This is a genomic window from Acinetobacter indicus CIP 110367, from assembly GCF_000488255.1.
In the GTDB taxonomy this organism is placed as follows: domain Bacteria; phylum Pseudomonadota; class Gammaproteobacteria; order Pseudomonadales; family Moraxellaceae; genus Acinetobacter; species Acinetobacter indicus.
Window position 1 is genome coordinate 576714 of record NZ_KI530754.1, and the last position, 57671, is coordinate 634384.

At 45.9% G+C, this 57671-nt stretch carries 59 protein-coding genes and 1 tRNA gene (2 of these 60 cut by a window edge); 21 read left to right on the forward strand and 39 right to left on the reverse strand.

Going from position 1 to position 57671, the window contains the following annotated elements:
- Both P253_RS07480 and P253_RS07485 read left to right on the forward strand, forming a co-directional pair.
- Nucleotides 1-197: the 3' portion of an MBL fold metallo-hydrolase gene (locus P253_RS07480; protein ID WP_016659353.1), read on the forward strand. The gene continues 775 nt to the left of window position 1, outside the view; only the last 197 of its 972 coding nucleotides appear in the window; its start codon lies beyond the left edge, outside the window; its stop codon occupies nucleotides 195-197.
- Between the two features lie 449 nt (nucleotides 198-646).
- On the forward strand, nucleotides 647-1834 hold the full coding sequence (locus P253_RS07485) for an ammonium transporter (RefSeq protein ID WP_016659354.1): 1188 nt from the start codon (nucleotides 647-649) through the stop codon (nucleotides 1832-1834).
- Between the two features lie 73 nt (nucleotides 1835-1907).
- Here P253_RS07485 and P253_RS07490 read toward each other — a convergent pair whose 3' ends face one another.
- Both P253_RS07490 and P253_RS07495 read right to left on the reverse strand, forming a co-directional pair.
- The gene (locus P253_RS07490; RefSeq protein WP_016659355.1) at nucleotides 1908-2531 is read right to left on the reverse strand and encodes a LysE family translocator; all 624 of its coding nucleotides are present in this window, start codon (nucleotides 2529-2531) and stop codon (nucleotides 1908-1910) included.
- Between the two features lie 235 nt (nucleotides 2532-2766).
- Nucleotides 2767-2973: an NF038215 family lipoprotein gene (locus P253_RS07495; RefSeq protein ID WP_005179579.1), complete on the reverse strand. Its 207-nt coding sequence runs from the start codon at nucleotides 2971-2973 to the stop codon at nucleotides 2767-2769.
- A gap of 159 nt (nucleotides 2974-3132) precedes the next feature.
- On the opposite strand from P253_RS07495, the gene P253_RS07500 reads away from it, so the two are divergent.
- Nucleotides 3133-3993 (forward strand): 1-aminocyclopropane-1-carboxylate deaminase/D-cysteine desulfhydrase, encoded by an 861-nt coding sequence (locus P253_RS07500; protein WP_016659356.1) that lies wholly within the window; start codon nucleotides 3133-3135, stop codon nucleotides 3991-3993.
- A gap of 25 nt (nucleotides 3994-4018) precedes the next feature.
- On the opposite strand, the gene P253_RS07505 is transcribed toward P253_RS07500, so the two are convergent.
- The 3 genes from P253_RS07505 to P253_RS07515 all read right to left on the reverse strand — a co-directional run bounded on the left by P253_RS07505 (nucleotide 4019) and on the right by P253_RS07515 (nucleotide 6490).
- A complete protein-coding gene (locus P253_RS07505; RefSeq protein ID WP_016659357.1) occupies nucleotides 4019-4348 on the reverse strand; it encodes a DUF4870 family protein in 330 nt (109 codons plus the stop codon).
- Between the two features lie 263 nt (nucleotides 4349-4611).
- Nucleotides 4612-5181 (reverse strand): hypothetical protein, encoded by a 570-nt coding sequence (locus tag P253_RS07510; protein ID WP_016659358.1) that lies wholly within the window; start codon nucleotides 5179-5181, stop codon nucleotides 4612-4614.
- Nucleotides 5182-5191: 10 nt separating this feature from the next.
- The gene (locus P253_RS07515; RefSeq protein WP_016659359.1) at nucleotides 5192-6490 is read right to left on the reverse strand and encodes a YncE family protein; all 1299 of its coding nucleotides are present in this window, start codon (nucleotides 6488-6490) and stop codon (nucleotides 5192-5194) included.
- Nucleotides 6491-6820: 330 nt separating this feature from the next.
- On the opposite strand from P253_RS07515, the gene P253_RS07520 reads away from it, so the two are divergent.
- Nucleotides 6821-8023: a BaiN/RdsA family NAD(P)/FAD-dependent oxidoreductase gene (locus tag P253_RS07520; protein WP_016659360.1), complete on the forward strand. Its 1203-nt coding sequence runs from the start codon at nucleotides 6821-6823 to the stop codon at nucleotides 8021-8023.
- Between the two features lie 24 nt (nucleotides 8024-8047).
- Here P253_RS07520 and P253_RS15875 read toward each other — a convergent pair whose 3' ends face one another.
- The 4 genes from P253_RS15875 to P253_RS07535 form a co-directional block, all read right to left on the reverse strand.
- A complete protein-coding gene (locus P253_RS15875; protein ID WP_016659361.1) occupies nucleotides 8048-8194 on the reverse strand; it encodes a hypothetical protein in 147 nt (48 codons plus the stop codon).
- A gap of 133 nt (nucleotides 8195-8327) precedes the next feature.
- On the reverse strand, nucleotides 8328-8510 hold the full coding sequence (locus tag P253_RS07525) for a hypothetical protein (protein ID WP_016659362.1): 183 nt from the start codon (nucleotides 8508-8510) through the stop codon (nucleotides 8328-8330).
- A gap of 76 nt (nucleotides 8511-8586) precedes the next feature.
- Nucleotides 8587-10377, reverse strand: coding sequence for a mechanosensitive ion channel (locus P253_RS07530; RefSeq protein WP_016659363.1), 1791 nt, complete (start codon nucleotides 10375-10377; stop codon nucleotides 8587-8589).
- Between the two features lie 199 nt (nucleotides 10378-10576).
- Nucleotides 10577-10909 (reverse strand): flagellar basal body-associated FliL family protein, encoded by a 333-nt coding sequence (locus P253_RS07535; RefSeq protein WP_005179600.1) that lies wholly within the window; start codon nucleotides 10907-10909, stop codon nucleotides 10577-10579.
- A 442-nt stretch (nucleotides 10910-11351) separates the two neighbouring features.
- On the opposite strand from P253_RS07535, the gene P253_RS07540 reads away from it, so the two are divergent.
- The gene (locus tag P253_RS07540) at nucleotides 11352-11774 is read left to right on the forward strand and encodes a hypothetical protein (protein ID WP_034598216.1); all 423 of its coding nucleotides are present in this window, start codon (nucleotides 11352-11354) and stop codon (nucleotides 11772-11774) included.
- A gap of 94 nt (nucleotides 11775-11868) precedes the next feature.
- Here P253_RS07540 and P253_RS15305 read toward each other — a convergent pair whose 3' ends face one another.
- On the reverse strand, nucleotides 11869-12531 hold the full coding sequence (locus tag P253_RS15305) for a hypothetical protein (protein WP_016659364.1): 663 nt from the start codon (nucleotides 12529-12531) through the stop codon (nucleotides 11869-11871).
- A 78-nt stretch (nucleotides 12532-12609) separates the two neighbouring features.
- Nucleotides 12610-13371 (reverse strand): ferredoxin--NADP reductase, encoded by a 762-nt coding sequence (locus P253_RS07550; protein WP_034597870.1) that lies wholly within the window; start codon nucleotides 13369-13371, stop codon nucleotides 12610-12612.
- 85 nt (nucleotides 13372-13456) lie between these two features.
- On the opposite strand from P253_RS07550, the gene gigC reads away from it, so the two are divergent.
- Nucleotides 13457-14338 (forward strand): LysR family transcriptional regulator GigC, encoded by an 882-nt coding sequence (gigC, locus tag P253_RS07555; RefSeq protein ID WP_005179612.1) that lies wholly within the window; start codon nucleotides 13457-13459, stop codon nucleotides 14336-14338.
- A gap of 49 nt (nucleotides 14339-14387) precedes the next feature.
- Here the strand turns inward: gigC and P253_RS07560 are convergent, their stop codons facing one another.
- The 16 genes from P253_RS07560 to ndhC form a co-directional block, all read right to left on the reverse strand.
- Nucleotides 14388-15089, reverse strand: a complete 702-nt coding sequence (locus P253_RS07560; protein WP_016659365.1) for a cold shock domain-containing protein — start codon at nucleotides 15087-15089, stop codon at nucleotides 14388-14390.
- Between the two features lie 112 nt (nucleotides 15090-15201).
- Nucleotides 15202-15495: a cold-shock protein gene (locus tag P253_RS07565; RefSeq protein WP_005179613.1), complete on the reverse strand. Its 294-nt coding sequence runs from the start codon at nucleotides 15493-15495 to the stop codon at nucleotides 15202-15204.
- An 80-nt stretch (nucleotides 15496-15575) separates the two neighbouring features.
- Nucleotides 15576-16211 (reverse strand): uracil phosphoribosyltransferase, encoded by a 636-nt coding sequence (upp, locus tag P253_RS07570; RefSeq protein WP_005179614.1) that lies wholly within the window; start codon nucleotides 16209-16211, stop codon nucleotides 15576-15578.
- 122 nt (nucleotides 16212-16333) lie between these two features.
- Complete coding sequence (gene nuoN / locus P253_RS07575; protein WP_005179615.1) at nucleotides 16334-17827, reverse strand: NADH-quinone oxidoreductase subunit NuoN; 1494 nt, start codon at nucleotides 17825-17827, stop codon at nucleotides 16334-16336.
- A gap of 3 nt (nucleotides 17828-17830) precedes the next feature.
- Entirely contained in the window at nucleotides 17831-19444 is a 1614-nt protein-coding gene (gene nuoM, locus P253_RS07580; RefSeq protein ID WP_016659366.1) for an NADH-quinone oxidoreductase subunit M, read from the reverse strand.
- Nucleotide 19445: 1 nt separating this feature from the next.
- Nucleotides 19446-21341 carry an NADH-quinone oxidoreductase subunit L gene (gene nuoL / locus P253_RS07585; protein ID WP_016659367.1) on the reverse strand — a complete coding sequence of 632 codons (1896 nt, stop codon included), beginning with the start codon at nucleotides 21339-21341 and terminating at the stop codon, nucleotides 19446-19448.
- Nucleotides 21338-21646: an NADH-quinone oxidoreductase subunit NuoK gene (gene nuoK, locus P253_RS07590; RefSeq protein WP_005179622.1), complete on the reverse strand. Its 309-nt coding sequence runs from the start codon at nucleotides 21644-21646 to the stop codon at nucleotides 21338-21340. The genes nuoL and nuoK overlap by 4 nt, the downstream gene beginning before the upstream one ends.
- Nucleotides 21646-22164 (reverse strand): NADH-quinone oxidoreductase subunit J, encoded by a 519-nt coding sequence (nuoJ, locus tag P253_RS07595; RefSeq protein ID WP_171065113.1) that lies wholly within the window; start codon nucleotides 22162-22164, stop codon nucleotides 21646-21648. Before nuoJ ends, nuoK begins: the two co-directional genes overlap by 1 nt.
- Entirely contained in the window at nucleotides 22164-22706 is a 543-nt protein-coding gene (nuoI, locus tag P253_RS07600; RefSeq protein WP_005179629.1) for an NADH-quinone oxidoreductase subunit NuoI, read from the reverse strand. The genes nuoJ and nuoI overlap by 1 nt, the downstream gene beginning before the upstream one ends.
- A 16-nt stretch (nucleotides 22707-22722) precedes the next feature.
- Nucleotides 22723-23724: an NADH-quinone oxidoreductase subunit NuoH gene (nuoH, locus tag P253_RS07605; RefSeq protein WP_005179637.1), complete on the reverse strand. Its 1002-nt coding sequence runs from the start codon at nucleotides 23722-23724 to the stop codon at nucleotides 22723-22725.
- Nucleotides 23725-23727: 3 nt separating this feature from the next.
- Entirely contained in the window at nucleotides 23728-26406 is a 2679-nt protein-coding gene (nuoG, locus tag P253_RS07610; RefSeq protein WP_005179641.1) for an NADH-quinone oxidoreductase subunit NuoG, read from the reverse strand.
- An 11-nt stretch (nucleotides 26407-26417) separates the two neighbouring features.
- Nucleotides 26418-27749, reverse strand: a complete 1332-nt coding sequence (gene nuoF / locus P253_RS07615) for an NADH-quinone oxidoreductase subunit NuoF (protein ID WP_005179643.1) — start codon at nucleotides 27747-27749, stop codon at nucleotides 26418-26420.
- Complete coding sequence (gene nuoE / locus P253_RS07620) at nucleotides 27746-28255, reverse strand: NADH-quinone oxidoreductase subunit NuoE (protein ID WP_005179645.1); 510 nt, start codon at nucleotides 28253-28255, stop codon at nucleotides 27746-27748. Before nuoE ends, nuoF begins: the two co-directional genes overlap by 4 nt.
- A 14-nt stretch (nucleotides 28256-28269) precedes the next feature.
- Nucleotides 28270-30057 (reverse strand): NADH-quinone oxidoreductase subunit C/D, encoded by a 1788-nt coding sequence (gene nuoC, locus P253_RS07625; RefSeq protein WP_005179647.1) that lies wholly within the window; start codon nucleotides 30055-30057, stop codon nucleotides 28270-28272.
- A gap of 87 nt (nucleotides 30058-30144) precedes the next feature.
- A complete protein-coding gene (locus P253_RS07630) occupies nucleotides 30145-30822 on the reverse strand; it encodes a NuoB/complex I 20 kDa subunit family protein (protein ID WP_005179652.1) in 678 nt (225 codons plus the stop codon).
- Nucleotides 30823-30828: 6 nt separating this feature from the next.
- Nucleotides 30829-31374 carry an NADH-quinone oxidoreductase subunit A gene (gene ndhC, locus P253_RS07635; protein ID WP_005179655.1) on the reverse strand — a complete coding sequence of 182 codons (546 nt, stop codon included), beginning with the start codon at nucleotides 31372-31374 and terminating at the stop codon, nucleotides 30829-30831.
- A 470-nt stretch (nucleotides 31375-31844) separates the two neighbouring features.
- Here ndhC and P253_RS07640 point away from each other — a divergent pair, with 470 nt between their 5' ends.
- Nucleotides 31845-32201: a hypothetical protein gene (locus P253_RS07640; RefSeq protein WP_016659368.1), complete on the forward strand. Its 357-nt coding sequence runs from the start codon at nucleotides 31845-31847 to the stop codon at nucleotides 32199-32201.
- A 36-nt stretch (nucleotides 32202-32237) separates the two neighbouring features.
- Here P253_RS07640 and P253_RS07645 read toward each other — a convergent pair whose 3' ends face one another.
- Together P253_RS07645 and prpF are read right to left on the reverse strand one after the other, a co-directional pair.
- Nucleotides 32238-33146 (reverse strand): farnesyl diphosphate synthase, encoded by a 909-nt coding sequence (locus P253_RS07645; RefSeq protein ID WP_016659369.1) that lies wholly within the window; start codon nucleotides 33144-33146, stop codon nucleotides 32238-32240.
- 208 nt (nucleotides 33147-33354) lie between these two features.
- Nucleotides 33355-34545, reverse strand: coding sequence for a 2-methylaconitate cis-trans isomerase PrpF (gene prpF / locus P253_RS07650; RefSeq protein ID WP_016659370.1), 1191 nt, complete (start codon nucleotides 34543-34545; stop codon nucleotides 33355-33357).
- A gap of 328 nt (nucleotides 34546-34873) precedes the next feature.
- On the opposite strand from prpF, the gene P253_RS07655 reads away from it, so the two are divergent.
- Together P253_RS07655 and P253_RS07660 are read left to right on the forward strand one after the other, a co-directional pair.
- On the forward strand, nucleotides 34874-36229 hold the full coding sequence (locus P253_RS07655; RefSeq protein WP_034597873.1) for an amino acid permease: 1356 nt from the start codon (nucleotides 34874-34876) through the stop codon (nucleotides 36227-36229).
- An 85-nt stretch (nucleotides 36230-36314) separates the two neighbouring features.
- Nucleotides 36315-36390 (forward strand) — tRNA-Arg (locus tag P253_RS07660).
- 106 nt (nucleotides 36391-36496) lie between these two features.
- Here P253_RS07660 and P253_RS07665 read toward each other — a convergent pair.
- Nucleotides 36497-37273 (reverse strand): IclR family transcriptional regulator, encoded by a 777-nt coding sequence (locus tag P253_RS07665; protein ID WP_016659371.1) that lies wholly within the window; start codon nucleotides 37271-37273, stop codon nucleotides 36497-36499.
- Nucleotides 37274-37335: 62 nt separating this feature from the next.
- Nucleotides 37336-38403, reverse strand: coding sequence for an RNA-guided endonuclease InsQ/TnpB family protein (locus tag P253_RS07670; RefSeq protein WP_016659372.1), 1068 nt, complete (start codon nucleotides 38401-38403; stop codon nucleotides 37336-37338).
- Nucleotides 38404-38699: 296 nt separating this feature from the next.
- On the opposite strand from P253_RS07670, the gene fahA reads away from it, so the two are divergent.
- The 7 genes from fahA (at nucleotide 38700) to P253_RS07705 (ending at nucleotide 45855) form a co-directional block, all read left to right on the forward strand.
- Complete coding sequence (fahA, locus tag P253_RS07675; RefSeq protein WP_016659373.1) at nucleotides 38700-40010, forward strand: fumarylacetoacetase; 1311 nt, start codon at nucleotides 38700-38702, stop codon at nucleotides 40008-40010.
- Nucleotides 39997-40635 carry a maleylacetoacetate isomerase gene (gene maiA / locus P253_RS07680; RefSeq protein WP_016659374.1) on the forward strand — a complete coding sequence of 213 codons (639 nt, stop codon included), beginning with the start codon at nucleotides 39997-39999 and terminating at the stop codon, nucleotides 40633-40635. The genes fahA and maiA overlap by 14 nt, the downstream gene beginning before the upstream one ends.
- A gap of 25 nt (nucleotides 40636-40660) precedes the next feature.
- Nucleotides 40661-41236 carry a VOC family protein gene (locus P253_RS07685; RefSeq protein WP_005179677.1) on the forward strand — a complete coding sequence of 192 codons (576 nt, stop codon included), beginning with the start codon at nucleotides 40661-40663 and terminating at the stop codon, nucleotides 41234-41236.
- Between the two features lie 18 nt (nucleotides 41237-41254).
- Nucleotides 41255-41956 carry a CoA transferase subunit A gene (locus P253_RS07690; protein WP_016659375.1) on the forward strand — a complete coding sequence of 234 codons (702 nt, stop codon included), beginning with the start codon at nucleotides 41255-41257 and terminating at the stop codon, nucleotides 41954-41956.
- A 3-nt stretch (nucleotides 41957-41959) separates the two neighbouring features.
- Nucleotides 41960-42607, forward strand: a complete 648-nt coding sequence (locus P253_RS07695) for a 3-oxoacid CoA-transferase subunit B (protein WP_016659376.1) — start codon at nucleotides 41960-41962, stop codon at nucleotides 42605-42607.
- A 455-nt stretch (nucleotides 42608-43062) separates the two neighbouring features.
- On the forward strand, nucleotides 43063-44391 hold the full coding sequence (locus P253_RS07700) for an OmpP1/FadL family transporter (protein WP_016659377.1): 1329 nt from the start codon (nucleotides 43063-43065) through the stop codon (nucleotides 44389-44391).
- Nucleotides 44392-44703: 312 nt separating this feature from the next.
- On the forward strand, nucleotides 44704-45855 hold the full coding sequence (locus P253_RS07705) for an OmpP1/FadL family transporter (protein WP_016659378.1): 1152 nt from the start codon (nucleotides 44704-44706) through the stop codon (nucleotides 45853-45855).
- 59 nt (nucleotides 45856-45914) lie between these two features.
- Here the strand turns inward: P253_RS07705 and thrH are convergent, their stop codons facing one another.
- Entirely contained in the window at nucleotides 45915-46532 is a 618-nt protein-coding gene (thrH, locus tag P253_RS07710; RefSeq protein ID WP_016659379.1) for a bifunctional phosphoserine phosphatase/homoserine phosphotransferase ThrH, read from the reverse strand.
- 202 nt (nucleotides 46533-46734) lie between these two features.
- Here thrH and P253_RS07715 point away from each other — a divergent pair, with 202 nt between their 5' ends.
- The gene (locus tag P253_RS07715; protein WP_016659380.1) at nucleotides 46735-47469 is read left to right on the forward strand and encodes a phosphoadenylyl-sulfate reductase; all 735 of its coding nucleotides are present in this window, start codon (nucleotides 46735-46737) and stop codon (nucleotides 47467-47469) included.
- Nucleotides 47470-47632: 163 nt separating this feature from the next.
- On the forward strand, nucleotides 47633-49024 hold the full coding sequence (locus P253_RS07720; RefSeq protein ID WP_005179696.1) for a WS/DGAT/MGAT family O-acyltransferase: 1392 nt from the start codon (nucleotides 47633-47635) through the stop codon (nucleotides 49022-49024).
- Nucleotides 49025-49133: 109 nt separating this feature from the next.
- Here P253_RS07720 and P253_RS15765 read toward each other — a convergent pair whose 3' ends face one another.
- The 6 genes from P253_RS15765 to P253_RS07745 all read right to left on the reverse strand — a co-directional run bounded on the left by P253_RS15765 (nucleotide 49134) and on the right by P253_RS07745 (nucleotide 53890).
- A complete protein-coding gene (locus P253_RS15765; protein WP_005179698.1) occupies nucleotides 49134-49307 on the reverse strand; it encodes a PA1571 family protein in 174 nt (57 codons plus the stop codon).
- 132 nt (nucleotides 49308-49439) lie between these two features.
- A complete protein-coding gene (gene rng, locus P253_RS07725) occupies nucleotides 49440-50894 on the reverse strand; it encodes a ribonuclease G (RefSeq protein ID WP_005179701.1) in 1455 nt (484 codons plus the stop codon).
- A 40-nt stretch (nucleotides 50895-50934) separates the two neighbouring features.
- Nucleotides 50935-51504, reverse strand: a complete 570-nt coding sequence (locus tag P253_RS07730; protein WP_016659381.1) for a Maf family nucleotide pyrophosphatase — start codon at nucleotides 51502-51504, stop codon at nucleotides 50935-50937.
- Complete coding sequence (gene mreD / locus P253_RS07735; RefSeq protein WP_016659382.1) at nucleotides 51489-51983, reverse strand: rod shape-determining protein MreD; 495 nt, start codon at nucleotides 51981-51983, stop codon at nucleotides 51489-51491. Before mreD ends, P253_RS07730 begins: the two co-directional genes overlap by 16 nt.
- Nucleotides 51970-52827, reverse strand: coding sequence for a rod shape-determining protein MreC (gene mreC, locus P253_RS07740; protein ID WP_005179707.1), 858 nt, complete (start codon nucleotides 52825-52827; stop codon nucleotides 51970-51972). Before mreC ends, mreD begins: the two co-directional genes overlap by 14 nt.
- Before the next feature lie 16 nt (nucleotides 52828-52843).
- Nucleotides 52844-53890: a rod shape-determining protein gene (locus P253_RS07745; RefSeq protein ID WP_005179708.1), complete on the reverse strand. Its 1047-nt coding sequence runs from the start codon at nucleotides 53888-53890 to the stop codon at nucleotides 52844-52846.
- Between the two features lie 132 nt (nucleotides 53891-54022).
- Between P253_RS07745 and gatC the strand changes: the two genes are divergently transcribed.
- From gatC to gatB, 3 genes are read left to right on the forward strand one after another with little or no spacing between them, the layout of a single operon-like run.
- On the forward strand, nucleotides 54023-54337 hold the full coding sequence (gene gatC / locus P253_RS07750) for an Asp-tRNA(Asn)/Glu-tRNA(Gln) amidotransferase subunit GatC (RefSeq protein WP_016659383.1): 315 nt from the start codon (nucleotides 54023-54025) through the stop codon (nucleotides 54335-54337).
- Nucleotides 54338-54386: 49 nt separating this feature from the next.
- Entirely contained in the window at nucleotides 54387-55865 is a 1479-nt protein-coding gene (gene gatA, locus P253_RS07755; protein WP_016659384.1) for an Asp-tRNA(Asn)/Glu-tRNA(Gln) amidotransferase subunit GatA, read from the forward strand.
- Nucleotides 55865-57340, forward strand: a complete 1476-nt coding sequence (gatB, locus tag P253_RS07760) for an Asp-tRNA(Asn)/Glu-tRNA(Gln) amidotransferase subunit GatB (protein ID WP_016659385.1) — start codon at nucleotides 55865-55867, stop codon at nucleotides 57338-57340. Before gatA ends, gatB begins: the two co-directional genes overlap by 1 nt.
- Before the next feature lie 49 nt (nucleotides 57341-57389).
- Here the strand turns inward: gatB and P253_RS07765 are convergent, their stop codons facing one another.
- Nucleotides 57390-57671 carry the 3' portion of a DUF4145 domain-containing protein gene (locus tag P253_RS07765; protein WP_035363249.1) on the reverse strand. The gene runs 426 nt beyond the window's last position, so 282 of the gene's 708 nt are visible here — the last part of the coding sequence; its start codon lies beyond the right edge, outside the window; it ends in the stop codon at nucleotides 57390-57392.

Sequence of the window (57671 nt, forward strand, 5' to 3'; positions counted from 1 at the left end):
TTGATAAGCCTGAAACCGCCATTGAGTTCGATATTGACCCGAAAGCGGCGGTCGCCACTCGTCTCAAGCATTTTGCTGAATATGCCAAAGACGGTCAGACCATTGCGGCCGCGCATTTACCATTCCCGGGCATCGGCCATATTTATTCAAAAGATGGCAAAAGCTATCAATGGATTCCAGTACATTTTACCGATTAACTCAGTTCTCTTGAGCTAAGTCAGTTTTATAAACAGAACCCCGCTAATGGGGTTCTGCTGTTTTACATCCAGTATTCCTTGCTATTCTTTCGCACTTTTTCTGTTCCTACACGCAACCACATTAGCCCTCGCAGCAATTTTCGCCTTAATTTTTAAAATTTTCTAAACAGTCCAGCCTGTTTCAAAATGCACCGTAAACATACAAACTGCTGCACATCTTTGTATCAATCAATTTAAATCCTTCAAAAATAGCCCAAAATATTGAGTTTTACAGCGTTTAAAAAAGACTTGATTTAGTGCAAAAAACCGCACTGTGCTTTATATCGAGTCTTATTCATTTCACGAAATTCTTCATCAAAATTTCCGCAGTCTGCCCCTCTTTTACAATCTATTCGCCTCGATATACTGAGCTTCTTTTCCTGATCCCGTGCACTCAATTGGAACGCACAATGCCAAATATTGACTTATTATTTCTCCTTCTTGGTGCAGTGCTGGTACTGGCCATGCATGCCGGATTTGCATTTTTAGAGCTCGGCACCGTTCGGCATAAAAATCAGGTCAATGCCCTAAGCAAGATTCTCACGGACTTTGCCATTTCTGCGGTGGCCTATTTTCTGGTGGGCTATTATATTGCCTATGGCCAGCATTTTTTCCATAGCTCGACCACTCTGGCGGCCGATCATGGCTATAACCTGATGCGCTGTTTTTTCCTGCTGACCTTTGCGGCGGCAATTCCGGCCATTATTTCTGGTGGGATTGCTGAACGTGCCAAAATGCGTTCGCAGGCCTTGGCAACCTTATTTCTGGTGGCGCTGATTTATCCATTTTTTGAAGGGATGATCTGGAATGGCAACTTTGGTCTGCAACTCTGGCTAGCACACAGTTTTGGTGCCAGTTTCCATGACTTTGCCGGTTCGGTGGTGGTACATGCCATGGGGGGCTGGATTGCACTGGCCGCGGTGATTCTGCTGGGTGCGCGTTATGGGCGCTATAAAAAAGATGGTCGTATCAGTGCGCATCCGCCTTCGTCGATTCCTTTTCTGGCTTTGGGTTCCTGGATTTTAATTGTCGGCTGGTTTGGCTTTAATGTGATGAGTGCCCAGCGTCTGGATGCCATTTCCGGACTGGTGGCGATCAATTCTTTAATGGCGATGGTCGGGGGCACAATAGCCGCCAAAATTGCAGGCAAAGATGACCCGGGCTTTTTACATAATGGTCCCCTCGCCGGTCTGGTGGCCATCTGCGCCGGCTCCGATGTAGTACATCCGCTCGGTGCCTTTGTGATTGGCGGCATCGCTGGGATTATGTTTGTCAAACTCTTCACCTATACCCAGAATAAACTCAAGATTGATGATGTGCTCGGCGTCTGGCCACTGCATGGCGTATGTGGTGCTTTTGGTGGGCTGGCAGTCGGTATCTTTGGGCAGCAATGGCTCGGTGGTATGGGGGGCGTATCCCTGATCTCCCAGCTGTTCGGCACAGCGCTGGCAATTCTGATTGCGCTGGCCGGGGGGTTCCTGGTTTACGGCGTACTGAAACTGCTGATGGGGATCCGTTTAAGCCAAGAAGAAGAATTTAATGGCGCAGATTTATCTATCCACCGGATTTCCGCCAATTCTGAAGAAAATATGTTCTAAGATAAAAAAGCCTCCGACAAAACGGAGGCTTTTTTGAGATATATTGATCAACGATCAACACAATTTAAACCATCTATTTCATACCAAAAATCAGTTTTAGCCCCAATAGCGTCATCACTACACCGGCCGCACGATCAAACACTTTTTTAAACTTTAAATAGACTGCGCGCGGTTTTTCCGCCGACAATGCTACCGCCAGCAAGGAACACCAGCCGGCATCAATAAAGAAACACAGAATAGGCAGGACAAAATAAAAATACAGCGGAATCTCTTTGGGTAATAGCGCGGTAAAAATACTGGCCAGCACAATGGCAATTTTAGGATTCGACAATTGGGTAATCAGACCGGTCATAAAAGCACGGCGTAAGGACATTTGCGTGCCGGCAGCATGATCGGCCTGAATCGGGTCTTTGGCATGTTTAATAATTTTAAATGCCAGCCACAGCAGGTATAAACCGCCACAAATTTTTAAGGCCAGATAAGCCGATGGCACAGCCAGTAAAAAGGCCTGTAAGCCCAGCACCGCAAGCAAACCAAAGATGGCTGCGCCCAAACCGGTGCCCAGCGCGGTAAACAGACCATGCTGACGTGAAATCGCAATCGAGTTTTTCGCCACATAAATTGATGTTGGCCCCGGACTCATGGCCCCCAACATCAATGCCAGCGCAATTGATCCCAAAATAAAAACGGATTCCACAGTCCTATCCAATACAATGATCTGCCGGCATTTTACAAGCAAGTGCTTTGAATATCTTCCTATTTTTTACCAGTTGTTTTGATTTTCACGATATTTTTCACTATAGATCTTTATACTGACCTTATAAAATTCACTCCGTATTTTAATCAATCTGCTGAAATTTGCTTGCCATAAAAAAGCGCCCAGATACCAGCATGGCCTGAGCGCTTTTCAAGATCATCAATTAAATACAATATTAATAAATCTGTGATGGATCGGTCTGCTCTGGCCTCACACTCGCTTCTTGCTTGGGCAGCAGATAATCCTGATCATGCACCGGCACACCGCCAATAATCATGCTGCGTGTTTCTTCCGTTTTGGGCTGGTTTAAATCTTTGGTCGGGTCACAAGCCGCCAGTAAAGCGCCCTGGATTAAAATAAGCAGGAAGATGATTCTTTTCATCATTATTCTCCCTTTCTGCAAAGTCTATCCGTTTATTTTTTGCACAGTTACTATTTTTATGCAAGCCTGATCCGGCTTTTATCGTGAAAGATTATTTAGCCTCGTTGATGGCCGCGCCCCGTTTTCAGTTAGAATTGTCAAAAACGTTCCGTTCTGTCTATGTTTGATTCTATTACCCAGCAGGTGCCTGATCAGCACATTGAATATCGCCACCAGCGCATCAGCATCAAGCGGCTGGACCTGATTCATCCGCAGATTTCGGGCAACAAGTTTTTTAAACTGAAATACAACCTGCTGGCCGCCCGGCAACAGGGGTTTGAAAAAGTGCTGACCTTTGGTGGGGCCTATTCCAATCATATTGCTGCAACCGCTTTTGCCGCGCATAAGTTTGGTTTTCAGAGCTTAGGCATGATTCGCGGTGAAGAACTGGCGCAGCGTCCTTTCAACCCGACCCTGGCCACGGCACAGCAATTTGGCATGCAGCTGGAATTTATCTCCCGCAATGCCTATCGCCAGAAAGATCAGCCCGATTTTTTGCAGCACCTGCAACAGCAATATCCCGATTTTTATCTGATTCCGGAAGGTGGCACCAATGCGCTGGCGGTTCAAGGCTGTCGGGAAATTCTGACAGCGGAAGATGCGCAATTCGATCTAATCTGCTGTGCCGTCGGTACGGGTGGCACGTTTGCCGGGTTGATTGAGGCCAGCCAGCAACATCAGCAATTGCTGGGATTTTCGGCCTTAAAAGGTGATTTTTTAACTCATGAGGTCGCGCAGCTCACGACCAAATGCAACTGGCGTATTCTGGATGATTACTGCTGTGGCGGTTATGCCAAAACCACACCCGAATTAATCCAGTTTATTCAGGCATTTGAGCAGCGTTATAATATTCCGCTGGAGCAGGTTTATACCGGCAAAATGCTGCGCGGCATCTTTGATCTGATTGATCAAGATAAAATTGGGCCAGACCAGAAAATTTTACTGATCCATACTGGCGGGCTACAGGGACGCGCGTTTTAAAGCATCAGCTTCAAGTGCAGTCTATTTATGATACCGGCTGGTTATTGTTTAGCGCCATCAGGCCTTTCACCAAACGGTAGATATGCCAGATAAAGGCCAGCAACAGCACAATAAAACCAATCAGAATGGTGGTCAGAACCGCACCGACCAGATAGGCAATCAGCGTCACCCAAAAGGTTTTGATTTGCCAGTTCACATGACTTTCCAGCCAGGTACCACGCATTTCCGCGCGTTTTAAATAATTCATGATAATGGCAATAATTGGCGTAACACCGACAAAAAAGCCGACGATGTAGAAGATGTAGGTGATCAGGTTGTATTGTTTGAGCTGATCCAGCCCCGCGGTTTGATTCATTGATTTTTTCCTTTTTTATAAAGTCCGATACCAGATATAGATGTCTAGCCGACATTTCTATTTATTGTTAAGCAAATCAAAGTGCAACTGCGTCAAGTTGAAGCTCGACATCTTAATATAAACAGATCATAAAAAAGTCTGATGAAAGTTTTGTTGATGATCTGTATGTGCTGTGAAATTCAAAGTTCATCTGTTGTGACGTCCTCAATCGGGCTTCCATCCAGCGGATACAGTTGCAACTGGATGGAAGAAAAAATCAGAACTTAAGGCTGCTTGGTTTCTGGCAATGGATTGGCGGCAAAATAACGCTCCAGATGATTCACATTTGAATCCGGACGTGGTCGGCGCATATTTTCTGCGACCCCGTTATAGAGCTCAGCCCGTGGCGTTAAGTGGAATTTATTCAGCTCTGGGTCCATATACGGCAAGCGCTGTTTACGCTGTAAATATTGATGCAATTGCTGATTAATTTCCTGTAAACCGTAGCCGCCTTTGGCCCAGGCGCTGTCGTAGCTGCCCCAGTGATGGCCGAACTCATGGCCCACAATGCCAATACTGGTATTAAAATAATGCGCATAGAACAGCCAGGTATCGACTCCCAGCACATTTCGTCCGCCTAAACCGCCGCCCACGGTGGTCACCCCGAGCGTCACTTTGCCACGGTTCATAATCTCATCATAATATTTTTGATACTCCGCTGCGGTAAAATAACCGCCATCTCCGACCACTTGGCCCTTGTTGCCAAAGAAGTCATGCCCCATGACCGCTTTATGGTTAAACCAGATGTGTTTAAACTCAGAGCTATTCACCAGATAGGCAAAATTGGTAATCATAATCACCCATTCACGCGCATAGGCTGGAGTAATTTTGCCCCAGATGCTGTAAATTTGCCGATAAAATATTATCCATATAAAAATGGCGCAGGTTTTCATTGGTCAGGGTTTCCCAGCTTTCCCCATCTTGCAGCACATAACTGCGGCTTTGGGCCTGCTGCTGCTTGAGTGCCGTGACTGTGGCAGCAGTATTGGACTGGAACTGCTGCAATCGCTTAAGCGGCATCATGACAATTTTGCCGTTAAACAGGCTGAATAAATGTTCCTGACTAACCTGAATATCTAAGGCACCGGCCAGTTGCTGATCGGTACTCGCCCCTGCCGTACGATATTTATAAAAACTTTCTTCTGCGGCTGGAAAAATATTCTGTAGATTTTGCGTATTTGGTAAAGCTGAACTGTCGATCCGGCCTGAAGTATGAGCTGCATAAAAACGCTGGTCATCCGCGGCATGAAATACCCGTGTTCCCACATTTTCCTGTCGTGTCGCCGCCACGTTTGTTGCGCCTTCTTCAAGATGAGTCAGGTCATATACATAGCTCATGCCATTATTAAAACTGGCATACAGCAAATTACCGACAGCTTCCAAACGCGCACTACAGTTATAACCACAGTTCGGCAAGGACAAACGTGCATATTTTTTGGCTTTTAAATGGTTGGTGCTACTGATCTCACTTTGCTTCCAGACATTAATCCGGCTATGCGTATCTGTGGCAAATACATATTGATCATTCGCTGCCACCGACATGGGATGCACCACCACGGTATTGTGCTGATCACCCGACCAACTGCCGGTTCCCAACGACATCAGAAATTGTGGTTCGCCTGAGCCTAAATCAAAGACATCGACCCGGTTAGACGAATAAGAAGCCGCATATAAGCGGTCGTTATGTACACTTAAATCAAACAACCGATTCCACGGCCGACCAATGCCGGAAATATTCTGGGCATGGATCGAACTCAAGACTCGCTTGGCTTTCAGGTCATAACGCAAAATGCTTGCCTCGGCGCTGTCATTGGCCACATACAAAATATCCTGATGCACCACCATCGCTTTCGGATTCCAGCTGTCCAGACCAAAAGTCTGGGCACTAAATTCGGTGGCCAGATCTGCAAAGCGAACGTCATTGATCAAGCTGGCAGTGACAGGCGTGGTATCAGGTGTTGAACCAGGTGAAGTTGGCGTCACAGGAGCCGGTGCAGATGGATTTGAAGATGCTGCCGTATTGCTGTCACTGCCACCGCCGCCACCGCAGCCAGTGAGAGCCATACTCAAAATTACCGCCAGGCTTAATAATGTTTTATTCATTGTGTTCCCCAAGAGACAAAGTCATGACATAAAAAATATGTCTAAAAATTGCTATTTATTCTGAACAACAATGCCCCTTTAATAAATACCAAACTATTGATTTAAAACAACTTTAAAATAAAACCAGATCAAATAAACACGACTTTGCCGCGTAAAAAATCACCTTGAAACAGTAAAATGTGGCCTTGCTAACGATGATTTGGTTTATTGATAGACCATTCCTGCTTTATAGGAAAAGTAAATATTCTGCGCACATTTCAATCTGGAAAATGCGGCATCATCAAACGATAAAGTCTATAATAGTCCGCTTTCATTTTCTCTCGGTGCAACATGGCAACAGCAAATCAATACGATGTTCTAGTTTTGGGTGCCGGTGCGTCTGGTTTAATGACCGCCTATATGGCTGCCCAGCGCGGACGCAAAGTATTGGTGCTGGAAAAAGCCAATAAAGTTGGCAAGAAAATCCTGATGTCGGGCGGTGGTAAATGCAATTTCACCAACCTCTATGTCGAGCCAAGCAACTATATTTCACATAATCCGCATTTTGTGATTTCCGCGCTCAGCCGCTATACCAATTGGGATTTTATCGGGCTGGTCTGCGAATATGGCATTGACTATGAAGAACGTAAACATGGGCAGCTGTTTACCTTAAATGGCGCCAAAGACATTCTGAATATGCTGCTGGCCGAGTGTGACAAAACCGGTCTGGTCGAGATTAAAACCAGCTGTGAAGTCAAAGCCATGACCGCCATAGATGATTTGGGTTTTCAGGTCGCAACCACTTTAGGTTATTTTCAGGCAGAATCTGTGGTGATCGCCAGTGGCGGCCTGTCCATTCCGACGCTGGGAGGGTCCGGAATCGGTTATGAAATTGCCAAGCAGTTTGGCCATCATGTCTATCCGACCCGTGCCGGCTTGGTGCCGTTTACCTTTTCCGACAGTTTTAAAGAAGTCACCACCCGCCTCAGTGGTAATGCTGTAGAAGCGACACTTTCCAATGCGCTAAACAGCTTTACCGAAGCCTTGCTGTTTACTCACCGCGGTTTAAGCGGACCAAGTTCGCTGCAGCTGTCCAATTACTGGGATGTCGGCCAAAGTTTTCATATCGACTTCCTGCCGGCCGTGGATTTAGCCGAGTTTTTTAAAGCCAAAAAATCCAGCCAGCCGAAAGTGCTGTTACGTACCTTACTGGCCGAACATTTACCGAAAAGTGTGGTGGCAGAGCTGCAACAGCTGATCTGGCCGGAACAGGCGGAAAGCGCGATCGGGCAGCTGAGTGATGAAAAACTGGAGCAGATTGCAGCGCGCCTGCATAGCTTTGAAGTCAAACCGTCAGGGACCGAAGGCTACCGTACCGCAGAGGTGACTTTAGGTGGCGTCGATACCACTGAAGTTTCTTCCAAAACCATGGAAAGTAAAAAGCAGAAAGGCTTGTATTTTGTCGGTGAGGTGCTGGATGTGACGGGCCATTTAGGTGGTTATAACTTCCAGTGGGCCTGGGCGTCAGCGCATGCCGCCGCCCAATATGTCTGATGGTTTATAAAACTGGTGGATGAATTATTCCAGATAATCTGTGCGCAATAAGCACAGATGATTCTGGCGTTGTACACGTAAAATGGTCTGCTGCATTTTCATCACGGCGCACTGAATATGCTTTGGTAATACTGCCGGCTGTTCTGATTGTTTTAAGCTAATTTTTAACATAAGGTCTTCCCCAAATAGACTTTCGTCGATTTTATTCCCTGAATATTTCATACAGATTAAATCTAAGCATCTAAAATATATGAAATATTTATTCCTTTTTTATGAAGCTTCACTATAGCAAAAAATTGTTCATTTATACAACATCATCGACTTTGGTCGCAGCTTGCCCGGTATCGCCCGGATCATCAGCGCTCTGGCCGGGTTGGTTTTGAGTTTTGGCAAGAATAAATTTATATGCACTGGCCAAAAAGCCAAGGGTAATCCCTGCAATCACTATGGGTGCAAAAAGATTAGAAGGCGCTTTCTTTTTCGTCATTCTGCTTCTCCAGTTTTCAACAAAAAACGAGGTCGATCAACACTCAGTTTGATCGACCTTGTAGATAGATGACAGGTTATTTCGGGTCATCTTTTCGTGGTTGATGTGCATCGACATCCGGTTCTTTTTCACCAGTTGAACCAAACGGATTATTGCTGGCCGGATGCGCCGGATCCACCTTCAGCGTATCAGGTGTAACCTGATCTGCACCGGATGCTTCATCTTCCTGCGGTGCAGTGGTCAGCGTTGCCGGTGTGGTATTCGACAAATCCGTGGTCATTGGGGCATTTGTCCCTTGTGACGGGTCCTGTTTGTTCATTGGATTTACTCCTGGGGTCATAAAGCCGCTATTGGTCGCACTGTCCTGCTCCTGTTTCAACGGATTCGGCTGCTTGGCTTCGCGTTTGGCTTTATCAATCAGATCGGTTAAAACACGTTCTGCCGGTTGACGGCCACCCAGACCAAAGGCCAGAGCAAAGGCCACTGCAACTGCACCCAAGGTTAGACCGAAGGCCAGGTTCACAATAGAATCGGCAATGCCCATGGCACGTAAGCCCATTGCTACGACCAGACCCATAATCAGTACGCGTACCAGCGTCGCTAACCAGCGTGAACTGTTGTATTCACCACGCTCGACCACTTTGGCCACCACATTCGCCAGCCAGAAACCGACCACCAGAATGACCGCACCCAGCAGGATATTGGCACCGAAGTAAATGAACATAGAAATCAGACCACTCACCTGCTCGAAACCAAGACGGTTAGCCGCTTCAGACACAGCAAACAGCATGGTAAAGAACACGATCAGACAACCAACCATGGTCGATACTTTGGTGGTACCGAGGAAACGTTGTACGCCCAGTTTGGCCGGAATTTCATCGACACCCGTACCTGAAATAATTTCAACCACCAGATTGGCCACGAAACGTGACACCACATAGGCAATGATCAGGATTAAACCGGCGGCAATAATATGCGGAATTGCATACATGATTTCATGCAGCATGGCGGTTGCCGGCTGAGAAATCGCCTCAATACCCAAGGCTTCAAATGCAATGATTAATGCAGTAATGATGATCAGGGCAAAAACAAAAGAACCGACCAGCTTCGGCAAGTTAGAGTTCTTGAACAGGCCAATTTTTTGCGCCTGCTGTTGCAGATTCAGGCTACCAATTAAACCTTCGACAATACCACGGACAATTTTAGCCAGAATATAACCGACAAAAATAATCACGCCGGCAATAAAGATATTCGGCAGATAAGAAATGGCTTCAGTCACCATGTTTTGTACTGGATACAACAGGCCGTTTAAGCCCAGAATCGACAGCACAATTGGCAAGAACAGTAGCAGGATTAACCAGTACACAATATCACTGATATTGCGGCTAATCGGGATAACCCCGACATCGGCACTGAGCTTTTCATCCAGCTGGGTACGGTTCAGTACGCGCTGCAGGCCCATTTTGACCAGCGTTGCGACAATCCAGGCAATAAAACCGACCGCAATGGCTGCCAGCAACTGGGGAATAAAGACCAGGAAGCTTTGAATCATATTGCTAAACGGCCCACTGACACTTGTCAGGTTCAGCACATTCAGCGCCGCGATAATCGCGATAATCATGATAATCCAGAAGGCAACTCTGGACAGGATACTTTCTACATTGGGACGGTGCCCGGTGGCATGCGACAGCTTCTGGTTGGTGCCCAGCTTTTCTAAGCCTTTTTTAATGGCTGCACCGACAATTAATGCAATAATCCAACCAATAATAAGTATGGCAATCGCCGATAAAATGGGATGAAACTGTTCCCAGTAGTACATGGCATCGAAGCCTGCACCTCTCGGGTTTCCATCAAAATAATCATTCATATGTCTTGCCCTCTTGTTATGACTTTCTACATTCGTTGTTCATGGCAAAAGATGCGCATCTTGATCATGGTAAAAATGAAAGGTTTAAGTACTTTGTGTTTTTAAGTACCGTGTTTTTATGAAGTACCAAGCGTGTAAAAATGCACGGCTATCGCAAAAAACCCTGAACTGATGGTCAGGGTTTATGCAATCTTCAGACTTATTGAGCAGTGGCCGTAGCGGTATCGCCATCAGTAGCAGTGGCTGAATCACCATCTACAGCGGTGCCAATATCGCCATCCACACCTGTGGTCGCCACACCTTCTTCAGCCATTGCAGGCGTACTGTTATTGGGTGTAGCCTGTTCTACATTGGCATTCGGATGCCCAGGTGGTGCCTCACTCGGTTTAGGATCACGATCCGCAAACATATACACCACCAGTGCCAGCAGAAAAACACCCACAGCAATCAAGATAAAAACTGGCATACGTTTTTTCTTTTGTACTTCTTCTGCGCTTGTGACATGAGGTGGCTTGTTAAAATCATGGCTCATGTTTCCCTCACTTCTTTTCTATTCGCTTGTCGAATTTTTATACTAACAAGAAGCATTGTTGTGTTGTGTGACAAAGCATTGTGAGATGGTGAAAAATGTAATTACAAAAAATGAAGTTTTTTACTGCTTTCATTTTATTCAAAATTTTGACGTAAACTGGATTTAGCAGCTGACAGGACTTGTATACTTTTTAGTCGCAATAAGCAGATGAATAACTGATGCAAAATTAGAAGAATAAGCACATGAAAAGGAATATAGAATCGCCTAGATGAGAGAAAAAATTCAGCAGCCTGAGCATTCTCCAGTACTGATCAGCCCCTCCTTGCTTGATACAGCAAAATGCTAGGTAACAATTTGCTTCAGCTCGCCCACCACAAGCGCTGCCTTAACGCATACAAATGCGCTATAATATGTCACTCTTTTTTTCATGCTCCAGAATTTTATGGCGTATCGTCAACAAAGTGTAACGCTTGATCTTGACACTGACGTCACACATCAATGTGCTTTGCACTACACTCGTGATCAGCATTTAATCGGGATTATTGAGTTCAGTAAACCGAGCTTTCTTCTGAAATGGGGCGATCTGGAATATTTCCGCCGTCGTACTGAAGAGTTTTCAGTGATGCCGTTTCCAGACTGCATTAATGCCATGGTGATTGATGTGCGTAATGTCGCGGCCTGGCTCGATAATGAAGTGCCGATTATTCCATGGCGCTTACTGGAAGAAGAATGTCCAGTGCGTCTGGTGGTCCCTGCAGACCGTGTCGAACACTATGCCGGCTTTTTTGAACCGACCTGGCTGACTACTGATACAGAAACAGCGATTCAGGAAATCCGTCATTTTATGGATATGTTTGTGCATTAAGCATATTCAAGTGGTGCTGACACTTCATCAAAAAAACCTCATCTGAATCATACAGATGAGGTTTTTTAATAGAATATACGTTTCATTTAATCCGCTAGCGAATGGTAAAAATACACTGCTGCTTAAAACTGGATTTGGGTAGCCAGATCAGCTGTTTATAGCGCACCTGATCTATTCCAAAACTTTGCATTTTCTGGCGTGTATAGCGCCAGCCAATACAATCTTGATAGCGCGCATATTCAGGCGCTTGCCCTGCTGTAGTCGATGCCTGCTGGACCTGAATTTTCTGGAAAAACGCGGTTTCTCTGGCGCGCATCGGGCCAATATACTGCTGATAGGCCTGTTGCATGTCTGCATCATCAAACTGCATTGGTTGCATGGCGCCGCCATGCCAGCCCAGCTGACTGCGCCAGTTCAGATATTTGATCTTTCCGGCCGGAAACACATAATTGGCGCAAGAAGAAAAACAGTATTGCCCGACTTCTACATTCAGCTGATGCGCATAGACCAGATCACCCAAATCCATTCCCAGACCAATTTCACCCCCTTGACTGGTAATTTTCAGGGTCTGTACTTGCGGGAACTGCTTCAACAAGGCAGCTGCACGGGTATTGGCATCTTGGCTGAGCGGGCCAGTATAGATCAGCACATCTTCTTGTACCGTCACTTCTGTTTCCGTGCCTGTGATATTTGCCTGTAGCGTAGTTGCCGCCACTAGCGCGACGCTGGCCATAAGCATGGATTGGAACACTTGCATCACATCCTCACAGAACAAGAGAGCAATAAACCGGGCTGAAAACAGCAGATCATCAAATCAAACCTGTAGCACTCAAGCTTACCAGTAGTTTTCTACTGCAATATTGCCTTCTCCACGGCGGTTCATGCTCAGGCCACGCGCTTTTAGGGCTTCTTTGGTATCTTCCACCATTTGTGGGTTACCACATAGCATCACATGGCTGCTGTCCGGATTAAAAGACAGGCCCACGGCTTTTTCCAGCTCGCCATTGGCGATTAACACCGGCAGACGGTCATGCAAAGGTGCGTTCGGATCACGGGTAATAATCGGCACAAATTTAAAACCTGTATGCCCTTCGCCAAAAGTCGCTGCAATTTCTTCAATCCGCTCGACATAGGCCAGTTCAGCGGCAGTACGGACACTATAGACCAGATGGATATGCTGGTATTTATTCCAGGTGTCGAAGTCTTGCAGCATCGACAGGAATGGTGCCAGTCCGGTGCCGGTACCCAAGAGCCATAAGTCTTGTGGCAAAGGCAACTGATAGCGCGCCAAGGTTAAAAAGCCATACGGTACTTTTTCCAGATACAGCTCATCGCCAACCTGCAGATGTTGCAGATTGGAAGTAAAGGCCCCATCGGGTACGACAATTGAAAAGAATTCCAGGGTTTCATCAAAAGGTGAGGACACCACTGAATAGGCCCGCACCACCAGTTCATCGCCGACTTTAAGGCCAATACGCGCAAATTGCCCGGCAGTAAATTTAAAGTGGGCTGGACGCGTCATGGTAAAGCTGAACAAGGTATCGGTCCAGCGATGTACAGATAACACCGTTTCTAGGCTAAATTTTTCAATTGACATAATTTGTACGTGGCATGAAAGACTGCGCTCATGGTAGCATGGCAGCATAATTTATTAATATTTTTTAAATGTTAAGGCTATATTCATGCGCATGACTTTACGCCAATTGGCTGTTTTTGTAGCAGTCGCTCAAGAAGGCACAGTAACCAAGGCCAGTGATGCCGTCAAACTGACGCAAAGTGCGGCGAGTATGGCTTTAGCAGATCTGGAAGATGGTTTAGGCGCACCATTGTTTGACCGTTTAGGTAAACGCCTGCAATTGAATGATCTGGGCCGTTTTTTACTCCCGCAGGCGCTTGAAATTCTGGGTCGCTGTGAGGCCTTTGAACAGGCCGCCAAAGGTGAGCTGCAAAGCATTGATTTGCGTCTGGGCGCGACCCTGACCATTTCCGATTATCTGATGCCAGATTTAATGGCCAACTTCCTACAAATTCAGCCACAGGCGCATTTACAGCTGCAAGTCGGTAATACCCGTCAAATGATTGAAGCAGTCAACCAGTTCCAGCTCGATTTAGCCCTGATTGAAGGTTCCTGTCATTTACCGCAGCTGCAATGTATCCACTGGCGTGATGATGAACTGGCGGTCTGCTGTTCACCGAATCATCCGCTGGCGCAGCTAGACCGTGCCTTAACCGCAGAAGACTTTAAACAGGTGGAATGGATTTTACGAGAAGAAGGTTCAGGCACGCGTGAAGTATTTGATAACGCCATTTTAAAAGATGTGCCAGATGCCAAAATCCGTTTAACCCTGGGTCATAATGAAGCCATTCTGAAAATTGTGGCCGGCGGCTTAGGCATGTCCTGTATTTCAAAACTGGCGATTGAGCCTTTACGTGAAAAAGGCCAGCTGGTGATTTTAGACACTCCATTCTGGCAACTGGCGCGGCCTTTATTTATGCTGGTGCATCGTCAGAAATACCAGGGTCCAGGTCTGAAAGCCTTTATGAAGTTCTGTGACAGCAAATAAGACTGTATTTAATCCATAAAAAAGCGCCTGCAGGCGCTTTTTTCATACCTTATCGAAATTGGCTTTCACATGGAATCCCGTCGCCATCACCATCCATTTTGGTATTTGGGCAATTACGAATAAAGAATAAAGCCTCCTCATAAGACTTCATCTGACTACAATGCTCGCGGCCATCACATTTAAATTGTTCAGATGAGCTGCTACTTACCGGCAGCGCTTGCTCTACATTCTCTTGGACATTTTCTAAATTCTTTTTCCCTTTTTCACTAAGTCCAAGTTCCGGTAATTCGCCATGTACCGCTCTTTGCTCAGCTACGATCTGTTGCTGAGCAATCATCAGTTCTTCAAGTTTTTGCTGTTTCTGAGCTTGATATTCTTGATATTTCTTATATACCAAAATACTTAATCCTAAAATAATGATTAAGCCTAATACAGTAATGATCTTTGAGTTAAGCCATGAAGACTTCTTTTTATCTCTTGACGAAACTTTACCCTCGATATTTCTGTATCGTAGATTGTTCTGTTCAGCAGGCTCTGATACTTTTAGGTCTAAGCGCACAATATTCGCGGCTTTAAATTTTCCTGCATCTTCAACAATTATAAATTTTAGATTTTCACCGATTTTAGGTGGAACATTCTTATTGGGAAAATCTTTGATGTGGAAAAATAAATCTTTTGACTCTTTCTCTATCTGAATAAAACCAAAACCACGATCTTCATGATAGCTTTTGATTTTCCCCTCTTGAAACATAATGCGCTCTTATCTTTGATATTTTTAATAATTGTAATAAAAAAGAAGCTAAAAAGCCTCTTTTCTATTCTTATACTCGACTTAAGCAGAATATATAAATTCTACCTCAGTACTAACGTCGGAAATTGGACAGCAGGGAAGAAGTAATCGACTGGTTATGGGCGGCCACTTTGGATTTTTTGGCTTTGGCCGATTGGTCTTCAACCCGCTCAATTTTCACTGCTTTAAACTTGTTGCCGTTTTTGACCACATTAAATTTCACCCGGTCATTTCGCTTCGGTTCTATCCCATCGGCCGGGAAATCGGAAATATGAAAAAACACTTCGCCTTCCGGACAGGCAATAAAGCCGTAACCCTTGTCTGCGTTGTATTGCTTAACTTTACCCTGATATTGTTCGTTGCTCATCGACCTGTCCCCCTTTTGCGCTTCAAGCTTAGTATATAAAAAAGAGGCTATAAAAGCCCCTTCTCTGTTCACTGGCAAAATCAGTCTTTTTGCACGGAACCGAAAATTTTGTCACCGGCATCACCCAGGCCCGGTACGATATAGCCATTTTCATTCAGGCCCTGATCCACAGAGGCAGTGAAAATTACCACATCCGGGTGCGCTTCCTCTACACGCTGAATGCCTTCTGGCGCAGCCACCAGCACCATCACGCGAATATCTTTACAGCCGCTGGCTTTTAACACATCAATCGCCGCCACTAAAGATGAACCGGTGGCCAGCATTGGATCAATGATCATGGCAATACGGTTTTGTACATCTGGCACCAGTTTTTTATAGTAGGTACGTGCTTCCAGCGTTTCTTCATCACGTTCTAAGCCCAGTACAGAAACTTTGGCACTTGGAATCAGGTTCAGGAAACCATCCAGCATGCCAATACCAGCACGTAAAATTGGCACTACAGTAATTTTTTTACCGGCAATACGGTCTACCGTGACCGCACCATTCCAGCCGTCAATTTCATGCTCGACCATTGGCAAATCTTTGGTCGCCTCATAGGTCAACAGCATGGTCACTTCTTGCGCCAGCTCGCGGAAGTTTTTAGTGCTGATATCTGCACGACGCAGTAAACCGAGTTTATGACGAATGAGCGGATGACGAATTTCATGGATAGCCACGGGAGAACACCTAAAAGGTTAAGATAAAATTCCGTCTATTATAATCATTTTTTGACCCTGATAAAAACAAAAAAGCCCTCAAATATTGAGGGCTTTTTGCTAGACAATTCTCTTTTTCAAGATTATTGCTGAGACAGCATGAAGTGAATTGGAGATAAAATCTCGGCTTCAAGTGCCATCTGGATAATTGGATCCGGATAAACACCAATCACCAATACCGCCAGTGCAGCCAGCAGAACCATGATCCCGCCAACGCGTTGACCCCAGTGATCGACTGCATCCATTTTTGGTGTTTCTGGCGGAGTCATATACATCACCACCATCACACGTAAATAGTAATACAGACCAATACCCGAACCGACAATAATCATCGCTGCCAGGAACCAGTGCTGGGTTGTTACCGCAGCCATGACAATCAGGAACTTACCAATAAAGCCTGCAGTCAGTGGAATACCGGCCAGAGACAGCATCATCACGGTTAATACAGCAGTCAGCACTGGACGACGCCAGAACAGACCACGGTATTCAGCCAGACTTTCTGCTTCTGAAGTGTTGTTATATGGACTCGACATTAACGCTACGGCACCGAAAGCACCAATCGTGGTTAATACATAGGTAATCACATAAACAGTCACATTACCCAAGCTGGCATAAGTCAGACTGATCAGACCAATCAGCAGATAACCGAAGTGTGCGATTGAAGAGTATGCCAGGACACGCTTCAAGTTCACTTGGCGTACTGCCAGGAAGTTACCGACCACAATCGACAGTACGGCAATAATGGTCAGCAGTGTAATAACTGATTCTTGCAGGATGGCACCTGAAGTCAGCAAGTAACGTACGAACAAACCAATGGTCGCCACTTTGGCAGCCGTTGCCAGGAAGGTCGCGATTGGTGCTGGAGCACCCGCATACACATCTGGTGTCCATTTGTGGAATGGTGCCAAAGACAGTTTGAATGCAACCGCAAAGATAATTAAGGCAATACCTAAAATGACCAGTGGCTGGTGCAGGTTCTGCATAAGCGCCTGTACAGAGTCATAGAATGACAGTGAACCGGTGTAGGCATAAATATACGCCATACCCATCAGCAACATCGCAGATGCGGTGGCTGAAAGTACCAGGTATTTCACCCCTGCTTCTAAAGACTTCGAACGCTGATGCGTATAGGCTAACAAGCCATACACCGGAATCGACATCAATTCCAGGCTGATGAAGAATGAAGCATAGTGCGAGCTTGCCACCATGAGCATTGCGCCTGCAACTGAGGACAACATCAGGATGTACAGCTCTTCACGATTGTCTTTATAGCTTTCAATATAAGCATGTGACAAGGTACAGCAAGCCAGTGCAGCAACCAGGATCAGTAACTGATAAACCAGTGTGAACTGATCAATCATAAACATGCCCATGACATTCGCTGGTGCAAAAGCACCACCGAATAATGAGAGCAGAATATACGCTGCAGCAAGGTTTAAGCCCACTACAGATGCTGTCGCAATCAGGTTATGGTTACGCTTGATTGCGGTGAGAATCATCACGACGATCGCAGTTAAAGCCACGATCATCACAGGAGCTAATGGCATAAGCTCGGAAAATGACATTGTGAAGTTCATGACTTATTGGATCTCCACATTTTCGAGTTGAGTGCTTACCTGTTCGGTCACGTCAACTAGCTCTTGAACTGGAATGTAGCTGTTTGCTAACCACGCCATGCTTGAATTGGAAATATCAAGGAAGCTTTGTGGATACAGACCAAGCCATAACAGACCAACGGCACAAATTAACAGAATCACAATTTCACGCGCATCCAGATCTTTTAACAGATTGCTGTAATGCTGTTTTTGCTCTTCGTTTGGTGTACCAAATAATGCTTTGTGAATCAGGATCAGACCATAAAGACCTGCAAACACCAGACTCACTGCAGCAATAATTGTAAATACAGGGAACTGGTTGAATGAACCCATCAGAATCAGGAATTCACCAATAAAGTTACCCAGACCCGGGATACCGACCAATGCTGCCACGAAGAACATCAGGAAGAAGGCCAGATACGGGAATTGACCACGAATACCACCCATCAGACGCATGTCACGGGTATGCACACGTTCATAGACCTGACCACACATAATGAACAATGCAGCAGATGACAAGCCATGTGCCAGCATCATGATCATTAAGCCTTGGTAAGTCAGGATATTACCTGCGTAAATCGCCAGTAACACAAAGCCCATGTGCGAAATAGAGGTATAAGCCAACAGGCGTTTCATATCGGTTTGCTGGAAGGCACACCAAGCGCCGTAGAAAATACCAATTAAACCGAAAATAATCGCGATGTCTGCAAACTGTGCAGAAGCCGCCGGGAAGAATGGAATCACAAAACGGAGTAAACCGTACGCTGCAGTCTTAATCAAGATACCTGCAAGGTCAACAGAACCTGCTGTTGGTGCCTGTGCGTGGGCATCTGGTAACCAGCCGTGTAACGGGAAAACTGGAAGTTTTACCGCAAAGCCGATGAACATACAGATCATGAAGGCATAAGCCACTGCTGGTAACTGTGCATCAAGCGTATTCGCCACCGCTAACAGATAGTGGTAGTTGAACGAGATGGTACCTGACAGCATGTAACCGTAAATCACCAGCCCCAGGATACCGATCAGCATGATCAGACCTGCAACCTGTGTATAGATGAAGAACTTGGTTGCTGCATAAACACGCGATTTACCATCTGCCCCTTTATGCCCCCAAAGCGCAATCAGGAAGTAGATTGGAACCAGCATCATCTCCCAGAAGAAGAAGAACAGGAACAGGTCAATCGCCAGGAATACACCAATTACGCCACCTAAAGACCATAACAGGTTCAGGTGGAAGAAGCCCACGTTCTTCTGGATTTCACCCCAAGAACAGCCGACGGCCAAAATACCCAGCAGCGCTGTCAGGCCAACCATGAGTAATGATAAGCCATCTACCGCCAGGTGAATGTTAATGCCCAGGGTTTGAATCCAAGGCAACTGGAATTGGGCAGCCCAGCTTGGAACCTGTGCACCCAATTCATATTGATACGTACCTGATTGCCATAACGCCAGGGTCAGACCCAGCGTTACCAGCATACCCACCAGCGCAATATAGCGCGGCAGTTTGTCGTCGAGCTTGTCGACGATCCAACAAATAAAACCTGCAATGAACGGAACGAGGATCAGTGCGGGTAAAATGATATTGTTTGGAGCTTCCATCTTATTTCCCCACGACCTGAGTCACGACCACGACCAGCAGTAAAACAACAACACCGAGGGCCATACTAGAGGCGTATTCGCGCAATGAACCGGTTTGACGTGAACTGGTAAAGCTGTTGCCTGCTTTAACAATTGCAGGAAGCACCAGCCACAAGCCATCAATCGGATCGCGACCTAAAATTTTAGCGATAAGCAGGTAAGGCTTCACGAATACGATGTCATACAACGCATCGAAACCAAGTGCATTACGGCAGATATTGGCCAGACCTGAACCCAGAGAAGTCTGAGCAAAGCCTTTTACGGCATTGTAAGCAAACGCAAACAGCACCACGCCAACAGCAAGACCTGCCAAAGCAACCCCAATCGCGATGTATTCAGCACCATGTGCACCGGCTTCAAGCGCTTCAGGAATAATGAAGGCTGGAATTTGTGCAGCATCCAGAATGCTCATCACTGGTGCTTTCAGCACAATCGCCAGACCCGTTGAAAGCACTGCCAGAATTGCCAGTGGAGCCCAGTAAGTAATGCCTTTGATTTCATGATAAGGCGTGTTTTCTTTGCCGAAGAATACTACCCAGATTAAACGGAAAGTATAAATAGACGTTAAGAACGCACCTGCAACACCCACCCAATACAGTGTATTGAAGACTGGTACGCCAGCTAAGTGACTTTGTGTCCACACCGCGGCCAGAATCGCATCTTTAGAGAAGAAGCCGATGGTCAGGAATGGAATGGCTGCCAAGGCACCGCCACCAATCGCGAAACATGCAAACAGGAATTTGTTCTTGTAGAACAGACCGCCCATCTTGAAGATGTTTTGTTCGTGATGGTAAGCCAGAATCACTGCACCTGAAGACAAGAATAATAATGCCTTGAAGAATGCGTGAGTCAGCATGTGGAACAGACCTGCCTGGTACGCTTCAGCACCCACGGCCATAAACATATAACCGAGCTGACTCATGGTTGAGTAAGCCAGAATACGTTTGATGTCGGTTTGAACCAGCGCTGCAAAACCAGCCACCAGCAAGGTTACTGCACCGGTAATAGAAATGAAGATCATCACTTCTGGTGCAAGTTCAAATACGCTGAACATACGGCAGCATAGATAAACACCCGCAGTCACCATGGTTGCCGCGTGGATTAACGCAGATACTGGCGTCGGACCTGCCATCGCATCTGCCAACCAGGTTTGTAACGGGATTTGCGCAGATTTACCGGCAGCACCCAGGAACAACATTAAGGCTGTCCAGATGGTAATTGATGAGCTTTGGGTCATAACCGCAGCAGCATTCTCAACGATGTACTGTGTATTCAGGGTACCGAACTGTTGGTACAGTAAGAACAGTGCAATCAGCAGGAATACATCACCAACACGCGTTACGGTAAATGCTTTAATGGCAGCAAAACCGTTGGCCGGGTTCTGGTAGTAATAACCGATTAACAGGTAAGAACACAGACCTACGCCTTCCCAACCTAAGAACAATAACGCCAGGTTATCGCCCAGTACCAGCAGTAACATGCTGGCTACGAACAGGTTGAAGTAAGAGAAGAAACGTGCAAAGTCTTCCTCACCACGCATATACCAAGATGCGAAGATGTGAATCAGGAAACCAACACCGGTAATCATGCCCATCATCAGCAACGATAAGCCGTCAAGCTGCAAGCTGATGCCTGGGGCAAAATCACCCACGCTAAACCACGTCCACAAATGCTGAACGTAAAGTTCTTTACCGTTATTGACAAAGTCAAGGCCGGCAATCAGGGCAAATAATGCCGATAGACCAACTGCCCCTACCCCGATAATCGCCGCAACTTTCTCAGGAAGATTGTGACGCCCTGCCGCTAATATAATAAAACCGATTAGCGGGAACAAAATTGTTAAATATAAATAACTCATCCGCGCATCTCACTAGCAGCATCCACATCCAGGTGATGGAAGCGATGATAGAACTGAAGGACGATCGCAAGACCGATACACGCCTCTGCCGCAGCCAGCGTCAGAATCAAGATGAACATGATCTGGCCATCTGGTTGTACCCAGGCACTACCCGCCAGAACGAACGCAAGTGCTGCTGCGTTCATCATGATTTCAAGGCTCATTAAAATGAATAACAGGTTGCGTCGCACCATTACACCGTAAAAACCCAGTGCAAAAAGAATGGTTGCAACGATCAAACCATGTTCTAAAGGGATGTTGCCCATTATTGTTTTTCCTCTTCTGCACCTGGTTCACGTTTACCTAAGTGGAATGCTGCAACCAGGGCTGCTAGCAATAACATCGCGGCAACTTCAACCAATAATAAATAGTGAGTAAAGAGTGCTTGACCGACTTCTTTAGGACCAACAATTTCGGTTCCCATGACAGCTGGCGTGCTGGAGTAATCCGATGCAAGCATCCATACCAGAACCAGACCCATCAAGAAGCTCATTAATGCTGGATATGCCCATGCAGATGAGTTGAGCCATTTGCTCTCTTGTTCAACAGTTTGCTGACCCAAGTTCAACATCATCACCACGAACACGAATAACACCATGATCGCGCCGGCATACACAATAATTTCCAGGGCACCGGCAAACGGTGCACCCACAATCATGAACATCCCTGCAACAGCAAGTAATGACACGATCAAGCTCAGTAACGCATGTACTGGGTTCGTGTTGGTGACAACACGAACAGTAGAGATAATGGCCACGAGTGCCATCAAATAAAACGGCCACATCATGGTAATAGACTCCGTACATCAACAGGTGCACTTTCTTTTTGTGCTTGACCTTTGTCTTTACCTGTAACTGCCATACCGGTTACACGGTAGAAGTTATAGTCAGGATATTTACCCGGACCTGAAATCAGCAAGTGTTCTTTTTCATAGACCAGGTCCTGACGAACATATTCACCCAATTCAAAGTCTGGTGTCAGCTGAATTGCAGTTGTCGGGCAGGCTTCTTCACACATACCGCAGAAGATACAGCGAGAGAAGTTGATACGGAAAAATTCCGGATACCAACGACCATCTTCCTGCTCTGCTTTTTGCAGTGAAATACAGCCCACTGGACACGCAACGGCACACAGGTTACAGGCAACACAGCGCTCTTCGCCATCTGGGTCACGTGTAAGCACGATACGACCACGGAAACGCGGTGGTACGATTTCTTCGGCTGGCACTTCCGGATATAAAATGGTGTCACGTTTGCGGGTTGCGTGGCTGAACACCATCCACAACGAGCGCACGATTGACCCAAATCCAGCTAGAAACTTATACATTTTGTTCTCCCTGCCCTTACCACAAGATAACCGCGCCAGTAACCAGCAGGTTCACCAACGCTAATGGCAAGCAAATTTTCCAGCCAAAGTTCATTACCTGGTCATAACGTGGACGCATTAAAGAACCGCGTGCCAGAACGAACATCATTACAAAGAATGCTGTTTTGATAATGAACCAGAATGCTGGAGGTAAGAAATCAAGACCGAATGGCGCTAACCAGCCACCGAAGAATAACGTCACGATCAGCGCAGAGATCAGCACCACGTTGACGTATTCCGCAACGAAGAACATCCCCCATTTCATACCGCCGTATTCGACGTGATAACCTTCTGCCAATTCCTGTTCTGCTTCTGGTTGGTCAAACGGGTGACGGTGCGTTACCGCAACACCTGCAACCACGAAAATCAAGAAGCCCAAGAACTGAGGAATTACAAACCAGACGTCTTGCTGTGCTTCTACAATTTCACGCATGTTGAATGAGCCGGCAATTGCCACCACACCCATCAGGGAAATACCCAGGAACACTTCATAAGAAATGGTTTGCGCTGCAGAACGTAGACCACCCAGCAATGCATATTTGTTATTTGATGACCAGCCACCAAACAGAACCGCATAGACTGCAATACCCGCCATTGCCATAAAGAACAGCAGGCCGATGCTCATGTCTGCCACACCTAAATACGGTGATACAGGAATAACCATGAACGACAGTACCGCAGTTGCCATTGCAACTGCAGGTGCCATACGGAAAGTCAGCTTGTCAGCGAATTTTGGTGTCCAGTCTTCTTTGAACATGATTTTCAGCATGTCGGCGACAATCTGGAACATACCGCCCGGACCTACACGGTTCGGACCATAACGGTCTTGCCATAAACCGAGCAGACGACGCTCGATAAATGACATTAATGCTGCAACCAGTACCACAACCAGCAAGATCACAATCGCTTGAATGACTGAATAGGCAATTGGCCAGTTCTCAGCCCAAAGCGGTGTTTGACGCATTAATTCTTGTTCCATGAATTATACTCCTACCGCGACTGACACAGGCTCAGCAAGAGATACCGTCGGTGCTAGACCAATTGGGTAACCAATATAACCTGTAGGTAAATATTCAATCACTTGAACTGGAAGAACAATTGAAGTCTCGCCTGCTTTCACAGTGATCTTCTGACCATCTTTCAGGTTCAAACGGCTTGCATCCTGTTCACCCACGGCAAACATGGCTTCAGGAATACGTGATTCCATCGCTGGTGTTTTAATGGTGAATTCACCTGACGCAAAAATATGATGCATTGGCACCAAACGGAAGCTGTCCGGATTGGCCAATACAGGGCTTGGTGCTACGAAGCTACGTGCTGGACGTTTTGGTAAACGGTCGAATAAACGTACGCCTGAATCACCACCTTTTAAGTGACCGCCCACGTTGTCCTGGAATTTGTTCCAGGCCTGTGGCGAGTTCCAGCCTGCAGACCACGCAAATGGCACCAGTGCAGATGGCGTCTGATTACCGACATAACCTTCCATCGAGAAAGTTAATGCAGAATCGACATCGGTCGGCTGTTTTGGTTCGTGAATCGAAAGCGGTGCACGAATGGCAGTACGGCCTGAGTAACGACGTGGTTCACGTGCCACTTTCAGACCATGGACACGGAAGCCCGCATCTGGTGCAACGTCTAAAATACCTTCTAATGCCGGTACGTTTTTCGCTACAGACTCGATCACATCATCCAGCAAGGTCCATGAAATCGCTTTACCTTTCATGCCAGTTTCAAGGGCATGTAACCAGCGCCAAGATTCTTTAATCGCCAGTTCCGGCTTGTAGTAGCTTGGGTCATACACTTGATAGAAACGCTGTGCACGGCCTTCTTGCGATACCACAGTACCATCACCTTCAGCGAAGCTTGCTGCTGAAAGTACGATGTCTGCTTTCGCCACAGTCGCAGTTTCAGAGTGGTCCAGCACAATAATGTCTTTACCTGCAAGTGCAGCATCGACCTGAGCCGCTGGTAAACGACGGTAAAGGTCATTTTCCACCACAATCACAGTGTCATAGTCTTGTGCAAAGGCTTGCTCCAAGCTCTGACCACCAAAGATCGCCAAGCCCATTGAGTTCACTTCAGGAACAGTCAATGTTAAGCCTGCATTACCAAGGTTTTGAGCCACTTGAGCCGCAGCTTCCATGATGGCAGCGTCTTGTAAGCTTGTACCAGAGATGATTAAAGGCTTCTTCGCCGCTTTTAAGGTATCTGCGATGGTTTGCGCAAATGCTTTGGCATCGTCATCTAAACCGGTAATCACTTCGCCTTTTACGCCAGCTGCAATAGCAAAGCCTAAACGCGCGATGTCATTTGGAGATGCAACCACTTCACCAGTTGCTACATCTGCTAGACGGGTTTGTGTTGCAGCCAGAATGTAAATCGGAGATTTCGCATCTTGCGCAATACGTTGTACTGGCTCAGCCAGCCATTCTTGAGTACGACGCTCTGCCGCCATTTCTTTGGCTTTGTTTTTCGCCGCTTGACGAACAGATAAAGCCATACGTGGTGCAGTTTGTGTCAGGTCTTCACCCAGAATTAACACGGCGTCATAGCTTTCAATTTCACGCATACCCGGGTTGTAAACACCTTCGGTTTGCATGATTGATGCCGCCAGTTCCACCAGACTTTGCTCTTTTTGCGACATACCGGTTGAGTAGTTGTCCTGACCAACCAGTTCGCGCAGTGCAAAGTTCGATTCAAGTGATGCACGTGGCGAACCAATACCCAGCACTTTTTTGCCTTGAAGATTCTCAATCACGGTGTCTAATGCCTGATCGACAGACACAGTCGTGACATTTTGACCATCACGGAATTGTGGCTGACGCGGACGATCTTCACGGTTTACATAACCGGTACCGAAACGGCCTTTGTCACACAGGAAGTACTGGTTCACTTCACCGTTGAAACGGTTTTCTACACGACGCAGTTCACCATAACGCTCACCCGGAGAAATGTTACAGCCTGAAGAACAGCCTTGGCATACGCTTGGCGCATACTGCATGTCCCACTTACGGTTGTAGCGTGCAGAGTGAGTTTTGTCGGTGAATACACCTGTTGGGCAGACCTCAGTCAGGTTACCCGAGAATTCAGATTCTAAAGTCCCTGATTCTGGACGACCGAAGTACACACGTGATGCGTTGGCATATACGCCAAAGTCGGTACCACCAGCATAGTCTTTGTAGTAACGCACACAACGGTAACATGCGATACAGCGGTTCATCTCGTGCGCAATAAACGAACCCAGTTCCTGGTTGTAATGCGTACGCTTGGTGAAACGGTAACGACGACGGTCGTGTTGCGTCATTACAGTCATATCCTGTAAATGACAGTGACCACCTTCTTCACAGACCGGACAGTCGTGTGGGTGGTTGGTCATCAAGAATTCAACAACAGAAGCACGGAAATCTTTTGCTTCTTTGTCTTCAATCGAGATGTAGGTATTGTCAGCAGCAGGCGTCATACATGACATGACCAGACGACCACGCGTATCTTCAGGATTCGCGTATTGCGTCACAGCACATTGACGGCAAGAACCGACAGAACCTAAGGATGGATGCCAACAAAAATATGGGATGTCGATGCCAAGGCTTAAACAAGCTTGCAGCAAGTTTTCTGAGCCGTTGACTTCATACGATTTTCCATCGACATGAATTGTAGCCATAGTCGAATTCCTTAAGCTTGTTCTACGTTGCTGGTCTGAGCTGCGGCATTCACCACTTTCGCTTCAAACTCGCCACGGAAATATTTGAGTGCGCCCATTAACGGTTCCATCGCACCTGGTGCGTGTGCACAGAAAGTTTTACCAATCCAAAGCTTACGGGTCAGTTCCTGTAAGTGATCGATGTCTTCTTTCGTACCCGTACCATCTTCGAGTGCTTTCAGTGCTTTCACCGCCCACGGTAAACCATCACGGCAAGGTGTACACCAGCCACATGATTCACGCGCAAAGAATTCTTCTAAGTTACGGGTTGCTGAAACCATACATTGGGTTTCATCGACCACCATCAGCAGACAGGTACCTAAACGTGAACCCGCTTTCATGATGCTTTCTGCATCCATTGGCAGGTCAATGTGCTCAGCAGCCAAGAAGTCTGTTGATGCACCACCCGGTAACCATGCTTTCAGCTTCAGGCCGTCACGCATACCACCGGCATGTTCTTCAATCACTTCACGTGCAGTGGTACCAAAAGGCAGTTCCCAAAGACCCGGGAATTTCACCTTACCTGATGCACCGTAAATTTTCGTACCTGGATCTTTCGATTTACCCGCAGACAGGTTGATGTACCACTCAGGACCACGTAACAAAATAGCTGGCAAGTTGTTGTAGGTTTCTACGTTGTTGACAATCGTAGGACGACCCCACGCCCCTGCAACTTGCGGAAATGGCGGTTTGGTACGCGGATTGGCACGGCGACCTTCCAGCGAGTTAATCAGTGCAGTTTCTTCACCACAGATATAACGACCCGCGCCGGTGTGCACATACAGCTCGAAGTTCCAGCCAGAACCCAGGATGTTGTCACCCAGGTAACCTTTGGCACGAATCTGCTCAATTGCTTCATTTAAGTATTGTGCAGCTTCGATGTACTCGCCACGGATAAAGATATAGCCGTGAGTCGCTTCCAGTGTATAAGCCGCAATCAGCATACCTTCAATCAATTGATGTGGAAGTTTTTCCATCAACAAACGGTCTTTGAAAGTACCCGGTTCCATTTCGTCGGCATTACAGATCAGGTAACGTGGACCTGAATTGTCATTTGGCGCCATCAGCGACCATTTGATGCCTGCCGGGAAGCCTGCACCACCACGACCTTTAACGGTTGCAGCTTTCACCACATCCAGCACTTCAGCCGGTGTCATGCTAATGGCTTTTTTGAAGCCGGCATAACCATCAAGCGCTTCGTAATCATCTGCATTACGAACATGCTCTTGTTTACTCAAACGCCAAGTTAATGGATGAGTTTCTGGGTTACCGTCGCCATAAATTGGTTTTGGTTCGGTATTCATACATACTTCTCCAATAACTGTTTAATTGATGTCACTTCAACCAGACCGTGAGTATCTTCATCAATCATTAACGTTGGACCTTTGTCACAGTTGCCCAGACAGCAGATTGGCAGCAAAGTGAAACGACCATCTGCAGTCGTTTGACCAAACTGAATACCAAGCTCGCGCTGGAACGCTTCTGCCAAAGTTTCCGCCCCCATCAAGAAGCACGCGATAGAGTCACACAAAAGAATAACGTGACGACCTACCGGTTGACGGTAAATACGGTTATAGAACGTTGCTACCCCTTCTAAATCAGCAACACTGATTGAAAGCAGTTGAGCAATCGCATTGAGCTGTGCGTCATCAATCCAGCCATTACGGCGTTGTACACACTTCAGCGCATCCAGAGATGCTGCACGTGGGTACGGATAGTGACCAATGTGATGTTCGATTTCGTGGATTTCATCCGCAGTTAAAATCCCTTCAACATTCACACGTGGCTTTTTATCAGTCAAAATCATCATAATGCGTTTACCCCTTAGCGATCCACGTCAGCCATTACGACATCAATTGTCGCTAAATAAATAATCAAGTCAGAGACCAGACTGCCGTTAATCACCGAAGGAATTTGCTGTAAGTGCGTGAAGGTTGGTGTACGGATACGGGTACGATAACTCATGGTTGACTTGTCTGAAGTCAAGTAGTAGTTCGATGCCCCTTTCACCACTTCTGCCATTACAGATGCTTCACCTGCCGGCATGACAGGCCCCCAAGACACGCTCAAGAAGTGCGTAATCAGGGTTTCAATATCTTGTAATGTCTTGTCTTTTGGTGGTGGAACAGCCAGAGGATGATCCGCTTTATATGGACCAGATGGCATGTTATCCAAGCACTGCTTGATGATTTTTAAAGACTGTTCGATTTCGCGGTAGTGAACGATGACACGCGCATAGGCATCACCTTCGTACTCCACCGGCACTTCGAAGTCATAGTTTTCATAGCCGCTGTATGGACGGTATTTACGTACGTCAAAGTCGATACCTGTTGCACGTAAACCGGTACCTGTCACACCCCAGGCCAATGCAGATTTTGCATCGTACTGCGCTACATTGCGGGTACGGCCTTCAAACACCGAGTTTTTCAGCGCTGCAGTATGGTATTCCTTCAGACGTTTTGGCATCCACTCCAGAATCTCGCGGATCAGGTGCTGCCAGTTGTTTGGAAGGTCATGCGCGGTACCGCCAATACGGAACCAGGCTGGGTGCATACGGTAACCGGTGATCGCTTCAATCGCGTCATAAATCTTCTGACGGTCGGCGAACATATAGAATACTGGGGTCATACCGCCGGCATCCTGAATTGCTGTACCGATATAAAGCAAGTGGTTATTGATACGGAACAGTTCCGACATCATCACACGGATACATTGTGCACGCTCTGGCACCTGAATACCGGCCAGCTGCTCCACACCCATCACATACGGCATGTTTTGCGCACAACCACCGAGGTAGTCGACACGGTCGGTATACGGAATGAATGAGTGCCAGGTTTGACGCTCAGCCATTTTTTCCACACCACGGTGGTGGTAGCCGATGTCGGGTACACAGTCTTTTACTTCTTCACCATCCAGCTGCAAGATGACACGGAACGCACCGTGCGCAGATGGGTGGTTAGGACCTAAGTTCAGGAACATGAAGTCTTCGTCTTCGTTACCACGGGTCAGACCCCAGTCTTCCGGTACAAAACGTAAGTGTTCCTGTTCAAAATCCTGCTTGGCCTGGTTCTGCATATACGGGGTATATTCAGTGGCACGTGCAGAATATTCCTTGCGCAGCGGGTGACCTTCCCAATAGGTTGGCAGCAAGATACGACGGAGCATTGGATGCCCTTCGAAGTTAATGCCGAACATATCGTAAGCTTCACGCTCGTACCAGTTGGCATTTGGCCAGATATTGGTCGCAGTCGGAATATTCAGATCGTTCTCATTTAGCGCAACTTTGACACGGATATCGCTGTTACGTTCTAACGACAACAGGTGATAGAACACGGTAAAGTCAGATGCAGGCAATCCGTCGCGGTGCGTACGTAAACGCTCATCTACCGCAGACAGGTCAAACAGCATCACGTATGGACGTGACACTGTACGCAAGAACATCAAGACTTCTTGTACGCGTGCGCGCTCAACCCAGACCGTTGGAAAATCTTCAAAAGTCGTTTGCACATAGAAGTTCTCACCAAATTTGGTTTTGAGCTCTTCTACAATTGCAAATGCTGGGCGGGAATCAACTGCTGTTGATTCTGGCATAGCAATGTCAGTTTCAGCCATTGGCTTGGCTTCCTATTTAATACAAATTCAGTCAACCTAAACGACAACTACACCCATAACGGGTGCACCACGATTTTGTCGCTTAAATTATTTAATTTCATCCATAGAGCGCAGGTTTTTCACCGCAATACGCTGTGCTTGCTTACGGTCACGTTCTGGCATCATCTTTGGCTTATACACTGGCTTAAGATCATCACCAATCACCGCAGACAGCGGACGGCGCTCTAATTGAATTTGGTCTTGCAACAACATTAATGCCTGAATTAAGGCTTCAGGACGTGGTGGGCAACCTGGGATATACACATCGACAGGAATGATTTTATCCACACCTTGTACAACCGAATAAATATCGTACATACCGCCTGAGTTTGCACATGCACCCATTGAGATGACCCATTTTGGCTCAAGCATTTGCTCGTACAAACGCTGGATTACTGGGGCCATTTTCACGAAACAGGTACCGGCGACAATCATGAGGTCGGCCTGACGAGGTGAAGCACGAATAACCTCGGCACCAAAACGTGACAAGTCATGCACGCCGGTTAAAGTCGTTGCATACTCTACGTAGCAGCAAGATGTACCAAAGTTAAACGGCCAAACTGAGTTCTTACGCCCCCAGTTTACTGCTGTATGTGCCAAGTCTTCTAAACGAGTCATGAACACATTTTTATTCACTTCTTCTTCAAGCGGATCGGTAACGATCTGGCGCTCCTGAAGTGGATATTGATCAGCATCCGGATTCGCACGGGTTAAGGTATATTTCATCCCGAGTTACTCCTTATCAGATGATATAGCCTGTGATTTTTTCACATGACCAGCAGATTGAGCAGGAATTTGACCAGTAGGGTCGATTACCAGCTCTTCAATTGAGTTAAAGCGGGTAATTTCTGCAAGATCCATATTTGGTGAACCGATTTTAGGTTTAATCCCTGCAGCTTTACGCTTGTCAGATGGAGCCCAGTTCAGTGCACCAGTTGACAGTTCGTAAATCAAACCAACGAGTAAAACTAAAATAAATACAGCAGCAGTTGCAAAACCAACCCAGCCTACTTCACGAACAGAAGCTGCCCATGCGTAGAGATAGAGGGCTTCTAAGTCGAACACAACGAAGAAAATCGCAACTAAATAGAACTTGGCAGACAAGCGAATGCGTGCACCACCTGCACTCACAACACCTGACTCAAACTGCTCCTGCTTGGCACGGCCCCATGATTTACCCCCTAGGAGTAACGGGACAGTGAGCATAAAGACGCATAAAAATGTAACGCCGATCACGAAGGCAATAATTGCCCATTCGTATGGAGTAATGGCACTCATGCGGGGATAACTCCTGGCAGGCCTATTTATTAACAAAGAATGTATGTATTGGCCTTCAAATACACCAAACACAAAATTAATCCCGCCAATTGTACCTGATTTATGATTTCACTTGCTAGCTTATAAGCCTTAGTCTTTCGGATGATTTTTCCGCGAAACAAATGCCAGAGCACCATTCTGTTGGCCCCTACAGGCCATAATCGCTTTACTAAATCAAGATGTGTTTATTTATTAATTTTTCCAAAATTTTGCGTGAGTCGCTGTTATTGATCACTAAATTTGCAATGGCCAATCCTGCCAGCCGTATTCGGCTTCATTTACACCGAATTAAAATGATGATCTTATTCTGCGCCTGAATGCCGGCGTGATTTGTATATTTTTGCAATTTAAAGCGCTTAAGGCTTCATCAATCTGAAGGCTTATGGTATTCCTAAGAAGAACTATAAATTTCAATAATAAGGAGTACATACATGAGCTTAAGATTTACCCATCATCCTGAGTACTTTCTCTTTGCCCAGCTAATTATGCGTCATATTGAAAATTATATTGAGAAACATCCAGACGCAAACAATGCCATTTTCGATTTACGAGATATTTACGAGCTGTTCCGTCAGGACAAAGCTTCAGCCAGCATTAACCTCGATGGTATTTTAAATATTGCCGATGAATACACGGTGGATACCCTGGACGGTGACCAGAAACTGATTAGCCGCTACAGTATTGATGCCAAAGACAATAAGCTGCTGTTTGACTTTAATCAAGCTGCGCTAGAAGGCCTTAAGAAAGGCAAAGCCCTGATTGCTCCGGATGCCAAAATCCAGGAATAAAACAAAAAAGCGTGTTTTGACAACACGCTTTTTTAATTAACTTTTACGTTGCCACAAAAATTGTGAAATGGCTCTTAATGCGGCGGCATCTTCAGCAAAATAGTCTAGCGCCTGCAAAGCCTGATCATGCAAATCTGTGGCATAAGCCTGTGCCTGCTCCAGCCCCATCAATGCCGGATAGGTCGATTTCTCCACCTGTTCATCCTTCCCGGCAGTTTTGCCTAACACTTCAGTATCAGAAATAATATCCAGAATATCATCCTGGACCTGGAAGGCCAGACCAATCACCTGCCCATATTCGCGCAGTTGTGGAATCGCGCGATCGGTACCCTCAAAAATCGCTACCGCGGCCATCATAATCGCCGCAGAAATTAAAGCACCGGTTTTATTGCGATGAATCGTTTCTAACGCAGCCTGATCAACCTGTTTGCCTTCGGCCTGTAAATCCAGCACCTGTCCGCACACCATCTTGGAAGACGCGGTCGCCAGAATCTGCATCTGCTTTAGCACAATTGCCGCATCTACTGCCGCCCCCTGATCATACAGACGGCTGCCCAATACCTCAAAGGCCATTGACTGCAAAATATCACCCGCCAACAGTGCCGTATCTTCACCAAAAGCAGCATGACAGGTCGGCTGGCCACGGCGCAGCAAATCATTGTCCATACAAGGCAAATCATCATGCGCCAGCGAATAGCAGTGAATCAGCTCAATCGCCACCGCCGCACGGCGCACTGCCGCCATATTGGTATTCGGTTTTAAGGCTGCTGTGGCATAACACAAGGCCGGACGCACGCGTTTTCCACCCAGCATCACCGCATGATAGACCGCCCCTTTTAAAGGCTCAGGAATGGCAAAAGCGTCTAAGGCCGTCAATAAATCTTGTTGGATACGTTGTTGCGCTTCAGTCAACACGGTTACAGGGACGTCAGTGAGAGATGACACATTTGCCTCGAATTGGTTGTTCTATAAGATTGTTAGCCGTCACTGGCCAACCCCCTGTCCGCATTGTACCTCTAATTTAAGTTTTTTTAAGCCTTAACTACAGACAAGCGGATATTTCAATTTTTCAGCTTTCAATCTCAACCCATAAAAAAACGCCCCTATTGAACATAGAGGCGAATTCATTAATTCAGGCAAGATAAAGTCAGCGTTATTCCAGCACCTCGGCCGGTACACGTACCCAGCCTTCCATCAGCACCCGCGCACTACGGCTCATCACCGCTTTTTTCACCTGCCACTGACCGTTTTCCTGTACCGCTTGCGCGCCGACGCGTAAAGTCCCGGAAGGATGGCCAAAACGCACCGCTTCACGCTCGCCACCACCAGCAGCCAGATTCACCAAGGTCCCCGGCACGGCAGCAGCTGTCCCAATGGCCACCGCAGCAGTGCCCATCATGGCATGATGCAGTTTACCCATCGACAAGGCACGCACCAGCAAATCGACATCTTCAGCCTGAATATTTTTACCACTTGATGCAGTATAGTTCTGTGGACGCGCGACAAAAGCAATTTTTGGAGTATGCTGACGTTTTGCTGCTTCCGCTACATCATCAATTAGCCCCATCTGCTTGGCACCATAAGCCCGGATTTTTTCAAAACGCGCCAGCGCCTCCGGATTACTATTAATGTCATCCTGCAATTCGGTACCGCTATAGCCAATTTCATCGGCATTTAAAAAGATGGTCGGAATACCAGCATTAATAAAGGTCGCCTGAAAAGTACCAACATCCGGCACCACAAAGGTGTCCACCACATTGCCGGTCGGAAACATGGCCCCGCCCTCTTCGTCATCATCGGCCGGATCTAAAAATTCAATTTGTACTTCTGCTGCCGGAAAAGTCACACCATCCAGCTCAAAATCACCGGTTTCTTGCACCTGACCATCGGTGATTGGCACATGCGCGATAATGGTTTTCTGAATATTTTTCTGCCAGATGCGTACGGTACACAGACCGTTTTCTGGAATTTTATCGGCATCCACCAAGCCCTGACTGATGGCAAAGGCACCCACCGCAGCAGTCAGGTTGCCACAGTTACCGCTCCAGTCCACAAAAGACTGATCAATTGCCACCTGACCAAATAGATAATCGACATCATGCTCCGGCTGGCTGCTTTTGGCCAGAATCACGGTTTTACTGGTACTGGAAGTGGCGCCGCCCATGCCATCAATCTGCTTGCCATAAGGGTCCGGGCTGCCAATGACCCGTAGCAGTAGCTGATCACGAATTTTTCCAGGCACTTGCGCTTCGACTGGTAAGTCATCTAATTTGAAAAAGACACCTTTACTAGTACCGCCACGCATATAGGTGGCTGCAATTTTAATTTGTGGAGCGCAGCGCATTCTTATCTAATCCTTTGATTTTTCGTTGTATTACATAATCCAAAGCAAGGTTTTTGCTTGCTTTAAATGATAACGTCTTTTGCTTAAAAAATCAGGTGAACTGGACTTAAGTATAAAATTTACCCAAATCTTTGGCTGCAGACTTGAAATTTTCAAGCCTAAAAAAATATAGCCAATAAAATTAATATCTTGATTCAATTATTGTTTCAAAAAAATGACCATTTTTCGATTTTATGAGCTGTTCTGAAGCGACTGGTGATCTACTAGGCTAATTTGCAACTATCTATTACAATCGCGCCACTTATTATACATTGTCGGGCTGAACACTTTGAACAACGAGTCTTCTCAACTTCAGCGTGGCTTAAAGAACCGTCATATCCAACTCATCGCCATGGGCGGCGCGATTGGTACTGGCTTATTCTTAGGTTCCGCTCAAGTCATCCAATCCGCAGGTCCCTCTATTATTTTAGGCTATGCGATTGGGGGTTTGATTGCATTTTTAATTATGCGCCAACTGGGCGAAATGATTGTTCATGAACCGGTTGCAGGTTCTTTCAGCCATTTTGCTTATCGCTATTGGGGGAAATTCCCTGGCTTCCTGGCCGGCTGGAATTACTGGATTTTATATATTCTGGTCGCCATGACCGAACTCACCGCTGTCGCCAAATATATTAACTACTGGTGGCCGCATATTCCGGCCTGGTCCTCGGTCCTGTTTTTCTTTATTGTCATTACCCTGATCAACCTCGGCAATGTAAAATTTTATGGGGAATCAGAATTCTGGCTGGCAATTATTAAAGTGGCCGCAGTAGTATCGATGATCATTTTTGGTCTGTACCTCCTGTTGACCGCAGATGCCAACTCGACTGCTTCATTTAGCAACCTCTGGAGCCATGGCGGATTCTTCCCGCACGGCTTTGAAGGCTTATTCTTCATGCTGGCCTTCCTGATGTTTGCCTTTGGCGGGATCGAGCTAATTGGTATGGCAGCAGCAGAAGCGCAGGATCCGAAAAAGACCATTCCCAAAGCCATCAATCAGGTGGTGTTCCGTATCCTGATTTTCTATGTTGGTTCATTGACGATTTTACTGTCGTTAGTGCCATGGAATCAGCTGGAACTGGGCGGTCTGGATAAAAGCCCATTCGTGATGATCTTTAGCCAGTTAGGCATTGGCTGGGCGGCACATCTGCTGAACTTTATTATTTTAACGGCGGCGCTGTCGGTTTATAACAGTGGTATGTATGCCAATAGCCGGATGCTGTTCGGTCTGGCCCAACAAGGCAATGCGCCAAAAGTATTCCTGAAAGTGAACAAGCAAGGCGTGCCAATTCCTGCGGTGCTGTTCTCTGCCCTGCTGATTTTTGGCTGTGTATTGTTGAACTACTTTGTACCGGAAGATGCTTTAAGCCACCTGATTTATATTGTGGTCGGTGCCTTGGTACTGAACTGGGCCATGATTACCCTGACCCACCTGAAGTTTATTCAGGCCATGAAAAACTCAGGTCAAACCACCTCTTTCCCTGCACTGTGGTCACCTGTGGGTAACGTGATTGTGCTGCTGTTTATTGCCACCATCCTGTACATTATGTGGACCCAAGGCTTTAGCGAATCGGTGTATATGATTCCGGTCTGGATTGTGCTGATGTGGGGTCTGTTTAAATTGCTAAAACAAAAAAACAGCTAAGTTATTTTTACTGACAAAAGAAAAAGTTATTACTTCGGTAATAACTTTTTTTTCAGCTTTTTTTCAGCTAAATTAAGGGCGTTTTGTGCCCTTAGCTTAACTGGATAGAGCAGTTGCCTCCTAAGCGACCGGCGTGGGTTCGAGTCCCGCAGGGCACACCATCGTATCTATAAAAAAGGAAGGCGCATCTCCTTCCTTTTTTATCTTCAGCACTTCACCGAGATGAAGCAACTCGCGTAGCTGCCTTGGCGAATTCCCCCCACCATTTTAAATCGGCTGTAACTGTGCGCTTAAATGTGCTGCCATCTCTCTTAAATACTGGATTTTTGGATGCTGCATATCCAGCGGCAAATCCGAAGCAGTGCCCAACACCGAAATCGCATATTCAATTTCATGGTGCTGATTTAATACCGGCACACAAATCGCATGAATTCCGGCCAGCAAATCGCCTGCGACCGTGGCCACACCTTCACTTAGAATCTGCTGTTTTAAAGTTAAAAATTCATCCCAGTTCTGCGGATAGACCACTTTCTGCTGTGCCTGATGCTGCTGCCATTCTTTTTCCAGCAAAGGTCGCACCAATGCTTCCGGCATAAACGCAGCATAAGCCCGGCCGGTGGCCGAATTCAGCATCGGCATGATCGAACCGACACGGGTAATTACCGAAACTGGCTGATTCGGCTCCAGCCACTGTACAATCAGTGGGCCTTGCGTCGTCCATTTGCTAATCTGCAATCCACAATCCAAATGCCGGTGCAGTTCATTAATCTGTGCCTGTGCCGCCTGCAGACTGTCACTGCGCTGGATACAGCTCAGACCAAAACGATAAGCCTGATCGCCCAGTGCATAACGACCATCTTCCAGCTGCTTGGCATAATTCATACGTACCAGACTGACCATATAACGGTGCACCTTGGCCGGATGCATGGCCAGTTTTTCAGATAAATCTTTGAGCATGACCGGATGACGATAGGTCATCAGCGCATCCAGCACGGTTAAACCCACCTCTAAAGATTGCACGCCCACCTGATTCTTTTCTGACATAAGAATTTTACTCTCCTGTAAACACCGAGCATTTTAGCGTGCTGTTCTGATTTTTGACATCCTCACCCACCTGAAAGGAGGGAGATTCCTACTGCTAGACGCTTATGCCCAAGCGCAAGTATGTTCTTGGCGGAGTTTAAATCGCGTTGATTTACACTTCCGCATTCACATTCCCATACTCTTATTCGCAAATCTGCTCTATCTTTCGGACTGCTTGCGGTGATTGCACCGCAGCTCGAACAGGTTTGGGTTGTGAATCTCTCGTTGACTTCCTCAAACATGACCCCTGCGTTCTCGCATTTATACTTGAGCATGGTTGTGAGTGCTGAAAATCCTGTATCTAAAACAGATTTCGCCATTTTAGTTTTTACAAGTTTGTTCGCACTTAGATCACCAACGACAATCAGTGCATTGTCTTTCACCAGCTGGGTGCTAGCCTTGTGCAAATGGTCTTTACGACAGTTTGCAATCTTGGCGTGTAATGCACGGACACGCTTTTTATTTCTCGCTCTCTGAGCAATCCCTAATTTCTGTTCATATTGATGGTAGAACTTGGGATTGGAAATGATCGTACCATCTGAACAAGTAGCAATATCTTTTAAGCCTAGATCAATACCCACGGCTTTTGTGGCGGTAGGTTTGTCTTGTTTGGGTGAATCAACCACTAAGCAGACATACCAACGTCCACGACTATCCTCTACAAATGAGCCTGTTTTAATGCTGTATTTCGATAGTCCGTAACTATCCCATAGCTTGAATTGATGCTTGCCATACTGAACGTATCCATCGGCGTATTTAATAGCGACCTTTTTAAAGGGTATCCAACCTAGTGATCTTCTTGCTGATTTCTTATTACTGACACGCCATGTCAATTTTGATTTTTTGAACTGTTTTCTGCGAGTGACCAATTCTTCTGTTACAGCCTGAATGGTTTGGCTATGAAGATTACATTCCTTTGATGCGCCTTTCGTGTATTTAGCAATATCGTATGCTGAAAAGAATTGTTGTTTGCGCTGTAGGTGTTTGAAACACAAATCATTGACATAGTTCCAGACAAAATTAACTTCAGATGCCAATTGGTCTAGCACCTTACAATGTTTGTCTTTTATACGTAATTTAAGTGTTTTCATGGGCTTATATTAGCTCATATTAGGCTTGAAATATTGTTTTTTAGCAATTAAACGACATTTCATGTCGTGTCGCTTATATCTCTGACCTGAAAGACAGAGGTTTACGCTTCATTTGATAAATGCATCTCTGCAGAATTCTTTTATTTACATTTTTACGATATTCGTAATTTAATTAACTATTGTGTAATTAATAAAAATGAGTATGATGAGATTTATGACAAAAATCAAGTGATCCAGATCACTCCCCCAGATCGAAAACACTGGACCGTTTTCATCGAGATATGCAGGAACCCCATATGACTCAGCAAGCATTTGTAGACGTTGCAGCACATTCAGATTTCCCGATTCAGAACCTGCCGTATGGCGTATTTAGCGAAAGCCCAACGGGCCATCGCCGTATTGGGGTAGCCTTAGGTGAATGGGTGGTGGATTTGGCTGTGCTGGAAGCGAACGGTTTTCTCAGCATTCAGGCCGGCGAAAGTTATTTTAATCAGCCAACCCTGAATAAATTTATTGAATCAGGTCAACACAACTGGCGCAAAATCCGTCAGGAATTACAAAGCCTGTTGTCTGCTGACAACCCGACATTACGTGACAATGACAGTTTACGTGCGCAGGCTTTCTTCGCTCAGGCAGAAGTGCATATGCATCTGCCGGTACATATTCCGGGCTATACCGATTTCTATTCCTCTAAAGAACATGCCACCAATGTTGGCTGCATGTTCCGTGATCCGAAGAATGCCCTGCTACCAAACTGGTCAGAATTACCGGTCGGTTATAACGGCCGCGCCAGTTCTGTGGTGGTGAGTGGTACACCGGTGGTACGTCCATCCGGCCAGATCAAGTTACCGAATGCCGAACGTCCAATTTTCTCGGCTTGCCGTAAACTCGATTTTGAACTGGAAACCGGCTTTATTGTTGGCAAACCCAACAAACTGGGTGAACCCATCTCGATTGAGAATGCTTGGGAGCATATTTTTGGCATGGTGCTGTTCAATGACTGGTCAGCACGTGATATCCAGCAATGGGAATATGTGCCTTTAGGGCCGTTTAATGCCAAGACCTTTGCTTCATCCATTTCACCATGGATTGTGACCATGGAGGCGCTGGAACCGTTTAAAACCCGTACCCCGGTGCAAGAGCCACGTCCCCTGGCCTATTTACGTGAAGAACAGGTCGATAACAGCTATGACATCCATTTGTCGGTTGAGCTCAAAGCCGCACAATCGGAACAGAGCGATGTGATCTGCCAGACCAACTTTAAATATATGTACTGGTCGATGGCACAGCAACTGACCCATCACACTGTTTCAGGCTGTAATGTTCAGGTTGGCGATTTAATGGGTTCCGGCACCATTTCTGGTCCAACGCCGGATTCTTATGGCTCCTTGCTGGAACTGACCTGGAACACCAGCAAACCGTTAACTTTGGCCAACGGTCAACAGCGTGGTTTCCTAGAAGATGGCGACACGCTGATCATGAAAGGTTACTGTGAAAAAGATGGCCTGCGTATTGGCTTTGGTGAAGTCAGCGGCACTGTCTTGCCTGCAGTGCAATTTAACTTTGCCACAGATGAAGTGCAGGATGCTGCCCATGAAACTGTATAGTTATTTTCGCAGTTCAGCTGCTTACCGGGTGCGGATTGCGCTGAACTTGAAGGGATTAAAAGCTGAGATTATTCCGGTACATTTGCTAAACAATGGCGGTGAACAGCATCAGCCTGCCTATCGTCAAATCAACCCAAGCGGCCTGATTCCGGCTTGGGTGGAGGATGATTTTCAGCTGAGCCAGTCGCTGAGCATTCTGGAATATCTGCAAGAAAAATATCCGCAGCCAGCCCTGTTACCGGCCGATCTACAGCAACGCGCCAAAATCCGCGCCTTTTGCCAGAGCATTGCCTGCGATATTCATCCGATTAATAACCTGCGCGTGCTGCAATATTTAAGCGGAACGCTACAACTCAGCGATGAACAGAAAACGGCATGGTATCAGCATTGGGTGACTTTGGGCTTTCAGAGTCTGGAAGCACAATTGACCGATTCCAATGGCCGTTTCTGTTTTGGCGATCAGCCCACTTTTGCAGACTGCTGCCTGATTCCACAGGTCTATAACGCCCAGCGCTTTCATGTCAATTTAACCGACTTCCCAAAAATTGCCGCGATTTATAGCCATTGTCTCACCCTGCCTGCATTTCAACAGGCCGCACCCGAAGCACAGGCAGATGCCGCCTAAGATTCATCAATAAGGATATTGAACCATGACCATTCAAATTGAAAAAATTCACCACGTTGCCTATCGCTGTAAAGATGCCAAAGAAACCGTCGAATGGTACAAAAAAAACCTGAATATGGACTTTATTCTGGCTTTTGCCGAAGACTATGTGCCGTCGACCAAAGCCTTTGACCCATACATGCATTTATTCCTGGATGCCGGCAATGGCAATGTACTGGCCTTTTTTGAACTGCCGACCCAGCCAGAAATGGGCCGTGATGAAAACACCCCGAAATGGGTGCAGCATATCGCCCTGAAAGTCAAAGACCGCGCTGCACTGCTCGAAGCCAAAGCGCATCTGGAAGCCAATGGTGTCGAGGTTTTAGGCGTGACCAATCATGGCATTTTCCATTCAATTTACTTTTTTGATCCGAATGGCCATCGTCTGGAACTGGCCTACGATGATGAAGCTGCGCCAGAAAAAATCGCCCTGATTACCGAAGACATGAAGCATGAAATGCTGGAGCAATGGAGCAAGACCAAACGCGCGCCGCATCATACCCATTTCCTGCATGCCTCCGAGTTAGACAACAACGCTGGCAGTGCCAAAGTCGACAGCTAAACAAGCAGGTTAAAACAGATGAATAAAGTAGTAGCAACTGCTGAGCTGGCGTTGGCCGATGTGGTGGCCGATCAGCAAACTCTCGCAGTGGGTGGTTTTGGCCTCTGTGGCATTCCTGAAGCCTTAATTGAAGCGCTAAAAAATACCGGGGTGATGGGACTGACCTGTATTTCCAACAATGCCGGAGTCGATGATTTTGGTTTGGGTAAATTGCTACAGACCAAACAGATTAAAAAGATGATCTCTTCCTATGTTGGTGAAAACAAGGAATTTGAGCGCCAGTATTTAAGCGGTGAACTGGAAGTGAAACTGACCCCTCAGGGCACACTGGCAGAAAAATTACGTGCTGGCGGCGCGGGGATTCCGGCCTTTTACACGCAAACCGGGGTCGGCACACTGATTGCCCAAGGCAAAGAAGTCCGTGAATTTGAAGGAAAACCCTATATTCTGGAACACGCCTTAACTGCCGATGTTGCATTAATTAAAGCTTACAAGGCAGATAAAGCTGGAAATCTAATATTCCGCAAAACTGCCCGTAACTTTAATCCTGAATGTGCCATGGCCGGCAAATTTACCATTGCGGAAGTCGAGCAGATTGTGGAAATTGGCGAGCTGGATCCGGATGAGATCCATCTGCCTGGAATTTATATCAACCGTGTGGTACTGAACAGCACACCCGAAAAACGGATTGAACAGATGACCTTAAAGGCGGAGGCTTAAACCATGGCATGGACGCGAAATGAAATGGCCCAGCGTGCTGCACTTGAACTGCAAGATGGCTTTTATGTTAATTTAGGGATTGGCCTGCCGACTCTGGTCGCCAACTATATTCCAGAACATATTAACGTCTGGCTACAGTCTGAAAATGGCCTGCTGGGCATTGGTGAGTTTCCAACTCAGGAAACGGTTGATCCTGACCTGATTAATGCCGGGAAACAGACTGTAACCGCACAAGCGGGTGCATCATTTTTCTCGAGCGCAGAGTCCTTCGCCATGATTCGTGGTGGACATGTCAACATTGCCATTTTAGGTGCCATGGAGGTGTCGGAACGTGGCGATTTGGCTAACTGGATGATTCCAGGAAAAAAAGTCAAAGGCATGGGCGGCGCCATGGATCTGGTGGTTGGGGTACAGAAAGTCGTGGTGCTCATGGAACACTGTGCCAAAGATGGCAGCCCAAAACTACTTTCCGAATGTAGTCTACCCCTGACCGGTCAAGGCGTCGTCAACCGGATTATTAGTGACCTCGGTGTAATTGATGTGACTGAACAGGGTTTGAAACTCGTAGAATTGGCCAAAGATGTGACCCTTGCACAAATTCAGGCTGCTACAGGGGCTAAGCTAATCACAACAGGACTAGATGCAGCTTAAATTCCACCGATCAGGAGCAGCCAAATAGCTGCTTCTGTTTTTAACCCACTAATCACCTGATTTTTTAAGAGCACGCGAGTCTCTAAAATTTTGAATTAAATCTCAAAAATTATAGTTTCACATAAATAAGCCTCAAATTTTTAACTACCAAAATCGATCAAATTTCAATCAATTAAAAACATTCAAACAAGAGATTGATTCTAAATTTTATTCTTTAATTTTCAATCACTAACAATCCAAAAACCCACACCAATTAGAACAAATACTCTATTCAGCGTGTTTTTTATACTGATTAGTTTTTTCTAGAGCATTTACTCTTATTTTAATTGTGCTATTTTTGTCACATGGAGTAACAAATGGTCTCGGTTTGCACAAATCGAAATCATCCAAAATGAAAGCTTAAAGCATCAACAAAAACTGTCATAAAAGACTTTATAGCCCAAGGGAAATGTATAATGAAATTAAAAGCACTTAGCACAGCAATGATTCTTGCAACTGTGCCTATGACAGGCGCATTTGCAGCAGCACTAGATCGTTCAGGCCAATCTATTGCAGCCTTCCTACAACCTGGCAACTATTTTGAAGCAGGTATTTCTGTTTTAGACCCATCTGTATCTGGTAAAGCTAATGCAGGTTATACACCTAACGCTGCTATTCCTGCAGCATTAGCTGGTCTTGAGAATACCTCTCTATCAGACATGGGTGAAGATTATTACTTCCCAAGTGCAGCATTAAAGTTTCAAGTAGCTGATAAATTATCAGTGGGTCTTTTATACGATCAACCTTTTGGTGCTGATGCAGCCTATTCAGTTGGTGATGCTGGAGCAAACCCAGCATTAGCAGGCTTGGGACTTCCAGCTGCATTATTTGCTGGACAGGGCTTATTACATGATGGCCAAGAAGCAACTGAAGTAGAAGTTACAACCGAAAATTTAACGTTCCTATTAGGTTTCCAACCAACTGAAAACTGGAACCTATATGGTGGTGCAGTATACCAGACCGTTAAAGGGAATGTTCAATTACGTGGTACCGCATACGGTTCTACTATTGCATTAGGCCAATATAATGCAGATATGAAAGAAGATTCTGCAGTAGGCTGGATTGCAGGTTTAGCTTACCAAATTCCTGAAATCGCATTAAAAGCATCTTTAACGTATCGTTCTGAAATTGATCATGAAGCAGCAACGAATGAATATGGTACAAGCTTAATTTTAACTGGTTTAGTTCCTGGGCCAGGTGCGGTATATAACGAAAACACTACTACTAAAATTACAACTCCACAATCTGTAAACCTTGATTTCCAAACTGGTATCATGGCTGACACAGTCGCTTTTGCTAATGTGCGCTGGGTAAACTGGGAAGATTTTTCAATTCGTCCTGAACAGTTTGGTACAGTTTCAGAAGCTTTAGGTGCCGCAGGCTTAACCCCAGATAATCCAAATGGTTTTGACTTAGTGGGTTATACAGATGATCAATGGTCAGCTACTGTAGGTGTAGGCCGTAAATTTAATGAAAAATGGGCAGGTAATGTCTCTGTAGGTTGGGATTCAGGTGCAGGCAACCCTGTTTCAACTTTAGGTCCAACTGAAGGTTACTGGAATGTTGGCCTAGGTCTGCAATTCTCACCTGCTGCAAACTACTTTATCGCTGGTGGTGTGAAGTACTTCTGGTTAGGTGATGCTAAAGCTCAACCTGCATCAATGTTTGGTACAGGAAACTCTGTAGCACAATTTGAAGATAACCATGCTTTAGGTTACGGCTTAAAAATGGGCTATCGCTTCTAAGCTCTGATTAAATAAAAACCACTTTCGAGTGGTTTTTATTTTTTAACTCTAATTTTATACACTTGCATATCATTTGCTTGTTTTACAAGCAATTAATCCTGCTCCAAATATTAATTTTTTAAAATTTATCTTTTATTTTTATTTTCTTATTTATCATTTAGTTAATATAAAAATATAGTATAAATACTCTAAGCAACCCTTTTATTTAACCGCCTTAGTTCATTTCTTCAACAGAGCTGAGTATTTACTCTTTTTAAAATTATGTTACTTTCCCAGCACATTTTTGTTACAGATGGCATCAGGGAACGTACCATGAAGCTCAATAAAACTTATTCTGCTATTTTACTTAGCACTTTACCTCTTTCTGCAGTTCAAGCAGCTGGCCTAGACCGTTCTGGTCAATCTATTTCTGCTTTTTTACAGCCGGGTAATTATGCTGAAGCAGGTATTACTGTGATTGATCCTAGCGTATCTGGAAAATCTATTCCTCAACTAGGTAGTGAATCTATCAGCGACATGGCAGAAGACTACTACTTTCCATCTGCTGCTATTAAAGTTCAAGCAACTGATAAAATATCTTTAGGTCTGATTTATGATCAACCTTATGGTGCCGATTCAATTTATCCAACAAATAATGTAAGTTTTTCACAAGTAAATCCTCTTAGTACTCAACGAGAAAGCACTCAAGTAGAAGTAAAAACTAATAACCTTACAGCTTTAATCGGTTATCAACCAACTGAAAACTGGAATTTTTATGCTGGACCTGTTTGGCAAACTGTAGAAGCTAAAATTGCATTACGAGGTGCAGCTTATGGAAATTCGGGCTATGATATTAAACTTGATGAAGAAGAAGCTTGGGGCTGGCTTGCTGGTTTCGCCTATCAAATCCCTGAAATTGCTTTAAAAGCAGCTATTACTTATCGTTCAGAAATCGATCATGAGGCAAATTCAACAGAGAGCTTTGGATTTGGAACTATTGCATCGCCTCTTTCACCAGATGTTACAGCTATAACACCTCAATCTGTAAATTTAGATCTTCAAACAGGTATTGCAGCAAATACTTTAGCCTTTGCTAACGTACGCTGGGTAAATTGGAGCCAATTTGCAGTAACACCTAATTTATTAAAATTACGCTCAGGTAGTAATTTGATTGACTACTCAGATGATCAATGGTCTGCAAATGTTGGTGTTGGCCGTAAATTTAGCGACAAATGGTCTGGCTCTGCTTTAGTAAGTTATGACTCAGGTGCAGGTAATCCTGTAACAACACTAGGACCAACCGAAGGTTACTGGGGTGTAGGTTTAGGTGGACAATATAGCCCAGCCGAAAATTACTTTATTCAAGCAGGTGTTCGCTATATGTGGTTAGGTGACGCTGAGGCTAAAGCAGGCCCTAATGTTGTAGGAGAGTTCACCGATAACACTGCAATCGCATATGGCATGAAAATCGGTTACCGCTTCTGATTTTTTGATAGATTCAATAAAAAAGGCGCTTATAGCGCCTTTTTATTTACTTAAATTCTTTAAGCAGGGATATCACGCACTGAAGCATTACGAATTGCTTCTTTTAATGCTTCATAACCATGAATTGCAGGGAATTGTGGGAATTCTGCAATCACATTTTCAGGTGCATCAAATAAGAAACCTTTGTCCGCTTCACTCAACATCGTTGTATCATTATACGAATCACCTGCAGCAATTACTCGGAAATTTAAACCGTGTAAGGCTTTAACTGCCTGACGCTTTTGGTCGGGTTGACGCAATTTATATGCTGTAATCATGCCATTTTCATCTGTTTCTAATTTATGACAGAAAATGGTTGGCCAGCCCAATTGCTTCATCAACGGATGTGCAAACTCATAGAAGGTATCAGATAAAATAATCAGCTGGAAATGGGTACGTAGCCATTCCACAAATTCTTTAGCACCCGGAAATGGGCCCATATCGGCAATCACTTCCTGAATATCATTTAAACCTAAACCATGCTGTTTTAAGATATTCAAACGCTGTGTCATTAATACATCATAGTCAGGAATATCACGGGTTGTCGCTTCTAGCTCTTTAATCCCAGTTTTTTTTGCAAAGTTAATCCAAATTTCTGGAACCAACACACCTTCAAGATCAAGACATACAACTTCCATGAATGCTCCCCATATCTGTCATTGAAAAAAATTTGCTCTATCATAGACCAAGATCGTGCTTTTGACTTGTTATTTTTTAAATCTATTTTTTTCATAAGCATTGATTTTTTAGTGATAAGTCGGTTTTGGCATTTCTATTAAAATACAGCCGAAATAAATTAATATAGGTTTTGTCATCTCCAAGCCTATAGCCAGGAATATTATGACTACCATTCCCACTATTGATCTCGTTGACGCGCTTGCCGCCGAATATGCAGATAAATCTCCAAGTGAAATTCTAAAACTGGCACTCAGCCAGCCAGGTGAAATTGCGATTTCCTTTTCAGGCGCTGAAGATGTGGTGCTGATTGATATGGCGGCCAATCTGGGTCTGCCTTTTCGTGTCTTTAGCCTGGATACCGGCCGTTTGCATGGCGAAACCTATCAATTTATTGAAACCGTTCGCAAGCACTATAATATTCCAATTGAAATCTGTTTCCCCGAAACTGAAGCGATTCAGCAACTGGTCAATGAAAAAGGCCTGTTCAGTTTCTACGCCGATGGTCATCAGGAATGCTGCGGCATCCGTAAGGTTCAGCCGCTGCGTAAAAAGCTGGCCACGCTAGATGGCTGGATTACCGGTCAGCGTAAAGACCAGAGTCCAGGCACCCGTAATGAAATTCCGGTGGTTCAGGCTGACCCAGGTTTTTCTGGTCCTGGCAAACAGCTCATCAAGTACAATCCTTTGGCCAACTGGTCCAGTAGCGATGTCTGGAATTACATCCGTTTAATGGAAATTCCATATAATCCATTACATGAAAAAGGTTTTATTTCGATTGGCTGCGAACCATGTACCCGTGCAGTGTTACCAAACCAGCATGAACGCGAAGGCCGCTGGTGGTGGGAAGATGCAACCCATAAAGAATGTGGACTTCACGCCGGAAATCTGAAAAAATAAATGCGCTAGACCACTGCCCAGCAGTGGTTTATTTTTTTACGCAACAGAATAAACAAAGTTCCGCGTTTATATGATAAACACTATATACTAAGTCAGTTCACCTATAATTCTAAAAAGCCGTTCCAATGAGGGTCGGTCATATTGCAGTGAGGCAATTAACGCTATGCGTCCATTACATCCGATTGATTTTATCTTTCTGTCTTTAGAAAAACGCCAGCAACCAATGCATGTTGGGGGGTTATTCCTATTTCAGATTCCAGAGAACGCACCTGAAACCTTTATTCAAGATCTGGTCGAAGACATCCGTAATTCTCAATCGATGCCGATTCCACCATTTAACAATAAATTAAATGGACTATTCTGGGATGAAGATCCTGAATTTGATCTGGACCACCATTTCCGTCATATCGCCCTGCCTCATCCGGGACGAATCCGTGAATTACTGACCTATATTTCTCAAGAACACAGCGCACTGATTGACCGCGCCAAACCGCTGTGGACCTGTCATATTATTGAAGGCATTGAAGGCAACCGCTTTGCTATGTACTTCAAAATCCATCATGCCATGGTTGATGGCATTGCCGGCATGCGCTTACTGGAAAAATCGCTCTCACACGATCCAGATGCCAAAAGTATTGTACCGCCTTGGTGTGTAGAAGGCCGCCGCGCCAAACGCCTGAAAGAGCCGAAAGCCAGCCGCTTCAAGAATATTGCGGCAGGCCTGAAAAGCCAACTGGAAGCCACGCCACGAGTCATGTACGAGTTATCACAAACCGTAATGAAAGATATGGGCCGTAATCCGGATTATGTATCCAGCTTCCAGGCACCAAGTTCAATCCTGAATCAGCGCGTTAGTTCCTCACGCCGCTTTGCTGCACAGTCCTATGAGTTTGCCCGTCTGCATAAAATTGCCAAGGCCCTGGGCGTGACTATTAATGACATTGTGCTGGCCATCTGTTCAGGTGCCTTACGTGAATATTTACTCAGCCAGAATGCCCTGCCAAGAAAACCACTAATTGCCATGGTACCCGCGTCAGTCCGTAGCGATGATTCTGATGTATCCAACCGGATTACCATGATTCTGGCCAATCTGGCGACGCACAAGGACAATCCGCTGGAACGTCTCAGCATTATTCGCCGCAGCGTGCTGAATGCCAAAGAGCGCTTTAAACGCATGAATGCCAACCAGATTCTGAACTATAGCGCCTTTGTTTATAGCGCCGCCGGCCTAAATATTGTGTCTGGTTTAATGCCAAAACGTCAGGCCTTTAACCTGGTCATTTCCAATGTGCCGGGACCGCGTGAAGCGCTGTACTGGAATGGTGCCAAACTTGAAGCGCTGTATCCGGCTTCAATTGTGCTGGATGGTCAGGCGCTGAATATCACCATGACTAGTTATCAGGACAAGCTGGAAGTCGGTTTAACGGCCTGTCGCAATGCCCTGCCAAAAATGCAGAACCTGTTACAGCATCTGGAAGATGAAATTCAGCGTTTTGAACGGATTATTGAAACGGTAGATGTGACCTTGGACGAGGTGGAACAAAAAGTTAGTTGAAAGACTCGGCCCAGGCCGGAAGAATATCGAGATTCAGACGAAAAGTATGAATCTCTTTTTTAAAATTGTAATGATAAGAGAAAAAATTAAGGGGCTTTCAAAAGGCCCCTTAACTTTTAATGGTTCGACATTGTTTTAATAATTGCTGACAGACGGTGCGAATCATGGCGGTAGTAATTTGTACTTCTTTACCTTGCTCATCTACGATATACGCCGCACTGTGTACAGTTTTTGGTTCTAAAACTTTAAGACTTTTATTAATCACGACTTCGCTCATACCCATGATAGACCTCATTTTGCTGAAACCGTAAGGGAGATTACGGCTTTGGCTCTGGTGTATGCTTAGTATTGTGAATCTACCTAAAAAAGTAAAATTTCAGATGTAACAACTGTTTAACGATATCCTGTTACAATTTTAGCTTAAAATGATATCGTATTGCTCTTGCGTGTATAAATTTTCAACCTGGAATTTTATGACACGATTCACGAAATGCTCCAGATCCGCGACGGCTGGTGCTTCTGCGGTTAACAGCCGGTCAATCACCGATGGATGGGCAACGACAGTAAAGCCACGCTGAGATTCGAAGGCACGTGCATAGCGCATAATTTCTCGAAAAATCTCGTAACACACTGACTCGGCTGTTTTCACATAACCGCGGCCCTGACAGGTTGGACAAGACTCACACAGCAAATGTTCCAGAGATTCACGGGTACGCTTACGGGTCATTTCCACCAGACCCAGTTCAGACACCTGGGTAATTTTGGTTTTGGCATGATCGCGTTCCAGCATTTTCTCGAACTGGCACATCACTTCTTCACGATGCTGCGCTTCCTGCATGTCAATAAAATCAATGATGATAATCCCGCCCAAGTTACGCAGTCGCAACTGACGTGCAATCACCTGTGTGGCTTCCATATTGGTTTTAAAGACCGTGTCTTCCAGACTACGCCCACCGACATAAGAACCGGTATTGATATCAATGGTGGTCATGGCTTCGGTCTGATCAATCATCAGATAGCCACCCGATTTCAGCGCCACGCGGGTTTGGAGCGCCTTCTGGATATCTTCTTCGACATTGTATAAATCGAACAGCGGCCGCTCACCCGGATAATGCAACAAGCGATTTTGCATATTCGGCACAAATTCATCGACAAAGTCTTTTAGCTTGGCATAAATTTCACGTGAATCGACATAGATTTTGGCGGTTTCTTCATTGGCCAGATCGCGAATCACACGCTGCGGTAAAGGTAGCTCTTCAAAAATTAAAGACGGCACCGCAATAATTTTCTGTTTACGCTGAATATGCTCCCACAGCTTGGCCAGATAGGCCATATCCTGGGCAATGGCGGCTTCTTCCACCCCTTCTGCGGCGGTACGAACAATCACCGAGCCCGGCAGTTTATGCTGTTTCTGAATGCGTTCAATCATCGAGCGTAAACGGTCACGCTCTTCATCCGATTCAATCCGCTGTGATACGCCAATATGACTGCCAAATGGCATCAATACCAGATAACGCGAAGGAATTGACAGATCGGTCGACAGGCGCGCACCTTTGGTACCGAGCATGTCTTTCATGACCTGCACGGTAAGGATTTGCCCCGGCTGTAACAGCTCGAAGACATTTGGCGTTGGCTGGCTGCGTGGCCAGACCATGTCATTGATATGTAAAAAAGCGGTACGTGACAGCCCAATATCGACAAAGGCGGCCTGCATACCTGGCAGCACCCGTACCACTTTACCTTTATAAATATTTCCTACTAAACCACGTTTGGCGGTACGTTCAACAAATAATTCATTGACCGTGCCGTTTTGAATTAACGCGACACGACATTCCATAGGCGTGACGTTAATCAACAACTCGTCAGACATAATACAACTCAAAGCCTTATAAAAATTCTTGTAGCAGCAGTTAATTTAGTGCCTTAACTGTCTGTAATAACTGTACGGTTTCATGCAGCGGCAATCCCACCACGTTGCTATAACTGCCTTCAATACGCGGGATATAACGTGCTGCAATGCCCTGTATGGCATAGGCTCCCGCCTTACCCAGCGGCTCTCCACTGGCCCAATAACACTCCATGTCACTCAGACTCAGCGCTTGAAATTCAACCTGGGTACGTACCACTATACTGTATTTTTCTGCTTTTGTGCGTACGCAAACACCTGAAAATACATCATGTTTTCGACCGGAAATCTGCTGCCACATGGCAAAGGCATGCGCTTTGGATTCTGGTTTTCCTAAAATCTGCCCATCAACACCCAAACTGGTATCGGCGGCAATCACAATCGCATCAGGGAAACGTGCCAACACGGCATCGGCTTTGGCACAGGCCAGCCGCTCAACATACTGCTCAACTGGCTCATCTGGCAAAATAGACTCGTCGATGTCCGGGCTGTAAATCTCAAATTGCAGCCCCAACTGTTCAAGCAGCTCACGGCGTCGAGGTGAGCTGGAGGCCAGAATTATACGCTGCGCCATTTTCGTAGCAGATAATACAGCACCGGCCAGACCAGAATGCTGGACAGCACCGGTTGCCAGTGACGGGCAAATGGAAATTCAATACCAGCCATAACCTGTAACAGCCAGATCAGCGCCAGATGGACCACAATGGCAATACTGGCAATCACCCATAAATTGGCAAAAGTCATCACCCGGCGTTCACGGGTCAAGAATCGCGCCACAAAAGTAATTAATACAAAACTTAAGGCATTCATGCCCAGCGGGGCATCCAGCAGCAAATCTGCAAACAGGCCGGTGCCAAAGGCAAACCAGACGCCGCACCAGGTCGGCTGGCTCATGACCCAGAACAGCATCACCATCATCATAAATACCGGACGCCAGCCCGATAAGCCATAAGACAAAGGATAAACCAGCAGCACCGAGGCAATAATGACCGAAAAAATAATCGGGAATAAAGGATCTTTGGGTTTACGCTGGCCCATTTTAGCGATTGGCATGTGGCTGCTCCCGTGATAAGGATTCAGAGAATAACACCACCACATGATGTCCACCGGCCAGCTGTGCAGCAGGAATCACATCAATTTGCGCAAACTCGCCCGAGTTATGCCGGCTGACCTTGGAAATAGTTCCGACCAGATAACCTGCCGGGAAATGTTCACCAAGTCCGGAGCTATAGACTTTTTCACCGACTTTGATATTGGCACTGGTCGGCACATATTCCATTTTTAAACGACCTAAGTCACCTGTGCCCGAAACAATCGCGCGCATACCGGTATGTTCCAGACGTACCGACAGCGAATGTTCTTTATCGGACAGCAGCATCACCCGGCTACTGTGCGGATAGACATCAACAATCTGGCCCATAATACCGCGATCATCCAGCACGGTTTGCCCGACTTTGAGCTGACGGTTGGCACCGCGGTTAATCACAATAATATGCCGTAGCGGATCGGCATCGGTCCCAATCACTTCGGCAATTTCCATGCGTCCGTCAATGATCAGCGGCGTATCGAGTAAGCCACGTAAACGGGTATTTTCAGCAGACAGTTCGGAGAGTTTTTGCAGGCGTACCTGCGCCTGAAGCAGCTCGGCCTGCATCGCGGTATTTTCACGACGCAGTTGGGCTTCAGATTTACTTTGTTGACTTAGCCATTCTCGCGACAACACCGGATAACTTGCCAGCGCATAAATCGGATTATATGCCGCGTACAAGAGATCCCTTGCCGGTTGAATTACATGCGGCATGCGCCAGTTAAAAAACAGCACCACCAAGCATGTAATGACCGCAATAATAAAGGAGCGAAAAGATGGCGGTTGTCTGGAAAACAGATGTGATTGCACCGCCGGGTCCTTTTGATTAGCCTACAAATAACATGTCATGGTTTGGATTATCAAAGAATTCCAGCACCTTGCCACCACCACGGGTGACACAGGTTAAAGGCTCTTCAGCCACGACCACTGGCAAGCCGGTTTCTTTGGCCAACAGCTTGTCCAGATTACGCAGCAAGGCACCACCACCGGTCAGGACAATACCGCGCTCGGCGATATCTGAAGATAATTCTGGTGGTGTTTGTTCCAGCGCCGATTTTACTGCGGACACAATATTTTGTAACGGGTCAGAAATCGCCTGAGTAATTTCATCAGAAGTCACGGTAATGGCACGTGGCACCCCTTCGGCCAGGTTACGGCCACGTACTTCAATTTCCAGAGGCTTCGCACCTTCTTCCGGAACTGCCATGCCCACTTCTTTCTTGATGGTTTCTGCTGTGGTTTCACCAATCACACAGCCATGCGCTTTACGGACATAGTTGATGATCTGCTCATCAAACACATCGCCCCCAATACGCAGTGAATCTGCATAGACACAACCTTGTAGCGAAATAATCGCAATTTCAGTTGTACCACCGCCCACATCGACCACCATCGAACCACACGCCTGCTCAACCGGCATACCGGCACCAATTGCTGCAGCCATCGGCTCTTCAATTAAACGGACATCACGCGCACCGGCATTAAACACTGCCTCACGAATGGCGCGACGTTCAACCAGCGTCGATTTGCATGGCACACACACCACCACGCGCGGTGCAGGCGGAAACAGGCGCTTTTCATGCACTTTACTGATGAACTGGTTCAGCATGGTTTCAGTCACTTCAAAGTCGGCAATGACGCCGTCTTTCATTGGACGAATGGCAGAAATATTGGCAGGTGTACGACCCAGCATCTGTTTAGCATCCAGACCGACTGCGGCAACGATTTTCTGTGAACCGCTGTGACGAATTGCCACAACCGTCGGTTCATTTAATATAATGCCTCGTCCTGGCGCATAAATAAGTGTATTTGCTGTACCTAAATCAATGGCTAGATCTGGTGAAAACAAGCCAATTAGTCGTTTTAGAATCACGGAGTCGTTCTCGATTAAACTTTATGTGGACGCAAGTTGGCAACTTTAACTAAATGTGATGCTTTGGACAAGTCAATCGCTTATTATAACGCACGATATTTTGAAAATTTTTAATACTGATTAGGTGATGTTATGTCTACATCGGATGCACAGCATTCTGCAGATTTAAATGCACAAACAGTTTCAGCAATCGCCAATCTTGCTCGGTTGTCGCTCAATGATACGCAATCTGCTGAATATGCTCAAAGTCTAAATAAAATTTTAGGCATGATGGAAACCTTAAAAGGCATCGATACCGATGGCGTTGAGCCACTCAAAAGCCCATTTGACCACCCGCAACCATTACGTGAAGACGTCGTAACCGAACAGAATCATCGTGAGCAATATCAAGCTGTTGCACCTGCCGTGCAGGGCGGTTTGTATCTGGTACCACGCGTAATTGAATAATTTTTTCAGCGCTCATCTTTTTGTTGAATTCAGGTAAAGAATATTTCTCATGACAGATTTACATCGCTTATCCATTCGTGAACTGACTGAGGGTTTGGCCAATGCTAAATTTTCATCACGCGAATTGACTGAACATTACTTAAAACGCATCGAAAAAGTGGATGCTCAAGTGAAGTCATACGTGACTGTGACCGCTGAGCAAGCACTGGCCCAAGCCGATGCTGCCGATGCGCTGCGTCAAGCTGGCGGCGCTGGTGTGCTGACCGGTGTGCCCATTGCGCATAAAGATATTTTCTGTACCCAAGGCATTAAAACCACCGCTGGTTCTAAAATGCTGGATAATTTTATCTCTCCTTACGACGCGACCGTTGTAGCGAAAGGTAAAGCTGCGGGCCTAGTGACACTTGGTAAAGTGAACATGGACGAATTCGCCATGGGTTCGACCTCGGAAAGCTCATACTTTGGCGCGACCAAAAACCCTTGGGCACTAGATCACGTTCCAGGCGGTTCTTCAGGTGGTTCTGCTGCGGTTGTTGCTGCTGATCTGGCACCATTTGCAACCGGTACTGATACTGGTGGTTCAATTCGTCAGCCTGCGTCTTTCTGTGGCTTAACTGGTCTAAAACCCACTTACGGACGTGTTTCACGTTACGGCATCATTGCTTATGCATCATCTTTAGATCAGGCAGGCCCAATGGCACGCTCTGCAGAAGACTGCGCATATTTAATGAATGTGATGGCAGGTCATGATGCTAAAGATTCAACATCAATGGACAAAGATGTTGATGACTACGTTGCCAACCTGAACGGCACTTCTGTGAAAGGTCTGCGCATTGGTATTCCAAAACAGTACTTCAATGTTGAAGGTCTGGATGCAGACGTGAAAGCACGCGTTGAAGAATCATTGAAAAAACTGGAAGAAATGGGCGCAACTCTGGTTGAGATTGATCTCAACATGACTGAAGCTTATGTTCCAACTTACTACCTGATCGCACCTGCAGAAGCATCTTCGAACCTGTCTCGTTATGACGGCGTGCGTTATGGCTACCGTTGTGAAGAGCCAAAAGATCTTCTCGACCTTTACAAACGCTCTCGTTCAGAAGGTTTTGGTGCTGAAGTTCAGCGTCGTATCCTGATTGGTACCTATGCCCTGTCTGCTGGTTATTACGATGCTTATTATGTGAAAGCACAAAAAGTACGTCGTTTAATCCAGCAAGATTTCTTAAAAGCATTTGAATCTGTAGATGTCATCGCTGCGCCTTCTGCACCAACTACTGCATACCGTATCGGTGCAAACCTGTCTCCGGTTGAAATGTACCTAGGTGACATCTATACCATCGCGGTAAACCTTGCAGGTCTTCCTGCGATTAACGCGCCTGTTGGTTTTGACAAAGACAACTTGCCAGTTGGCTTACAGTTGATTGGTAACTACTGGTCAGAATCTCAATTGTTGTCTGTGGTACATCAGTATCAACAAGCAACCGATTGGCATACTAAACGCGCTGCAATTGCTGAGGAGAATGCATAATGGCTAAAAACGCTGCTAAACCAAAATCAAACCTGATTGATGGTTGGGAAGTCGTGATTGGTATTGAGATTCACACTCAGCTTGCGACTAAATCTAAAATCTTCTCTGGTTCTTCTACCGAGTTTGGTAATGATCCAAACACTCAGGCGAGCCTTGTAGATTTGGCCATGCCGGGCGTATTGCCAGTGCTGAACAAAGAAGTGGTTGATCTTGCGATTCGCTTTGGTCTGGGGATTGATGCGTATATCGATCAGGCTTCTGTATTTGCACGTAAAAACTATTTTTACCCTGACTCGCCTAAAGGCTACCAAATTAGCCAGATGGATAACCCGATTGTGGGCTTGGGTCATATCGACATCCAGCTTGAAGATGGCACGGTTAAACGCATTGGCGTGACGCGTGCACACCTTGAGGAAGATGCGGGTAAATCCATCCATGACCAGTTTGAAGGCATGTCAGGCATTGACTTAAACCGTGCCGGTACGCCTTTATTGGAAATCGTATCTGAACCGGATATGCGTTCTGTTGAAGAAGCCGTGGCTTACATCAAGGCGATTCACACACTGGTACGCTGGTTAGGTATTTCTGACGGTAACATGGCAGAAGGTTCATTCCGTGCGGACTGTAACGTGTCGCTACGTCGTCCGGGTCAGCCATTCGGTACACGTTGTGAGCTTAAAAACTTGAACTCATTCCGTTTCATTGAACAAGCGATCAATGTTGAGATTGAACGTCAAATGGAAATTCTGGAATGGGACGGCACCATCGACCAGGAAACTCGTCTGTTCGACCCTGTGAAGATGGAAACCCGGTCAATGCGTTCTAAAGAAGAAGCGAACGATTACCGCTACTTCCCTGATCCAGACTTGTTGCCTGTGATTATTCCTGATGCGCAAATTGAAGCCATTAAAGCAACTATGCCTGAGCTTCCTGCGGCACGTCGTGCGCGTTTCGTGGCTGAATTTGGTGTGACTGAGTACGATGCACACGTATTGACGCTGACTCGTGAAATGTCAGAGTTTTATGAAGAAGTAGTGAAAGCTGCTGGCGGTGCTGCACAAGGTAAGATTGCGGCAAACTGGGTGATGGGTGAATTCTCAGGTGCTTTAAATAAAGCAGGCTTGGAGTTGGCGGATTCTCCTGTATCTGCGGAAAAACTTGGCGGTATGATCGCGCGTATTGTGGACAACACGATTAACGGTAAGATCGCGAAGCAAGTATTCGGCTTTATGTGGGAAGAAGGCAAATCTGCGGACGAGATTATTGCTGAGAAAGGCTTGAAACAGGAAACTGATACAGGCGCAATTGAAGCAATTATTAAGGACGTGCTTGCTGCCAACGAAAAGATGGTTGAAGAGTATAAATCTGGTAAAGAGAAAGCTTTCAACGGTCTTGTTGGTCAAGTGATGAAAGCTGCAAAAGGTAAAGCTAACCCTGCTCAAGTGAATGAATTGATGAAGAAATTGATTGGTTAATCTGATTTTTCTTTAATAAAAAACCCGCTTTAGAGCGGGTTTTTTATACTTATAATGAAGCTCTTTTTTGTTCTGGAAATAAGGAGTTAATTTCATCAATTTCCTTTGGTTTTGTAATAGCATAATCCACTATTAAATTAATATAAGTAAAAATAGCAGGATTAATATCTTCTAAAACTTCATCACCAATAATCCCTGGATGTACATTTGCATTTCCAATCAATCTAATATTATCAGCAGCTTGTGCAACTCTTAATGGAATAATTTGTTGTTTTGCCAACTCTTCAATTGACTCTTTAATATTCTTCTTTTTAACACCTAAATGCTCGCA

Coding starts and splice junctions, on each gene's coding strand:
- P253_RS07515 (WP_016659359.1), bottom strand. CDS start 6,490: ATGAATAAAACATTATTAAGCCTGGCGGTAATTTTGAGTATGGCTCTC.
- nuoJ (WP_171065113.1), bottom strand. CDS start 22,164: ATGTGGCCGTTTTATTTGATGGCACTCGTGGCCATTATCTCTACTGTT.
- P253_RS07500 (WP_016659356.1), top strand. CDS start 3,133: ATGTTTGATTCTATTACCCAGCAGGTGCCTGATCAGCACATTGAATAT.
- P253_RS07705 (WP_016659378.1), top strand. CDS start 44,704: ATGAAGCTCAATAAAACTTATTCTGCTATTTTACTTAGCACTTTACCT.
- ndhC (WP_005179655.1), bottom strand. CDS start 31,374: ATGAGTGCCATTACTCCATACGAATGGGCAATTATTGCCTTCGTGATC.
- P253_RS07550 (WP_034597870.1), bottom strand. CDS start 13,371: ATGTCAATTGAAAAATTTAGCCTAGAAACGGTGTTATCTGTACATCGC.
- gatA (WP_016659384.1), top strand. CDS start 54,387: ATGACAGATTTACATCGCTTATCCATTCGTGAACTGACTGAGGGTTTG.
- P253_RS07520 (WP_016659360.1), top strand. CDS start 6,821: ATGGCAACAGCAAATCAATACGATGTTCTAGTTTTGGGTGCCGGTGCG.
- nuoN (WP_005179615.1), bottom strand. CDS start 17,827: ATGAACTTCACAATGTCATTTTCCGAGCTTATGCCATTAGCTCCTGTG.
- P253_RS07525 (WP_016659362.1), bottom strand. CDS start 8,510: ATGACGAAAAAGAAAGCGCCTTCTAATCTTTTTGCACCCATAGTGATT.
- gatC (WP_016659383.1), top strand. CDS start 54,023: ATGTCTACATCGGATGCACAGCATTCTGCAGATTTAAATGCACAAACA.
- P253_RS07565 (WP_005179613.1), bottom strand. CDS start 15,495: ATGAGCAACGAACAATATCAGGGTAAAGTTAAGCAATACAACGCAGAC.
- thrH (WP_016659379.1), bottom strand. CDS start 46,532: ATGGAAGTTGTATGTCTTGATCTTGAAGGTGTGTTGGTTCCAGAAATT.
- P253_RS07540 (WP_034598216.1), top strand. CDS start 11,352: ATGGCGTATCGTCAACAAAGTGTAACGCTTGATCTTGACACTGACGTC.
- prpF (WP_016659370.1), bottom strand. CDS start 34,545: ATGCGCTGCGCTCCACAAATTAAAATTGCAGCCACCTATATGCGTGGC.
- P253_RS15875 (WP_016659361.1), bottom strand. CDS start 8,194: ATGTTAAAAATTAGCTTAAAACAATCAGAACAGCCGGCAGTATTACCA.
- P253_RS07720 (WP_005179696.1), top strand. CDS start 47,633: ATGCGTCCATTACATCCGATTGATTTTATCTTTCTGTCTTTAGAAAAA.
- P253_RS07630 (WP_005179652.1), bottom strand. CDS start 30,822: ATGAAATATACCTTAACCCGTGCGAATCCGGATGCTGATCAATATCCA.
- maiA (WP_016659374.1), top strand. CDS start 39,997: ATGAAACTGTATAGTTATTTTCGCAGTTCAGCTGCTTACCGGGTGCGG.
- nuoC (WP_005179647.1), bottom strand. CDS start 30,057: ATGGCTGAAACTGACATTGCTATGCCAGAATCAACAGCAGTTGATTCC.
- gigC (WP_005179612.1), top strand. CDS start 13,457: ATGCGCATGACTTTACGCCAATTGGCTGTTTTTGTAGCAGTCGCTCAA.
- P253_RS07695 (WP_016659376.1), top strand. CDS start 41,960: ATGGCATGGACGCGAAATGAAATGGCCCAGCGTGCTGCACTTGAACTG.
- nuoH (WP_005179637.1), bottom strand. CDS start 23,724: ATGGAACAAGAATTAATGCGTCAAACACCGCTTTGGGCTGAGAACTGG.
- fahA (WP_016659373.1), top strand. CDS start 38,700: ATGACTCAGCAAGCATTTGTAGACGTTGCAGCACATTCAGATTTCCCG.
- P253_RS07505 (WP_016659357.1), bottom strand. CDS start 4,348: ATGAATCAAACCGCGGGGCTGGATCAGCTCAAACAATACAACCTGATC.
- P253_RS07715 (WP_016659380.1), top strand. CDS start 46,735: ATGACTACCATTCCCACTATTGATCTCGTTGACGCGCTTGCCGCCGAA.
- nuoI (WP_005179629.1), bottom strand. CDS start 22,706: ATGTATAAGTTTCTAGCTGGATTTGGGTCAATCGTGCGCTCGTTGTGG.
- P253_RS07670 (WP_016659372.1), bottom strand. CDS start 38,403: ATGAAAACACTTAAATTACGTATAAAAGACAAACATTGTAAGGTGCTA.
- P253_RS07535 (WP_005179600.1), bottom strand. CDS start 10,909: ATGAGCCATGATTTTAACAAGCCACCTCATGTCACAAGCGCAGAAGAA.
- nuoF (WP_005179643.1), bottom strand. CDS start 27,749: ATGAATACCGAACCAAAACCAATTTATGGCGACGGTAACCCAGAAACT.
- P253_RS07685 (WP_005179677.1), top strand. CDS start 40,661: ATGACCATTCAAATTGAAAAAATTCACCACGTTGCCTATCGCTGTAAA.
- P253_RS07510 (WP_016659358.1), bottom strand. CDS start 5,181: ATGATTACCAATTTTGCCTATCTGGTGAATAGCTCTGAGTTTAAACAC.
- gatB (WP_016659385.1), top strand. CDS start 55,865: ATGGCTAAAAACGCTGCTAAACCAAAATCAAACCTGATTGATGGTTGG.
- P253_RS15305 (WP_016659364.1), bottom strand. CDS start 12,531: ATGCAAGTGTTCCAATCCATGCTTATGGCCAGCGTCGCGCTAGTGGCG.
- rng (WP_005179701.1), bottom strand. CDS start 50,894: ATGTCTGACGAGTTGTTGATTAACGTCACGCCTATGGAATGTCGTGTC.
- nuoE (WP_005179645.1), bottom strand. CDS start 28,255: ATGATGATTTTGACTGATAAAAAGCCACGTGTGAATGTTGAAGGGATT.
- nuoM (WP_016659366.1), bottom strand. CDS start 19,444: ATGGAAGCTCCAAACAATATCATTTTACCCGCACTGATCCTCGTTCCG.
- nuoG (WP_005179641.1), bottom strand. CDS start 26,406: ATGGCTACAATTCATGTCGATGGAAAATCGTATGAAGTCAACGGCTCA.
- P253_RS07485 (WP_016659354.1), top strand. CDS start 647: ATGCCAAATATTGACTTATTATTTCTCCTTCTTGGTGCAGTGCTGGTA.
- P253_RS07730 (WP_016659381.1), bottom strand. CDS start 51,504: ATGGCGCAGCGTATAATTCTGGCCTCCAGCTCACCTCGACGCCGTGAG.
- P253_RS15765 (WP_005179698.1), bottom strand. CDS start 49,307: ATGGGTATGAGCGAAGTCGTGATTAATAAAAGTCTTAAAGTTTTAGAA.
- nuoL (WP_016659367.1), bottom strand. CDS start 21,341: ATGAGTTATTTATATTTAACAATTTTGTTCCCGCTAATCGGTTTTATT.
- P253_RS07495 (WP_005179579.1), bottom strand. CDS start 2,973: ATGAAAAGAATCATCTTCCTGCTTATTTTAATCCAGGGCGCTTTACTG.
- nuoK (WP_005179622.1), bottom strand. CDS start 21,646: ATGGGCAACATCCCTTTAGAACATGGTTTGATCGTTGCAACCATTCTT.
- P253_RS07700 (WP_016659377.1), top strand. CDS start 43,063: ATGAAATTAAAAGCACTTAGCACAGCAATGATTCTTGCAACTGTGCCT.
- P253_RS07665 (WP_016659371.1), bottom strand. CDS start 37,273: ATGTCAGAAAAGAATCAGGTGGGCGTGCAATCTTTAGAGGTGGGTTTA.
- P253_RS07560 (WP_016659365.1), bottom strand. CDS start 15,089: ATGTTTCAAGAGGGGAAAATCAAAAGCTATCATGAAGATCGTGGTTTT.
- P253_RS07690 (WP_016659375.1), top strand. CDS start 41,255: ATGAATAAAGTAGTAGCAACTGCTGAGCTGGCGTTGGCCGATGTGGTG.
- mreD (WP_016659382.1), bottom strand. CDS start 51,983: ATGCCAATCGCTAAAATGGGCCAGCGTAAACCCAAAGATCCTTTATTC.
- P253_RS07530 (WP_016659363.1), bottom strand. CDS start 10,377: ATGAATGATTATTTTGATGGAAACCCGAGAGGTGCAGGCTTCGATGCC.
- P253_RS07640 (WP_016659368.1), top strand. CDS start 31,845: ATGAGCTTAAGATTTACCCATCATCCTGAGTACTTTCTCTTTGCCCAG.